Raw genomic sequence first — 44,331 nt, 5'->3', positions numbered from 1 at the left:
CCTCAGTTGGGACAAAGCGCTCCAACGCAGATCACTTTCAAGGTTGACGCGAAAATCGCTTTCTTCACGGACGACTATCTACCTTGGCTCTTCTTGAGTGCTCTGATCACTCTATGCCGTGGCTCCATGCGCTCATGAAGAACTCGAACGACAATGACGCCGATCGTATCGTCCGAGAGGCGACCCCTCATATAATAAAGGCAATGCGCAGCACCTCCGCGCCTTCTCGCAGCGATCTCCAGGTGCAGCAGTCGAACACCCGCGGCGAGTTCGCCGCGCTCGATGGAATCTGGTCGATCCGGGGCTTCCGAGACTAGCTGGATACCAAGTTCGATTATGCGGGCATAGGCCCGGACCTGCTGCGGACCGAACATCTGCATCGTATTTCGCAAGATGTCCCGGATATCGCGTTCGGCGGGTTCGGTAAGCCCGTGTCTCATCTCTTGGGCGATTCGAGCATCACCTCGTCGAGAATGTCACTGACGCTTTTCTTTGAGAAGCGTCCTGCGTCGGCGGCTTCCACCCCTATGCTGATTTCGCGCCGGAGGATGGCGAGTTTCTCCGCCTGCTGGGCCTTTTCGTGTCGCAGCAAGCGCAGCGCTTCCCTGACGACTTCACTCGAGGAACCGTACCCGCCTTGGGAGACTTCATGCTCCACGAATTCGACCATGTCGCTTGGAAGGCTTACGTTCATCGTTGCCATGTCGCTTCCTCTGCCCCTGGGCTTCGCCCGGATAAATGAGTGTTTGGCAATCTTTGTCAATGGCATGAAATCTGAATTGGCGACGACGATGCCTCATGCTTGCATTCCACGCATCTTGCGATAGACTGGTTGCGAGATGCAATCGGTTTTGCACCTTTGTGCGCGGACAGACGGAGGCACCAATGGCCAGGATCGTCTACGCCATGCTGATGTCCTTGGACGGCTACATCGCCGGGCCGGACGGAGACATTGCCCTGCCGGTACCCGAAGGGGAGCTGCACCGGCATTTTAACGACATGATGAGGCAGACCTCGATCGCGCTCTGTGGACGCCGGATGTACGAGGTGATGCGCTTCTGGGACAGCCCGGACCGAGAGACCGGTGGCGAAATCGAGCGGGATTTTGCCCGCGCCTGGCGCGAAACCCCGAAGATCGTGTTTTCGACGACACTTCGGGAAGTCGGAACTAATGCCCGTCTGGCGAACGGCGATGTCGAGAACGTGGTGAAATCTCTCAGGTCGGAAGCGGGTGGCCAGATAACCGTCGCCGGCGCCGATCTTGCCGCGCATCTCGCACGATCCTGCCTCATCGACGAGTACCGGCTCTACATGCACCCGGTCGTGCTGGGCGGCGGCAAGCCGTACTTCCAGTCCGGCCTGTCGCTGACGTTGAAGCCGCTGGGCACGGAAAACCTTACCCAAGGCGTGACGCTGCTGCGCTACGCACCCGCCGGTTGAGGCGTGGCTCGACGTTGTTTTGGCGCGAGCGGAAGTTCGTCAGCCAAGGACGAATCGCACAGATGACCCGAAGGCGACGCCCACACGTCAGATTCTGAATGGCAGCTCTGCGCCCGATGTCGGCCGCCTCCGCCGACCCAGGCTTCCCAAAAGCGGACCTTGCGATCGCATGACGAAGTCATGCTAAGCGGCCGCGCTCAGCCATTTGCCGAATGCTGAGATGATCTTCTCGCGCGGGTGCTCGGGCTTACGAACCAAGTAGGACGCGTACCCCGGCAAACTCAAACTGAAAGCCTTCACGAGCCTCCCTGAGGCGAGTTCACGACCAACAAGGATATCGCTGAAAACGCCGATTCCCTGACCGGCGATAACCGCCTCTATCGCGTGAAGCTCCTCGTGAAAGCTCAGATGATCCATCTCCGTGAATTCAGGAACATCAGGCCACTTGCTTCGAGCGGCGGCAAGCCACTTTCTCCAGGTCGGCGCTTCAACGTCCGACGGCGGCCAGTAGCAATGAACTAGCGTATGCTTCCTAAGCTCCGCCCCAGTCAGGCAGCCCCCACTGCCGAACAGTTCGGGACGGCACACCGGCCAGAAGGTGTCCTGGAACAACAGGTCGGCTATTCCGTCCGAGGGCGCCAAGTGGCAGTACCGGATCGCTAGGTCTGCGTCGCCACACTCCAGACTCAGGACGCTGTCAGTCCCGATTACATCCAGGGGAGTACCGGGTTGAGCTTCCCGCCAGAGCGGAAGCCGCGGCACGAGCCAGCGGCTCGCGAAAGCGTTCGTCGTCGTGATGCGAAGAGGTGTGGTTTCGCGCTCGCTTTTGATGCTCGAAATCGTTGCTGAAAACGATTGCAGCCCGTCGCGGATCACGGGAAAGAGGCGAGCTCCGGCCGCCGTCAATGTCAACGGTCGGGGGCGGCGGCGAAACAACGCTCGCCCGCAATGGCGCTCGAGCAAGCGGATGTGATGGCTTACCGCCGTCGGCGTGACGCCCAGTTCGGCCGCGGCACGCTTGAAACTGAGATGCCGCGCCGCGGCTTCGAAAGCGCGTAGCTCGGCAAGAGGTGGAAGCTTGTACATCGGCGGACCAACGTAGATGAGTCAGAACTCATCTAAGGCTCAAATTTTCGCGTTTGCAATCGAAGCGCGGTCGGAGCGACACTCGGACGTTCTTCGGAGGCAGCCTATGAACCCGGTTCGAACCGTCAATGATGCCAGGCCCGAGGCCACTGTTGCGTTCCCTGGTGAGCTCCTGCGTCCGTCGGACGCTGGTTATGACGAGGCGAGGCGCGTCCACAACGGCCTGATCGACAAGCGTCCCGCACTCATCGCCCGCTGCCACAATACTCCGGATGTCGTTGAGGCGATCAAGCTCAGGCGCGATCTCGGCCTGGAAGTCGCGGTTCGTGGGGGCGGGCACAACGTGGCCGGACGTGCGACGATCGACGGCGGGATCATGATTGACCTGAGCCCGATGAAAAAAATCCAGGTCGACACCGAGCGCCGCACGGTGCGAGCACAAGCTGGTGTGACCTGGGGCGAGGTCAATCGCGAGACGCAGCGCCATAGTCTCGCAGTCACGGGCGGTGTCGTGTCCACTACCGGGATCGCCGGCTTGACCCTCGGCGGCGGGCTCGGCTGGCTCATGGGCAAGTTCGGCTTGACGCTTGATAATCTCCTCTCGGCCGAACTCGTCGACGGCGAGGGAAGTCTCTTGCGGGCCAGTAGTGATGAGAAGCCAGACCTCTTCTGGGCCATTCGTGGTGGTGGCGGCAACTTCGGCGTCGTAACCGAGTTCGAGTTCCAGCTGCACCCGGTCGGCCCGAGCGTCACGGCAGGCCCCGTCGTCCACGCAATCGAGCAAGCACGTGAGCTGCTGACGTTCTACCGCGAGACGACCGCGGCGTTGCCGGACGAGCACACGATTTTCGCAGCCCTGACCCATGCTCCCGACGGGTCCGGGACACCAGTGGCGGCGCTCGTCGCCTGCCATTGCGGCCCGTTGGCCGAGGGCGAGGAAGCGATGCGCTCGCTCAAGCAGTTCGGGTCTCCGATCCTCGATGGCGTCGGGCCGATGCCCTATTCGGACGTTAACAGCATGCTCGACGCGAGCTTCCCCAAGGGCGCGCTCAATTACTGGAAGTCGAACTTCCTGATTGAACTGAGTGATGCCGCAATATCCACGATTATTAAGTGCTTTGCGGAATGTCCAACGACAATGAGCCAGCTTCTGCTTGAGCACGTCCACGGGGCGGCTACGCGGATTCCCTCCGACGAGACGGCGTTTGTGCATCGCAAGGAGGGCTACAACTTTCTCGCGCTCGCGCAATGGACAGACCCCGATGCGACGGACCGGTGCATCGCGTGGGCGCGGACAACCTACCAAAGGATGCAGCCATTCTTCGCGCCCGGCCGCTACGTCAACTATCTTGGTGACGACGAGATGGGCGGATCCGTTGCCGCCGCATATGGCTCGAACTATGCACGCCTGCAACAAATCAAAGCCAGATACGATCCGGATAATCTCTTTCGGATGAACCAGAACATCCAGCCGCGGGCTCAGGCCTGATAATGCTTGTGACAATCAGGGTCTCCCGCTGATTAAAAGCACGGACTGGTTAATTGCGCGGCGTCTCCGGCGAACCCCTTCAACTCTCCAGCACGTCCGCTTCTGCCAGTGTGTCCCGCAAAGCAGCCATTCCGGTTCCGGCCCTATTTCGGTCGTTCGAAAACACATTCGGTGGTCGCTTCTGCCGCAAAGCGGACCTCGGGATAGAGAGCGTAGTTGCAAGTATTGGTTGGAGAACCGACCGACACACAAACTCGCCACAAATGGCCCGCCGCTAAGCTATTGAAATTGCCCGCGTCAAAAGCTGGGGATTTTTTTGGGGCATTCGGAGAGCATATTGGCGAGAACGCGCCTCCCGCACTCCCAAGCTTTCCGCTGTACACCGCGCAGTTGCTGGGCTTCAGCGGCCACAGCAATTCGGCAGAGAATTGTTTCGAATTTGAAGGTGGTAGAGGGAAGGGCGCTGGAAACTAACCTTCTCCGTTTTTCTGACGTCGCGGCATCAGAAAAACTGCCCGCGCGGATCGCGCTGGCTGCTAGAATCCAGAACGCAGTCTGTGCACGGCAGGTGAAACGCACCGAAAGGGTTCCTCAGTCTCCGGTCATGGCTTGGCAACGGGCCTCACTGAAATATTACGCATCATGATGGTAATGCCGTCAGACTGGATAGGTGTGAATTGCGAGGGTTGCCCGTACATTTTCCACTCCGGTCCAAACCCCGCCATGACGGGCCCAAGTATGAAAGTGAGCGTCTTAGGGTTCTTGGGAACACCTGGCTCGCATTGGTTCGTGATGTAGCAATGTGGCGCTTGGTTGGTGGCGGCTCCTTCGGAGCTGTAGATGACGTTGTCATCGCAGCGAACCTTGATCCATCCTTTCTGGTCCTTTGCCCATCGAACCTTCATTGAAAATGCTACCCACTCACCGAAATGTTCCGGGGACTGGCATTGCTTGCCCAGAAAGGTGATGCCATCAACTTTATCCAATTTTAGCATGAAGAGAAAGTTGTGGAGCAGATTGCCCTCCCAACTCGCAATGCGAAGTCGGCTATCATGGGCGCCAGGCAGAAATCCGACCGCATGCCCGTTGTAAAATCCCTTGTAACTTAGCGACGGGTCTACCCACACGTCGAACCGATATTCAATTGCCTGCCCCAGTCGATAATCCCCACCGAAAAGGGCAGAGCGTACGTTTCCATTGTGGCAGTCATTCTCGCCGCGACCGTCTGCATAGTCCCTCGTGCTGCACTGTTGATCGAATACTTGAAAGGTCGTCACTCCGCCCGTGGTCTTTGGTTGATGGGGGCCATTGAACTTGTGGTTGCTGAACCCGGCAGGGTGTTTGTCGGCAAAGCATGGCGAGCTCGAAAGTAACAAAAACATGGCCACAAGTGCGCGCACGATTTGTCCTCCGGGCGATGCGACGCCAGAATATATCAGGGTTGACTAGGGTTGTCGCCGCTTGGGCAGTACCACCGAGCGAACGCTGCAGACCGGGGATGATCGCGTCGCGATACGCGTCGGCCAGTCGCCCAGCCAGCTCAGTCGCGGCACGCCGTGCGGCTGATAACCTATCGAGGTTTTATTACCAGTTGACGCACAAAGGCCAACGCTTGGCGTTTGCAACCGCTGCTCACCATCCATCCAAGCACGTCGAGTGGATTTCCTGTACCGGCGCTCTCCGGCAATACCTTAATTTCGATCGACGCCGATGTCTTGTTGGTCTCGACGGTAAGAGCCTTTACCTCGGGAGGGATGGGGTCCGGAAGCGAGTAGGTGGGCCTGCCGGCGCTCCAGACCAGGCCGTTCAATGGCTCTCCATCGCCGAGGCGAACCGAGAACACCGCGCTGTTACTAATTCCCTGACGCGCCAGAACCATCTCGCCATTCCGGATGCAACCAGGAGCGGATTCGTCGATGGAAACTGCCCAGGGATCATCGAGCCCACTCGGCATTGTTTGGTCGGCGGTGGTGCGCGACCCGCCGATCGACTCAGTTCTCTGCCGCTCATTGGCCAGAAGGCCGGCTATAAGGGCAAGTTTTGAAGGTCCCGCCTGGGCATCGGTGGTCCGCTGTGAACTGCCGGACGTCAAAGCATCTTCAGTGACCACGAAGGCTCCCGGACCCGAAATCGGGTTGACGCTGCCATCCTCGCCGAGCAGGGTTACCACTGTACCAGCTGGAACGTTGATAACGTCGCTTGGCATGAAAAGCTTGCCTGGCGGCAATTCATCAGCCGCCGGCTCGGCCGAAAGGACTACATACTGGCTGCCGGCTGCCGCGTGTTGCGCCGTGACGAGCACGGCCGCCATGGCCGTAACGAACACCAGCGAGGCGCTTTGCGAGGTCGGACGCATGATGCTCATGTCACGATGCTCCTCCTATTTCTCGGCAAGATGAATGTCTGCTCCGAAGCATCCGCTTGCAAGACGGCCATGGTGAAAAGCGATCAAGCCGTCTCGCGGGTAGTTTGTGACCAACAACTCAAACAGCGCTGTCGCGCGCTTGTCGTTGGCGGCGAGTAGCGCATAGGCCTTTGAATACTCCTCGCAAAGTAGCGTGTTTTGTGGCGTATGGTTCAATGCCTCGAAGGCCTCAATGCCTTCGCCCTTGCCCTTGAGGTACAGAACTCCAGTCGGACGGAGCAGGAAGCGCGTCGTTTTTCTTGCAACTTCCGAGCTTATGCAATTTCTGGTGCCAATGAACTTATTTGCTCCCTCCAGCCGGGCTGCCGTGTTTACCGTGTCTCCAATAGCCGTGTAGTTGAAGAACCGATCTCCCCCAAAGTTGCCTACGATCGCCGGCCCGCCATGAATGCCGATGCGGGTAGCGCCGAAGATATGGCCGCGTCCCGCCAATCTTTCCGGCAGCCGCTCCGCCAGATCCTGCACGGCCAAGGTCAGGGCCACCGCACGCTCCGCTTGGTCATTTTGTGCGGCTGGCGCACCAAAGAACCCGACCACTGCGTCGCCGATGATTTTGTCGATGGTCGCCCCATGCTCGACGAACAACTCGCAGAGTCCGCCCAGATACTGATTCAACATGTCTGCGAGCACCTCCGGAGCGAGCTTTTCGCTGAGAGACGTGAAGCCCTCGACATCAGTGAAGACGCAGGTGACCACACGCCTCGCGCCACCGAGACTGAGCGCGGCGGGCTCCTTGACGATGGCTGTGACGACAGCCGGACTGACATATTTCGAGAAGGCGCTCTGAATGAACTGGCGTGCCTTGGCGTCCCGTCTCCACGCTAGGAACCCAACGAAGGCGGACAGCCCGAGCACAAGGAATGCAGGTGCGACCATCGGAAAGAGGATTGCGAACCGTGCGAAGGCCAACGCCTCACCGATCCACGCCAGCAGCAGCGCACCGGCGATCGCAAGAGGTTTGAGAGCCACCGGCATGGGTCGCCATGCGATCCACAAGCAAAACAGCCCGACAACGAACATCGGCGCGTAGCCCGCTGCCGGCCAGGGAGTCGTTATCCTGTCCCCGGAAATAAGTCTGGCCAGCGAATGTGCGTGGATGGCGACGCCAGGGAGAACACCGATTTCCGCGCCGTTCAACAACGCGAATGGTGTCGGATGATGATCTATTTGCTGCAGGTCCGCGCCGATCAGAACATATTTTCCCTCGAACCAGCCGAGCGGTGCCAGGGCAACGGCTTGTGCCGGATAGGCTGGAAACTTGAAGGGCAAGCCGCCCGCCGTTCGGTAGTAGATCATCTCCTCCGGCCGGTGGCCGCGGGCTATGCCGGTTGCCGCTGCGATCGCGGCGGGAAAGCTTAGCGTCCAGCCGCCTTCGGCTTCTCGGCCGGGAAAAGCTCCACGGACAACGCCGTCAAGATTGTCATGCGATAATGCGGCAAGGCCCCGCTTTGCCGACGGAGCGAACGCGTTGAGATAGTCGAACTGCTTCTGAGTAAGGCCGTCCATGCGCGAAGCCGAGGCGATCACCACAGGCACGCTGGCGGTTTTGATCAGAGCTTCGAGGCGGGCATCCTTTTCCGGCTCTGTTGCCTGGTCGAACAGAAGGTCGATGCCGATGGCGCGAGGGCGGGCAGTCTCGATCCGTGCCACGACGTCGGCCAAGAAGCCACGATCCAGCGGTGAGCGGTATGGAAAATCCGCGAGAGTCTGTTCTGTTATTGAGACCATCACGATGTTGGGTGGAGGACGGGTGAACGGCGAGATCGACACCATCATCACGTCCCGCAGGATATTCTCCAACGGCGGTGACACGAGAGCGGTCGCGAGGGCCAGCAGAACCAGATAGCCGAGTGATGCGGCGATCCCACCCCGCTCTAGGCTGACGATCCGGCCAAATGTCCACACGCAGAAGTAGACCCTCAAGCCCAGTGAAGCGCCGCTCGTGAGGAGCATACCCCCTCAGGCGCATCAAGCAAATGCTCGCCCGTTCGCGACAGCACGCAGGGCATGCACAGCCCGGCAGCAGCTACAACGTCCGCCAATGACCATATGGAGTCGCGGGCCCGACTCGTCCGCAACCCGCAGGCCAGGGCTCTTCTCGGTTGCATTAGCGTCTGCTACAGTTCCCTCGGGAGCCGTTTTCTGCCATGCGCAGCGTTTTCATTTTCTTGGTTCTATTGTTTGCGGCTGTTTCGGGACAAGCAATCGCCGAGAAACGCGTTGCGTTGGTGATTGGCAATTCGGCCTACCAGCACGCCGTCCAACTCGCCAATCCGAAGAACGATTCTTCCGACATGACTGCCAAGCTTGAAAGCCTTGGCTTCCAAGTCGTGAGCGACCAGGACCTCGACCTTGCTGGAATGCGTCGCACGGTACGCGACTTCCTGGAAAAGCTCGACGGTGCTGACATGGCGCTGTTCTTCTATGCCGGGCATGGCCTGCAGGTGAATGGCAACAACTACATGGTCCCGGTGGACGCCCAGTTGTCCGGCTACAATGACCTCGACTTCGAGGCCCTTCCGATGGACCTCGTACTTTCAGCGATGGAACGCAGCACCAAGGTCAACCTCATCTTCCTAGATGCCTGCCGGGACAATCCGTTCGCCGAGAAGCTTTCCCGCTCGATGGGGACGCGCTCAGGTTCCGTGGGTCGGGGTCTGGCCAGACTTGGCAGCGGCGTTGGTTCACTCATCGCATTCGCAACGCAACCAGGAAACGTGGCGATGGACGGCGCAGGTCGGAATTCTCCGTTCACGACCGCACTGCTCGCGCACCTCGGTACGCCGGGGCAGGATATCACGCGCGACCTCATTGATGTGCGCCGCGATGTGCTAGCTGCGACGGACGGCAAGCAAGTGCCGTGGGAAAACTCCTCGCTCACGGGCGAGATCGTATTGAAGCCTCTCGCCACGGAGCAACCGAAGGCGGTATCTGCCCCCACGCCACAATCAACTGCGCCGGACAATGCGGTTGAACTTGCATATTGGGCAACCATCAAGGACTCGACTGACAAGAGCTTCTTCGAGGCGTATCTGCAGCAATTTCCGACAGGCGCTTTTGCAGCCCTTGCGAAGTTGAAAATTGAAGCCATCGACAAGCGCATCGAGGCGGAAGGGCAGATAGCGCATCTGCCGGAGACGGAGCGCGCGACGAAGGCAAACGACGATACCAAGGCGGCAGAAGTCGCAAGCGTTGAACGGGCCGACCCGCTGACGCAGCCGCCGGCAACTACCACAGACGCCAGCGAACTTGCGCGCGCAACCCAAACGGAACTCTCCCGTATAGGATGTCTTGAAGGCCGGGCTGATGGAAAATGGGGGGCCGGCAGCCGCAGAGCGCTTCAGGACTATGCCAATCGGGAGGACATCAAACTCGCGTCGCTGGAACCTACCGGCGGATTGTTAGATAGACTGAAGGGGGTAGGAGGTCGTGTCTGTCCGCTAGTTTGTGGCGGCGGGACGGAGCCAAAGGACGGCCGTTGTGCGCCGCAGGTGAACGGCCTGAGCGCCTTCGATGGTACATGGAAGTTGGTCAGACGAGCGACGACGAACTGCGGCGACTGGCGCGAACTTTCAACATTCGTTCTCATAAGCAATGGTATAGTATCGTCCAGTTCTGGGTTTATCGGGAGAATTTCTAGTAGCGGCGCCGTCAATATAAAGCATACATTTGTCTATAACGGAAAAACGGGAGGGAACACGCTTACCGGCGTGATAAAGGGTGATAACGGGACTGGCAAGTTTAGGGGCACCGGAGTTGGCAGCGGGTGTTCAGGAAAGCTTGTCATGGAGAGAATGTAGAATGGCGTAGGCCGTTGTGACGACCGCATCACCGGGGGCTGTGCGTGAAGGTCGGCTTCCCAGTCCAGTCATCCTGAAAGCCGACTGTCCGCATTCGGCCCCCATCAAGACGTTTGGCACATTGGCGCCAAGCGTCCGCTCCTGGCGCATCTTTCCATTTGACCATAGGCGCATCCCACCCCAAGCGGTAGTTTAGCGTCGGATTTTTATCACCAGGATCTGCTCAGCGCCCCGCGTTCCCAGCGCAATCCGTTTAGCCGGGGATCGGCGGCAAAGGCCGTCCTGGAAAACTCGATCCGCTTTTCCGGGAACTCACAGATCGCCTGCACGCCGAAGCTGCCCAGCCGGATGCGCCAGGTGTGGGGTTCCAGCGGCTTCGGCCTGGCAAAGGCGCTACATGCCAGTAGCGCCACATTGGCGCCTTTCGGGTCGCGCACGGAGCGACAGCGGATCGCCTCTAGCCCGGCCTCGCGCGCGACATCGGCAATATTTTGGCAGGCCGCATAGTCGGTCGGGTGCGTCCACGCCGCCGCGTCGCGGTCGAGCGGCGGCCTTGTCAGGTCGATCACCTTTGTGCTCCGTATCGCGGCGGCGAAGGCTGTGTATTCAGCGGCGTCGTGCGGCCAGGGCGTATCCGGCGATTCCGCGAAGAACAGCAAGCGGTAAAAAGCCATCTCGGAAACGGCGGTCATCATGGTTTCCGCCGCATAGTAGACGCCCTTGGTCCTGCCGGCGCGGCGGAAGCGCGAACCGTGCGGGTAGATCGAGCCGTAGCGGAAGGGCGTTGCCAAGAGATAATGCAGATGCCGGCATTCCAAGGGGATTTGCGGCTTGGTTTCCTCGATCAGGTCTTCGAGGAGGGCCTGCTCGTCGAGCGTATCGACGATCTTCAATGTCGAGACGCGGTGCTGCGCCTCGACCATGCGCCAGTATTTGCCGTCGAGCCAGTACTTGCCCTCGAGCTTGGACTTGCCATCGAGTTTGGCGGCTTCAGACGAGAGCGCGTCGGGAGTCCAGATAGGCGATGACATCGACAAGTCCTGCTATCGTCACGATTTTTTCGAGCGGGGTGCCGTCGAAGGCCGTGTTGGCATTCTTCAGCCATGCCCGGGCGACGGTCTCGTCGCCGCCGGCAATGGCGTCGAGCGAGCGGAACAGCCGGACGAACAGCACGGCAAGCTCGAATGGCTTGGTCCCACGCTCCAGTAGGAATTCTTGCCTGCGCATGCGCGAAACCGTGGCTTGCGATACCCCGATAATGGAGGCAAGCATCCTGGCGGTAATGTCCAGCAGATCGGCGGCGCGCAGCGTGGCCTTGGTCAGGACTGCATTTTCGGCCGTGTTGGCGGCGAGATGGGGCTGCATTGTAAGCGTCTCTCCTTTCTGGTGAAAATATATGCGATGAAAATTCATATGGAAAGATGCTGGCTTTAAACAATTTGGCGGGCCGTCGAGAGGCTGCTCGCGCGGCCCGCCGCTTTGTACAAACCGTGCTGTGCATGACATGCCCGCCGAGTGTCGCATTTGCTGGGACATAGCCGCTGCAAAACTGGAATCCTGGCAAGCACGCCGATGCCATAAACGGCGATTTCAGGGTGGCGACTGAGTTGGGAGGCAAGATGGACGACGCTCATACCGGATCATGCCTGTGCGGGGCTGTGCGGTTCAGGACGCGCGGGCTGTTGCGCGGCGTGATCTATTGTCACTGCTCGCAGTGCCGGAAGCAAAGTGGTCACTTCTACGCTGCAACCAATGTTCCCAACGCAGACATCACAATAGCGGGCGCGGAAAGCATCACCTGGTACGAAGCATCTTCGTTTGCCAGGCGCGGTTTCTGTAAGACATGCGGCTCGCTGCTGTTCTGGAAGCCGCAGGATGATGAATATGTCTCGGTTTTGGCCGGACTGTTCGACAAGCCCACCGGACTTCAGGGCCAATGCCACATCTTCGTCGGCGACAAGGGCGACTACTACACGATCGACGATGGGCTGCCGCAGTTCGAGAAGTCGACGCCGTCGATCAAGGTCGCCGACGAATGATTTTGCAGAGGTCGCCTTATTCCCTTGATCCGGGCATTGCGCTATCCCCTGCCGGTGGTTCGGAAAGGTTTGGCATGCAGCGGCTGATCGATGCTTTCTTCAATTCAGTGCGGGCATTTCGCAAATTGGCTTCCAGCGAGAAAGCCTTCCAGCAGGAGTTGATGCTGCTCGTGCTTGCCTTGCCGCTCGGCTGGTTTGTTTCGGTGTCGTGGCGCGGCTATGCCCTGCTGATCGGCGCGGTGCTGCTGCTGATCATGGTCGAAGTGCTGAACACCGGCATCGAGGCCGCATGCGATGCGTTCAGCCGGGAGTTCAACGTCGATATCCAGCTCGCCAAGGACTGTGGTTCGCTGGCGGTGCTGATTTCGGTGGTGATTGTTGCCGGCGTCTGGGGCATCGCCATCATCGAGCGAATCATGGGGCTACCGATCTAGCACTTCAGACACTACATGGCGGTTACCAAAGGAGACTGTCATGTCGGAAGCCGTCGATTTTTTGCTGCTCGAACGCGCAGGCCTGCCGGACGATTTGCGCTGGCTGGCCGAGAAATACCCGCGCGAGATCTGGCAGGCGCATTCCAATATCCATGGCATTGCCAACATGTGGCTGCAGCGGCACGACATGTTCCGCGAGCTCGGCGGCATGCTGACCAACGGCATCGGCGACTATCGCGAGGGCAGGCTGACGGCGCCGGAGTTCGCGCGCTGGTTCGCGCCGCGCCTCAACCATTTTCTCGGCAATCTCGACGGCCACCACAATGTCGAGGACAATCATTATTTTCCGGTCTTCGCCAAGGCGGAGACCCGGCTGAAACGCGGCTTCGAGATTCTCGATGCCGATCATCACACGATCCATGAAGGGTTGGAGCGCAATGCCGAGGCCGCAAACGCCTTCATCCGCACGCTTCAGGAGAGCGAGGACAAGCAGCGCTTTGCCGCCGATGCCTATGCCGACGAGAACAGCCGGCTGATCGCCATGCTGACCCGGCACCTTGCCGATGAGGAAGACCTGATCATTCCACTGATCCTTGATCGTGGCGACCGGGCGCTCGGCATCGACTGATCCTCACCTCTCCTTGCTACGCTCCTTTTTGGCGATGGTGTGAGCGATGAACCAGGCAAGGACGGCCACGCCCAACCCAATCGCCAGGGCGATCAGCAATCGCTCGTGACGGGCCAACGCCTGGCCGACGATGCGCTCCGCGCCCAGTCCGAACACATAGCCGATGGTGGTGAACAATCCGGCCCAGACCATGGATGAAATGACGTTGAGAATGACAAAGCGCGTCACGGCAATGCCGGACAGTCCGGCCGCGATGCCGCCGACAAGGCGCAGGCCATAAATGAAGCGGTTTGACAGCACGAAAATGTCGGGATGGGTGGAGACAAGACGATAGGCGTGGCTGAAACCCGGCCGGCCCTTCAGTTTGACCACGAATGGATGGTCGGCGAAGCTTCGTCCGAGGATAAAGAAAAAGGTATCGCCGACAAAGGCGCCAATGGCCGATGCGAGAAAGGCCTGCCACAGGACGAAGACATGCTGATGCGCGAAAAACCCGCCGAGGAGGGCCGCACTTTCGCCCTCGGCGACACAGCCCAGAAAGACGGCAATCAGTCCATATTGTTCGATGAGATGGTGGATGGCATCCGTCATGAACGCGTCCGCTGCTTCGACAGAATCTCGTCGATCCGCTTCACCTGTTCGGCCAACTGCGCGATCTCGTCGCGCATGCCAACGATCTGGCTGTGGCGCAATTCGTCCAGCTTCTCATGCAGCGCCATGATCTCGATCTCGGCCTTGAGATTGACCTCGTAGTCGTGGGCGGCGTCGATGCGGTCACGCTCCGCCTGGCGGTTCTGCGCCATCATGATCACCGGCGCCTGCAGCGCAGCGATCATGGAGAGGATGAGGTTGAGGAAAATGAAGGGATAGGGATCGAAGGCATCGCGCGACAGGAGCCAGACATTGCCTGACGTCCACAGGATCAGGAAGGCGATGAAGGCCAGGATGAAGGACCAGGAACCGCCGATCCGGGCGATGGTGTCGGCGAGGCGGTCGCCAAACGTCTGATGAAAAGCGACGGCCTTGTTGGTGTTCTTCGAGATCGTGGTGCGTTCGAGCGTTGATTGCAGCACCCGGTTTTCGAGCGCGCTGAGACCATCCGGCTTTCGCTTTAGCCAGCGGTTTGCCAGATCTTCGATCGTCTTGTTCATTGTCGCCTCCGTCGTCAGCGATAGACCTAAAGGCTGCCGGTTCGCGCGGGAAGTGGTAGATTGACGCGATAAGGTGAGGAAACAATGTTGGATTTTCAGAAAATCCGCGCCCGCGCGGCCAAACGCAAGGGCGGGGAAGCGGCGCTGGCGTCGCTGCTGGGGCCCATGCCAGACAATGCCGCGGTGGCAAAGATTGCCGACGACCGGATCCTGTCGACGATGGCCGAGCGTGTTTTCGCCGCCGGCTTCGTCTGGCGCGTCATCGAACAGAAATGGCCGGGTTTCGAAGAGGCGTTTCTCGGCTTCGAGCCGAAACGGCTGTTGTTCCAGCCAGACGATTTTTGGCACGAGCTGACAGCCGACAAGCGCATCGTGCGCAATCCGCAAAAGATCAAATCCGTCCGCGACAACGCGGCCTTCGTCGAGCGGGTATCGAAGGAGCATGACGGCTTCGGCAAGTTCCTCGCCGACTGGCCTGAAGACGACCAGGTTGGGCTGATGGCCTATCTCGCCAAGCATGGCAGCCGGCTCGGCGGCAATACCGGCCAGTATTTTCTGAGGTGGCTGGAGTGGGACGCCTTCATCGTCTCGGCCGACATGGCGGCCGCACTTCGCGACGCCGGCCTCGACATCGCCGAAAGCCCGACCTCGAAGCGGGATCTCGACAAGATCCAGAACCAGATCAATGCCTGGGCAACGGAAACCGGCCTGCCGCGCCGGCATATTTCGCGCATCCTGGCGATGTCGATCGGCGAGAACCACTCGCCGGAGGCACTGCGCGAATATATGGGCGAATAAGACACGATCGACATTCGTCGATCGGTCCAATCGGTCTGACACGAATGACTTATGCCATTCGGTCTGGGTGGTCCAAATGAACGCCATTGCCCGGCGAATTCTGTCGCGCTAAGTCAGCAGGCATGACCGACAACACCGCTTCCGACATATTGCGCATCGCCGTCGCCCAGCTCAATCCGACGGTCGGCGACGTCGCCGGCAATCTCGCCAAGGCGCGCGAGGCGAGGGCGGATGCCGCCCGCCAGGGCGCCGACCTCGTGCTGTTCACCGAGCTTTTCCTCGCCGGCTATCCGCCCGAGGATCTTGTGCTGAAGCCAGCGTTCCTGAAGGCCTGCGAGCGGGCGGCGCAGGATTTCGCTGGCGATACCGCCGATGGCGGGCCGGGCGTCATTATCGGCACGCCGCTGAAGCGCAAGAGCGGCACGCACAATTCGATCGTCATTGCCGATGGCGGCAAGATCCTTGCCGAGCGCTACAAGCTCGATTTGCCGAACTACGGCGAATTCGACGAGAAGCGCGTCTTCCAGGCCGGCCCTGAAATGCAGGGACCGGTCAATTTCCGCGGCGTGCGCTTGGGGATTGCGATCTGCGAAGACATTTGGGGCGATGTCGCCATCTGCGAGACGCTGGCCGAAAGCGGCGCGGAAATCCTGCTGGTGCCGAACGGCTCGCCCTACTATCGCGGCAAGGTCGACGTTCGCCATCAGATCGTCATTCGCCAGGTCATCGAATGCGGATTGCCGATCATCTACGCCAATCAGCTTGGCGGCCAGGATGAGTTGGTCTTCGACGGCGCGTCGTTTGCCATAGGTTCTGACAAGACGCTTGCCTTCCAGATGAGCCAGTTCGAGGAGACGGTCAACGTCACCACCTGGAAGCGAAATCGCGCCGCCGCAGGCGCGCAAAGTGGAAATAATTCCGAGGGGTGGGTCTGCTCCGAAGGGCCGATGTCGAAAATCCCGGAAAAGGAGGAGGCCGATTATCGCGCCTGCATGCTGGGCCTGCGCGACTACGTCAACAAGAACGGCTTCAAGAATGTCGTGCTCGGTCTATCCGGCGGCATCGATTCGGCGATCTGCGCAGCACTTGCCGTCGATGCGCTCGGCGAGGAACGGCTGCGCGCCGTGATGATGCCTTATCGCTACACCTCGAAGGACTCGCTCAAAGACGCCGAGGACTGCGCCCGCGCGCTCGGCTGCCGCTACGACATCGTGCCGATCTTCGAGCCGGTCGAGGGATTCCTGCATACGCTGACGCAGCTTTTCGAGGGCACCAAGGAAGGCATTACCGAGGAAAACCTGCAGAGCCGCGCGCGCGGCACCATTTTGATGGCGATCTCCAACAAATTCGGCTCGATGGTGGTCACCACCGGCAACAAGAGCGAGATGTCGGTTGGCTACGCCACGCTCTACGGCGACATGAATGGCGGTTTCAACCCGATCAAGGACCTCTACAAGATGCAGGTCTATGCGCTGGCGCGCTGGCGCAATACGCACGTGCCGCCGGGTGCGCTGGGTTCATCCGGCGAGGTGATCCCGAACAACATCATCGACAAGGCGCCGTCGGCGGAACTGCGCGAGAACCAGACGGATCAGGATTCGCTACCGCCCTATCCGGTGCTGGACGACATATTGGAGTGTCTGGTCGAGAACGAGATGGGTGTCGACGAGATCGTGGCCCGCGGCCACGACCGGGCGACGGTGACGCGCGTCGAGCACCTGCTCTACATCGCCGAATACAAGCGCCGGCAGGCAGCGCCCGGCGTGAAGATCACCAAAAAGAATTTCGGCCGCGACCGCCGTTATCCCATCACCAACCGGTTCAGGGATGGCGGGTAGATCACCGTTTCTCGCTCTTGTGAAAATGGCTGCCGCGAGGAAGTGCACAACCCGCGATTGTTGCAAAATGGTCTCACTGGTTGGACCAGATGCGCTTTCGGCCTTCCACTGACTTGGCGCGGCGTTGAGGCGTCTCTATAAGGGCGTCTCCGTGATCCCCCTACGCATCGGCCCGAAAATCGCAATCGATTTTCGGAAAGCACGATGCGCAGGTTCAAAATGTTAGAGCGTACTTTGTGCGTCCAAATGGACGCACGTCGCTCTAATGGGAGGACCGAATGGCAGGATTTGATACCGTTATGCAAGGCCGCGAAGCCTAGGTCTCAGAGGGCGCGCCGGAAGGTTTTCATCTTCACGGCCAAGCCCATCGGACAACAGGCGTTCGTCGATGCCGGTCGCTGCCCGTATTCGGGCGAGCCGCCAAATATGCCGAACCTCCGCATTCCCGGGCGCTAATTCGCCCAACGCGGTTTTTTCAATTTTTCGACCTTACCGGGACCGGGCTCGCTTGCGCCGAATGACATCATGGCTCGTTTTCAGATAGATTTGCGCGCCGGCGCCTTTCGCAGCGTCCTTGGCTTCACGCTCAGCCATTGGCGGCGCCAGCCGTGGCGGCTTTCGCTCATCATGGGCACGTTCCTGCTGTCGACCTTGGCCGACGTGCTGACGCCGCTCTATTCCGGCCGGCTGGTCGACGCCGTTGCCAGCAGTGCTGCAGCCGACGATGTCGCGTGGAATGCGGCGACGGCGGCGTTTTCGATGCTGGTGGCGCTGGCGCTCACCGGCGTCGTGCTGCGCAACCTCGCCTTCATGGCTATCGTCGAACTGACCCTGAAGATGATGGCGGATATCGCCGCCGACGCGTTCCATCGCGTCCAGCGCTTCTCCACCGACTGGCACGCCAACAGCTTCGCCGGATCGACCGTGCGCAAGATAACCCGCGGCATGTGGGCGCTCGACCTGCTCAACGACACGATCCTGATAGCGCTGCTGCCGTCCGTCGTCATGCTCGTCGGTTCGACGCTGCTGCTCGGCTGGTTCTGGCCGCTGATGGGTGCTGTCGTCGCCGCAGGTTCGGTGCTGTTCATCGCGGTGACGGCGCTGCTGTCGCTTGGCTATGTCGCGCCCGCGGCAAGGCTTGCCAACGCATGGGACACGCGCCTGGGCGGCTCGCTGGCCGATGCGGTGAGCTGCAACGCCGTGGTCAAGGGTTTTGGCGCCGAGGAACGCGAGGAAACGCGCCTCGCCAAGGTCGTCGCCAGATGGCGCGCCCGCACGCGCCGCACTTGGGTGCGCGGCACCGTCAACGGCACCACGCAAGGGTCGATGCTGCTGCTTCTGAGAACAGCGGTGATAGGATTCTCCCTGCTTTTGTGGTCGTGGGGGCAGGCGAGCGCCGGCGATGTCACCTTCGTGCTGACCTCGTTCTTCGTGCTGCAAGGCTATTTGCGCGATATCGGCACGCATATCCGCAATTTGCAGCGCTCGATCAACGACATGGAGGAACTGGTCGACTTCCAGTTCGAGCGCCTCGGCATCGAGGATGTGCCTGGCGCCAGGCCGATCCGCATCACCGACGGCCGCGTCAGCTTCGACAAAGTCACCTTCCATTATGGCAGCCACCGACTGCCGCTCTATCGCGACTTTTCGGTGGACATCGCGCCGGGCGAGCGCGTCGGGCTGGTCGGCCATTCGGGCTCGGGCAAGACGACCTTCGTCAAGCTGATCCAGCGCCTTTACGACGTGAACGCGGGAACGATCCTGATCGACGGTCAGGATATTTCCGGGGTGGCGCAGGCGTCGCTGCGCGGGCAGATCGCCATCGTCCAGCAGGAGCCGATCCTGTTCCACCGGTCGCTGGCCGAAAACATCGCCTATGCCCGGCCGAGCGCCACGCAAGCCGAAATCGAGCACGCCGCACGGCTGGCAAGCGCGCACGACTTCATCGTCGATCTGCCGAAAGGCTATGGCACGCTGGTCGGCGAGCGCGGCGTGAAACTGTCGGGCGGCGAGCGCCAGCGCGTGGCGATCGCGCGGGCCTTCCTCGCCGATGCGCGGATCCTCATTCTGGACGAGGCGACGTCGAGCCTCGATTCAGAATCGGAGGTGCTGATCCAGCAGGCGATGGAGCGGTTGATGGTCGGCCGCACGACGCTGGTCATCGCGCACCGGCTTTCGACGGTACGGGCGCTGGACAGGCTTCTAGTGTTCGATCGCGGCCGCATCGTCGAGGAGGGTTCGCATGACCAACTAATCCGGCTGCAGGGCGGCATCTACCGCCGGCTGTTCGAGCGCCAGGCGCTCGAATTGACCAAGGGGCTGGCGATCTGACGGCCTACAGCGCCGCGCGTCCATTAGAGCGACGTGCGTCCACTTGGACGCACAAAGTACGCTCTAACATTTTGAATCTGCGCATCGTGCTTTCCGAAAATCGGTTCCGATTTTCGGGCCGATGCGCTAGAGCGACGTGTGTCCACTTGGACGCACAACGTACGCTCTAACACTTTGAATCTGCGCATCGTGCTTTCCGAAAATCGGTTCCGATTTTCGGGCCGATGCGGTAGGACGCGCGGCGCTGCCGCCTTTTCATCGCCTTCGTCATGTTCTATGTCTGCGGCCAGGCGCGGGGGCGTGTCTTGTCAACAGCAAAACCATCCGGTACGCCCCGTTCATGACAGTTACCGTCCGTTTCGCCCCGTCACCAACCGGCCGCATTCATATCGGCAATGCGCGCACTGCGCTGTTCAATTGGGTGTTCGCCATGAACAACAAGGGCCGCTTCATCCAGCGCTTCGATGACACCGACGTCGCGCGCTCGACGCAGGAATTCTCCGACGCCATCCTCTACGACCTGCATTGGCTGGGCATCTTTCCCGACGCCACGGAATACCAGTCACGGCGCTTCGAGATCTACGATGCGGCGATGGAGAAATTGAAGGCAGCGCGCCTTCTCTATGCTTGTTACGAGACACCCGAAGAGCTCGATCTCAGGCGCAAGGTGCGCCGCACGCGCGGCCTGCCGCCGGTCTACGGCCGCGAAGCGTTGACGCTGACGCCTGAGCAGATCGCCGAATACCAGTCCGATGGCCGCCGGCCGCACTGGCGCTTTCTGCTGCCCAATTTCACCAGCGACCCCTTGCAGCCGGAGCGCACGGAAATCCACTGGAACGATCTGGTGCGCGGCGAGGAAACCGTCGACCTCGCCTCGCTTTCCGACCCGGTTCTAATGCGCGAGGACGGGACCTATCTCTATACTCTGCCTTCGGTGGTCGACGACATCGAGATGGGCGTCAGCCACGTTATCCGTGGCGACGACCACGTCACCAACACCGGTGTGCAGATCGCCCTGTTCCAGGCATTGGGTGCCGAGCCGCCGGTGTTCGGCCACCACAATCTGTTGACCACCGCATCGGGCGAGGGCCTGTCGAAGCGGAGCGGCGCGCTCTCCATCGAGAGCTTGCGCGAGACCGGCATCGAACCGATGGCCGTCGCCTCGCTGGCCGTGCTTGTCGGCACCTCGGAAAACGTCGTGGCGGTGCCCGATATGACCGAGCTTGCCCGGCGCTTCGATCCGGCCGCGACCTCGAAATCCGCCGCGAAATTCGACCCGGACGAGCTCTTCGTGCTCAACCGCACGCTGCTGCATCATATGCCGTTTTCAGAGGCGCGCGACCGGCTGATCGTGCTCGGCATTTCCGGCGAACAGGCCGAGCCGTTCTGGCTGGCGGTGCGCGGCAATCTCGACAGGCTGGCCGATGCCGCAATCTGGTGGCGCACACTTCGCGACGGCCCGCAGGAGCAGCCGGACTTTTCCGACGTCGACCGCGATTTCCTTCGCCAGGCGTTCGACCTTTTGCCGGAAGACCCCTGGAACGGGTCGGTGTGGAAGGAGTGGACGGGCAGGATCAGGGAAGCGACCGGCCGCAAGGGCAAGGCGCTGTTCATGCCGCTCAGGTTGGCGCTTACGGGGCAGCCTTCGGGACCGGAGCTTGCAGATCTGTTGCCGCTGCTGGGTCGGGAAGGAACGTTGGCCCGACGACCCTGACCTTGCGCTGTCCCGGCGGCGGCAAAGTCGTCGGCGAGGGTTTGACGGCGAGGCGCTTGATGACGTCGCGGTCGAGCCCGCCTTCGACATTGGCCAATGTCTCGGGGTCGGCGCCTGGATCGGGTTTGGCGACAGGCAATGGTGTGGTCTCTACATCGGGGTCAGTCTGTTCCGGGCTTGGCGGGTTGCCGGCAATGATCTCGAAATTTCGTGCTGCGTTGCAGCCGCAGGCCGGCGAGGGAGAGGTTTCGGGCTGCTTGTAGAGATAGGCGGTCGGCAGTTCGCTATAGGGCCTGCCGGTTACCGAAGACGTCATGTCAGCCGAGTTGTCGCCTATGCCGCGCGCATAAAACACCTGCATCTCGGTGCCGGGGCAACTCGAATCGCAGTTCTTCTGATCGCGCTCGAAATCGCCCAGCGAGGCGGCATTCGACATCGGGAAGAAATAGCCGTCGCAGGTGCGCACACACATTGTGCGGAATTCGTCGCCGAGGCGCGGCAGGTCCATGCCGTCGGGCTGATTGATCATGGCGCGGACACCGCGTTCTTCGTCGGGATCGCTCGGTTCGTCCAGCGCATCGGGCTGATTTCTGGCGTCGCCCAAAAGCCGATCGAGCAGATTTCCATTGCCATTCTCACGGTTCGCCTCCAGGACAGGCGCACGTTCCGAAGGCACGATGCTGTCGCGACAGCCATTGGCGTCGAGCGAAGCCAATATGCGCGCGCGATCGCGGCGCGAGCCGCCGTCGGCGAGCTGCGCGCGCTTGATCTGCAGGGCATCGAGATTGGCGATCATGCGGTCGAGCGTGGCCTCGAGTGCGCCGCAAGCGTTGCGATTGCGGCCGAGCAGCAAAAAGTCGCAGCCGGCGCTGTCGGACTGGCGGCTTGCCTTTGAAATCTGCTCGCGCTGTCGCACGATCGCGTCGTCGTATTTCCTGAGCAGGGCCGGCTTGCCGCCACCGCGCGAAGCGGCCGCGAGATCGGCTTCCAGCTGGCGGCAAACACCGGAGGCGGCCTGCGGCTGAGTGACGGCAAGGCCTGATAACGCCAGTGCACCGAGCAGCGCCGCGGCACGCGTCAGCTTCCACCCTCCGCCCGTCATTCGCCGTGAACTCCGTTTAACCGCCCGTCGCGAAAGCTACCGCTTTGCGGTTATTTGTTAGCTTACCGCGAAAGGCCGTTTTAGCCCAGATTTACGACCGCCTGCGCCTTATGGGCCGCTTCGACCACGGCGAGCGCCGTCATGTTGACGACACCGCGTGACGTCACCGACGGCGTCAATATATGCGCCGGCCTGTCGGTGCCGAGCAGGATCGGCCCGACATGCAGCGCGTCCATCATCGCGCGCAGCGCGGTGAGCGTGATGTTCGCCGAATCGAGATTGGGGAACACCAGCAGATTGGCTTCGCCCTTCAGCCGCGAATGCGGATAGACGCGCTGGCGCAGTTGCTCCGACAGAGCCGAGTCGGCATGCATCTCGCCGTCGCATTGCAGGTCTGGCGCAATGCGCGCCAGGATCGCCGCTGCCTGCCGCATCTTGAGCGCGCTTGGCGAATCGCGTGAGCCGAAATCCGAATGCGACAGCAGGGCGGCCTTGGGCTCGATGCCGAAGCGCTGGATTTCTTCGGCAGCCAGCACCGTCATCTCGGCGATCTCCTCGGCCGTCGGATCGACGGTGACATGCGTGTCGGTGAGGAAAATGATGCCGCGCTGCGAGATCAGCATGGAAAGCGTCGACAGGTCATGATCCTTGATACCGGCGCGCGGGCCGATGATCAGGGTGACATTGCGCAAATGCCGCTCGAAACGCCCTTCCAGTCCGCAGACCATGGCGTCGGCGTCGCCACGCTTAAGGGCAAGTGCTGCGATCACGGTGTTGTCGGTGCGCACCATGGTGCGCGCGGCCTCCGTCGTCACACCGCGCCGGCCGGCGAGTTCAATTAAAAGGTCGACATAGTGGCGATAACGGGGATCGTCCTCGGGATTGATCAGGCCGAAATCGACGCCCGGCTTGATGCGCAGCCCGTAGCGTTTCAGCCTGACTTCGATGACATGCGGGCGACCGATCAGGATCGGCTCGGCGATGCCTTCCTCCAGCACCACCTGGGCGGCACGCAGCACGCGCTCGTCCTCGCCGTCGGCATAGATAACGCGCTTGGCGCTCGACGTCTTGGCCATCGTGAACACCGGCTTCATGACCAGGCCGGAGCGGAAGACAAAGCGGTTCAGCGTGTCGATATAGACCGTCATGTCGGTGATCGGCCGTGTCGCGACACCGGTGTCGCAGGCGGCCTTGGCGACGGCCGGAGCGATGCGCAGGATCAGCCTGGGATCAAAGGGCGAGGGGATCAGGAAATCGGGCCCGAAGATCGGCGTTTCGCCGGAATAGGCGCGGGCGGCGACATCCGACGGTTCCTCGCGGGCAAGGGCCGCGATCGCCCGCACCGCGGCCATCTTCATCTCTTCGTTGATGGCGCTGGCGCCGCAGTCCAATGCGCCACGAAAAATGTAAGGAAAACAAAGTACATTGTTGACTTGATTGGGAAAATCGGAGCGGCCGGTGCAGATCATCGCGTCGGGTCGCGCCGCCCGTGCTGCTTCCGGCATGATCTCGGGGTTGGGGTTGGCCAGCGCCAGGATCAGCGGTTTTGGCGCCATATGCTGGAGCAATTCCGGTTTCAGCACGCCGGCGGCCGAAAGACCCAGGAACACGTCGGCGCCCGGCAGCACATCGGCCAGCGTGCGCGCCTCGGTGTCCTTCACATAGGGGTCCTTCCAGCGGTCCATCTCGTCGACGCGGCCCTTGTAGGCGACGCCGAAACGGTCGGTGACCCAGATGTTTTCGACGCGCGCGCCAAGCAAAACCAGCAAGTTGAGGCAGGCAAGGGCCGCAGCTCCTGCGCCGGAGGTGACGATCTTGATGTCGGAGATGGTCTTGCCGGCAAATTCCAGCCCGTTGAGCACGGCCGCGGCGACAATGATCGCGGTGCCGTGCTGGTCGTCGTGGAAGACCGGTATGGCCATGCGGGCCTTGAGCCGTTCCTCGACCTCGAAGCATTCGGGCGCCTTGATGTCTTCGAGGTTGATGCCGCCGAAGGTCGGCTCCAGCGCCGAGATCGTCTCGACCATGCGCTCGATGTCAGGCGCGTCGATCTCGATATCGAAGACGTCGATGCCGGCGAATTTCTTGAACAGCACCGCCTTGCCTTCCATCACCGGCTTGGAGGCCAGCGGACCGATATTGCCCAAGCCGAGCACCGCCGAACCATTCGAGACGACGCCAACCAGATTGGCGCGCGCCGTGTAGTCGGCGGCGGTTGCCGGATTGTCGCGGATTTCCAGACAGGGCGCCGCGACGCCGGGCGAATAGGCAAGCGCCAGGTCGCGCTGGTTGCCGAGCGGCTTTGTTGCCTGGATTTCAAGCTTTCCAGGCCGTGGATGCTTGTGGAAATAAAGTGCGGCTTCGTCGAGGTCCGACCGGGCTGCTTTTTTGTTTTCGCCTTCCATGCGGGCCTCCCTGCGATCCTGCCTTGAAGCCCTTTTAGCATGCAGCGTTGGATTTTCACGATGCCAAATGACGCAACCGCCAATTAGGCGCAAGAATCGTCAAAAACTCATCTATGTCAGACTGTTGCGCTGAAATCCTCACCTGCCTTGTCACTGCCGGGCTGATGTCATGGGAGCGCATTGCGCGACCGGGTTATGTCCGATCGCCGGCGGTCAAGTCACGTCTAGACGACCTCAAGCAGTTTCCAGACGCTGTCGACGAGGCCGACCGTGGCCGCCGTTTCGCGATCACGGCAAGCGGCCAGGCGGGCAGCGATACGTCGGCGATTGCTGCATACCGGACGCCCTGAAATACAAGGCGCTGTGTCGATCGTGGCAGCAGGGCCGCGCCCAAGCCTGTGGACACGAGCGATAGCATGGTCAGTGCCCGCGTCGCCTCCTGGACGATCCGCTTGGTGAACGTGTCCACGATGCGGGCATGGGGCGCCGGGCCTTGTGCAGCCGGAAACATGATGAGCCCGTGTCGGGCGATGTCCGCCAGCGTCACCCGTGCGTCTGCCGGTCGTCAGGCAGAACGGCAATAAGATCTTCAGCAGGATAGTCATGGACGTCGAGACGTTCGTCGGTCCCGAGCGGTGGATGCACGAAACCGATGTCGATCTCACTCAGCGACAACGCCGCAATCTGCTCATTGGTGGACATCTCGATCAAACGCGTCATCGATAAGATATCGAATAGCTGGCAGTCTTTGCGGAACGCAATTGCGACCGGAGATATCATGTCCCATTTCACCGTTTTCCCCCTCGTGCTCACAGTAGCCATGATGGCCGCCGCTCCAGCACTGGCAGGCACTCGCCTCTGACGAGACGGCGTCGACCCGCCAGCCGCCGAGTTTCCGGTCACCGAGCGGCGCTATGGCCGACAGTTTCGAACTCGCGTTCGATCGCCGGCAATGGTCGGCGGCGGCCCTCACAATGCCAGTGCTCGCCATCCGCTCCGGACGGGATTTCTGGAGCCGGCCACAGGACGCGAAGACAATCGTGGACGAAGCACCAAAAGCGGAACGTCTGGACATCCCGGAAGCCACGCACTTCGTGCATCTCGACCGCGAGGCCGCAGGACGCGGTGTGTTCCTCGACGCTGTGAAGCGGTTTCTCGATCGGCCGGAGGAATGACCATGACGGGAAGTTCGTATGTCTTGCGGGAGCAGCAGCCGCAAGGGTGTCCGGTCGACCGCCTCCAGGCTTTCCGGCTACCGTCCACCCGACAGCTACTCACCGCGCGGGTTGCGGGGCTGCGCCTATCTCCGCCGCGCCACATCTCGACTCTCCCGTCTCCGCCAATTCCCTGCGCGTACAAACGTCAGACTTCACTAGACCGGCGCCGTTTCCTTGGATGCACACGCTTTTTTGTCATCGATGAGCGCACCCATCGCAGCGAGGTGCTCGGTGAAGCCGTCAACGAACCGCCTGACCTTCAATGGTATGAAGCGGTTCGACGGATAGACCGCATGCACGTGGTGCGGTGCGTAGTGCCAGTCAGGCAGCACATATTCGAGCCGCCCTTGCGCGACGAGCGGGTCGAGTATCACCTTGTGGCCGAGGCCGATGCCGATGCCAGACAGCAGTGCCTGCTGGTTAAGGAGCGAATTGTTGGAGCGCATGGCCGGCCGAATCCGCACCTCGGCCTTTTGGCCGCCTGGGCCGGTGAGCGGAACGATCTCGCGCGTCGTGATGTGGGCGTAAAGCAGGTAGTCATGCTCGGCAAGATCCTCAGGTCGCCGCGGCCTGCCCATCCGGTCGAGATAGTCCGGCGTTGCCGCGAGGCGTCGCTCCATCACACCCAGCTTGCGCACGATCAGCCGATCGTCATCGATGGTCCCCATGCGGATCACAACGTCGAGCCGCTCTGCGATTACGTCGACGAAACTGTCGGTCAGTGCCACGTCGAGCATCAGTTCCGGATAGGACCGCTTGAACTCGATCAGATAGTTGCTGAGCATACCGGCACCGAAGCTGGCCGGCGCGCCGACGGCAAGGCGTCCGCACATCTTCGATTCGAGGCAACCGACGCTGCGGTCCGCCTCTTCGAGGCGCTCGACGATGTCGCGGGCGCGCTCCAGATAGCTCCGGCCGGCTTCCGTCGGCGAAACATGGCGGGTCGTACGGTCAAAAAGCCGGACACCGAGGCGCTTTTCCAGTGCGCGGATCTGTTGGCTGACGGCCGGCTGGCTCAAGCCTAGCCCGCGCGCGGCCGCCGAGAAGCTGCCGGTCTCGGAGGCGCGTATGAAGCTGGTCAGCTCGGTCAGGCGGTCCATGATAGCAACTCCCCGTCATGATTAATAAGCAAGGGTAATAGCTTGTATAAGAAACGGGCAAGTTCAAAAAGCTGAACCTATGAAGTAGACCCGTCTTGCTCTGACCCGGAGCCTCTACGATCCCCCAACCGGAGATGATGCCATGACGCTTTCCCGCCGCCATTTCCTCGCCGGTGCCGGCCTGGCCGGCGGCACTCTCCTAGCCAATGTCTCCGTTCCGGCCTTGGCCCGCGCGCCGCTGGTCGACGCCGCAACGCTTGGTGCGCTGCGCCGCAACGTGGGATCGGTCCAGGTTACGGCGCTGCTGGACGGCTACATCGACATTGGTTCCGAGCTGGTCATCGGGCTCGCTGAGGCCGATGCGGAGCGGCTGGCGAGGGCCAGCTTCCAGAAGCCCGGACCGCGCCGCGCACCGGTCAATGCCTATCTCATCAATCTGGGCGACCGTCTGGTGCTCGTCGACGCCGGTACGTCGGACAGCATGGGCCCGTCACTCGGGCGACTTCCGGCCGCTATCGAGGCGGCCGGCGTCTCTCCGGACCAGATCGACACATTGCTGATTACCCACATGCATCCCGACCATATCAACGGCGTGCTGACTCCCGCCGGCCAGGCGCTGTTTCCCAATGCCGAGCTCGTCGTCACCGCCACCGACTACGCCTTCTGGCACGACGACGCGAACATGAACCAGGCGCCGGACGAGGCGAAGCCGTTCTTCATCGGGGCACGCAAGGCTGCCGCCGCTTATGCGGACCGCCTGCGGCAAGTGGACGGCGAGCGTGAGGCGCTCGGCTCGATCCGCACCGTGCCGCTGCCCGGCCACACTCCGGGCCATGCCGGATTCATCGTGGAATCGGGCGGCGAGGCGCTGTTCATCTGGGGCGATGTCGTGCACATGGCGACCTACCAGTTCGCGCGCCCGGACTGGAGCATCGCGTTCGATGTCGATTCCAAACTGGCCGCCGAAACGCGCAAGCGGACGCTCGATCGGGTCGCTGCCGACCGGATGCTGATCGCCGGAATGCATTTGCCGTTCCCGGGTTTCGGACACGTCGCGCGCGACGGCCAAGCCTATCGCTTCGTGCCGGCCGAATGGTCCTATGAACTGTAGTGGCGGCCAGCGCGGGAAGGGGCGGCGTTCCCAGCAGGTACCAGGCGTTAGGTATTAGAACGCGCTGACATAGGCGCCGCCGTCGACCGGTATGTTCTGCCCGGTCAGGTAGCCGGCATGAACCGAGCACAGGAAGGCGCAGATCTGGCCGAATTCCTCCGGCGTGCCGAGCCGCTTGGCCTGAACGTTGGCTGCTGCCTGGGTCTTGCGCACGGCGGCAGCAGCCGGATCTTCGGGGGTGCCGGCTTCATGCGGAGGGCGCAGCCTGTCGGTGTCGATCTTGCCCGGCAGCATGTTGTTGATCGTCACATTGCGGTCGATCACCGTCCGCGCGACGCCGGCCAGGAACGAAGTCAGGCCGGCGCGCGCGCCGGACGACAGATCGAGGCCGGGAATGGGAACATAGACCGACAGCGAGGTGATGTTGACGATGCGGCCGAAGCCGCGTTCGGCCATGCCGTCGATGACAGCCTGAACCAGCTCGACCGGGGTCACCATGTTCTGGGTGACGCCTTCGAGGATCTTTTCGCGGTCGAGTTCGCGGAAATCGCGAAGCGGCGGTCCGCCATTGTTGTTGACGAGGATATCGGGATTGGGACAGGCGGCAAGCAGCGCCTTCTGCACCTCGGGCTTCGACACGTCGCCGACGATTTCGGTCACCTCGACGCCAAATCTTTCGCGCAGTTCGGCGGCGGTCTTCGCCAATTGGTCGGCATTGCGCCCGTTGACGACCAGATCACAGCCGGCCTCGGCCAGCGCCATGGCGCAACCGCGCCCAAGTCCCTTGCTCGAAGCACAGACGATGGCCTTTTTTCCGCGAATACCGAGATCCATGGCGATTTCTCCTCTGATTGGCGCGGCAACCTACTCTTGAGGCTGGACCAATCGCAACCGTCATACGGTTGTTGCATGAATCGGGGCATAGGCTGCACGAGAGCAACGGTGAGAATCCAATGCCTGGCGCAGAGCCCCGCACTTTCCGCAGCATGTTCATCTCCGACGTCCATCTCGGATCGAAGGCGGCGAAGGCCGAGTTCCTGATCGATTTCCTGCGCCATCACGACGCCGATATCATCTATCTCGTCGGCGACATCGTCGACGGCTGGCGGCTGAGACGGAACTGGCACTGGCCGCAGAGCCACAACGACGTCGTCCAGAAATTGCTGCGTAAGGCGCGCAAGGGCGCTAGCATCACCTACATCGCCGGCAATCACGACGAGTTCGCGCGCCAGTTCCAAGGCGTGCATTTCGGCGGCATCGTCGTCGCCGACCGCGCCATTCACGAGACCGCCGACGGCAAACGTCTTCTTGTTATCCATGGCGACCAGTTCGACACTGTCGTCCACAATGCGCGCTGGCTGGCCTATCTTGGCGACTATGCCTACGACGCGGCCATGCTCGTTAACCGCGTGGTGACGCGGCTTCGCCAACTGCTTGGCCTGCCTTATTGGTCGTTTTCGTCCTGGGCCAAGGTCAACGTCAAAAAGGCGGTGAATTTCATCGGCTCGTTCCAAACGATGCTGACCGAGGAAGCGCGCCGCTCGCATGTCGACGGCGTGATCTGCGGGCACATCCACCATGCCGCGATCGAAAATTATGAGGACGTGCAATACATCAACACCGGCGATTGGGTGGAGAGTTGCACCGCGGTGGTCGAGCATTTCGACGGCCGGATGGAGATCCTGCACTGGGCGCACGTCCTGCCGGAGGCTCCGGTCGGCAGCGAAGTGCTCGTGCCGATCGACATCAAGGGCAGGGCAGTCCAGGCTGCCTGACCAAACCCGACCTCACCTCGCTTTAATCGATTAGTCCAAGCGGTTCCGCCGACTTTTTCAGCATGTTATGGATTTGGCGTGCGCTGCAGGCCGACTCGGCTGAACGCTGCGCCGACGGATTGCCTGTTGATGTCCTCCCTGCCGCCGCTTTCACCCGAACAGCTCGTCAAGCCGCGTCATTTCGAACTGCGCATGGGCCTGATTTTCTTCACGCTTTTCGTGCCGCTCGGAATGCATTTGCCATATTTCCCGCTGTGGTTGCAGGCAGAGGGTTTCGATGCCGAGCAGATAGCGGTCATTCTCGCAGCACCAATGTTCCTGCGCGTGGTGACGACGCCATTGCTTACAGCACTGGCCGACAGGGCGAGCGACCGCGCCCATGTCTATGTCGCGCTGGTGGCCGCATCTGTGGCTGCGTCCGCCGGTTATTTCCTGACGCCGACCTACGCCATGGTGCTCACCGTTTCGCTGGCGCTCACCGTGGTCTGGACACCGCATTCGCCGATTGCCGATTCGCTGGCGCTATCGGGTGTGCGCCGCTTCGGCTCCAACTACGCAAGCATGCGCAAATGGGGATCGATCTCCTATCTGTGCGCAAATCTTGCGGGCGGTTTCATCCTGTCGGCGACCGGCGCCCAGGCTGTTCCGATGATCATCTTCGTGGCGTTTGGCGCCGCGCTTGTCGTCGGATTGATCGCGCCGCGGCTCGGCCGTCCGCGCCGTGCCTCGCCGCTTTCGGCGGCCGACATCCAGCAATCGGCGCCAAAACTCCTCAACGCCTATTTCCTGTATTTCTCCATCGGCGTCGGCGTCATCACCGCCAGCCACGCGTTTTTCTACGGCTTCGTCTCGATCTACTGGAAATCGATCGGCATCGGCGATCAGGTTGTCGGGTTGCTTTGGGGCTGGGGTGTGGTGGCCGAGATCGGCATGTTCATGGTCTTTACCCGGGTTTTCGGCTCCTTCTCGGTCGTGTCGATCATGGTGATGGCCGGGATAGGCGCGATCATGCGCTGGATTGCCTTCCCCATGATCTGGCCGCTCGGCCTCGGCATTGCCGGATTCTTCGCTGTCCAGACGCTGCATGCGGTCTCCGTGGCGCTGGTTTTGATCGGCCTGCAGAAAATGATCGGTGAGACGGTCGCGGAGGAACGCACCGGGGCCGCGCAAGGCATCGCCTATTTCTCCAACGGCTTTTTCACGGCCGTGGTGACGCTCATGTCCGGGCCTCTGTATGACCGCTTCGGCGTGGGTGGTTTTTTTGCCATGGTTCCGATCGCCTTGGTCGGCCTTGTACTGATCGGGTTTGCCGCGCGTTCAGCCCCACAGCGCCGCATCGGGCGGTGACACCAGTGAACCTTGGTAGACGAGACCGGGAACACGGTCGCGGGCAAGCAGCAGCGGCCCGTCGAGATCGACGAAATCGGCATCCTGCGCCAAGAGCACGGCCGGCGCCATGGCCAATGACGTGCCGACCATGCAGCCGACCATGACGCCAAAACCCAGTTCGCGGGCGCGATCGCGAAGGACGAGAGCAGCGGTCAAGCCGCCTGACTTGTCGAGCTTGATGTTGACGGCATCGTAAAGGCCGACAAGCGAGGCAAGGCCCCCTGCCTCATGCACACTTTCATCGGCGCAGATCGGCACCGGATGCGCGATGTGGCGAAGGATGCCGTCACGGCCCGCCGGCAGCGGCTGTTCAATCAGGGCGATGCCGTATTCGGCGGCAAAGGCGAGATTTGCAACGATGTTGTCGTCGCTCCAGCCCTCATTAGCGTCAAGGATGATGCGGCCCGCCGGTGCCGCCTCTCTAACCGCACGGATACGGGCCATATCGTTGTCGCCGCCGATCTTGACCTTGAGCAGCGGGCGCTGGGCGTTGGCGCGGGCCTGGGCTGCCATCGCTCCAGGCTCACCGAGCGACAGAGTGTAGGCCGTCTCAAGCGCCCTCGGCGGAACCGTGCAGATGCTGAAAGCGACCGGCTTGCCTGTGATCTTCGCCTCCAGGTCCCATAGCGCGCAGTCGACGGCGTTGCGCGCCGCGCCCGCCGGCATGGCGTCGAGCAGCGCGGCCCGGCTGATGCCGCCTTGAATCTGCTCCCGCATCGCCTCGATCGCATCGCGCACACCGTCCATCGTTTCGCCATAGCGTTTATAGGGAACGCATTCGCCGCGCCCGCTATGGTTGGCTTGGCTGATCGTCACTGTGATAACCTCGGCCTCGGTCTTCGAACCGCGCGAAATGGTGAAGGTCCCGGCGATGGGAAAGCGCTCGGACTCGACCGAAATGACACGCGCCATATTTTTCTGCTCCGGCTGTGCGACAACAAGCTTGTCGGCAAATCGACAGGTGGGTTCCGTCAGGTTAAACAGATGGCCCGTCAGGCTAAACAGGACGCCATGTTGACGATCCGCAAACGCTTCGCAAGCGGCAAGACCGCCAAGGAGGCCGACCACCAGCCACGCGTCGCGGTCGGTGAGGAGGGCGGCGTTCTCGGCTGCGCCTTCTCCGGAAACTGGACGACGCGCACCGTGACGCTGGTCGACGCCGAGATGCGCAAGATCGAGAAGCGCAGCGGTTTCCAGACGCTGGCGATCGACCTTTCGCGTATCGAGAAGATGGATACCGCCGGGGCCTGGGTGATCGACCGTCTGGTTAGCGCCTTCGAAAAGAAGGGTGTGGAAATCACGGTGCAGGGGCAAAGCGAGATTGCCTCGATCCTGCTCGGCGCCGTCGGTGACGCGGTTCGACGCGAACCTGATTCCGGCACCGCTAGGCCGCCGAATATCATCATTCGCGCGCTTGAGGCGGTTGGCCGGCGCGTCTATGAGATGCGTGACGATTTCCTGGCCGCGATGAACATACTGGGCGCCACGATACGCGGCTCGCAGATGAAGCTTGGCCGCGGCCATGCGGTCAATCCGGCGGCGATCTTCAACCAGATGGACCGCATGGGCGTCGGCGCCATCCCGGTGGTCGTGCTGATGTCGGCCATCGTCGGGGCGATCGTCGCTCAGCAAGGCGCCTATCAGCTCAGCTATTTCGGCGCCGATATCTTCGTCGTCGACCTGGTCGGCGTGCTGATCCTGCGCGAGCTCGGCGTGCTGATGACCGCGATCATGATCGCCGGCCGATCGGGCAGCGCCATTACGGCTGAAATCGGCTCGATGAAAATGCGCGAGGAGGTCGACGCGCTGAAGGTCATCGGGCTCAATCCAATCGGCGTGCTGGTGTTTCCGCGGCTGGTCGCGCTGGTGATCGCACTGCCTTGCCTGACGATCATCGCCAATTTCGCCGCACTTGGCGGCGGCATCGCGGCGGCATGGCTCTATTCCGACATCGCACCGGCCGCCTTCATCGACCGGCTGCGCGTCGCCATCGATCTCAGCACCATCTTTGCCGGGCTGATCAAGGCGCCGTTCATGGCCATGATCATCGGCACGATCGCCTCGGTCGAAGGCATGAAGGTTGGCGGCAGCGCCGAATCGCTGGGACAACACGTGACCGCTTCGGTGGTGAAGTCGATCTTCGTGGTCATCATCCTCGATGGGCTTTTCGCCATGTTCTATGCGGCGATCGAGTTCTGACATGGCGACGCAGGGCAGCACAAAGGCGACTGGGGTTGCGGAAAGGGCCGACGAAGACGAGATCGTGCTTTCCGCGCACGACATCACCGTGTCCTTCGGCGACAAGGTCATTCTCGACAGGTTGTCGCTCGATATCAGGCGCGGCGAGATCCTCGGCTTTGTCGGCGCCTCCGGTGCCGGCAAGTCGGTTCTCCTGCGCACCATCCTCGGCCTGGTACACAAGCAGTCGGGAACGATCAAGCTGTTCGGCGTCGATGTCGAAAAGGCGAGCGAGAGGGAGCGTCTTCGCATCGACATGCGCCTTGGCGTTCTCTTTCAGCACGGCGCGCTGTTTTCGGCGCTCACGGTTCTCGAAAACGTGCAGGTGCCGATGCGCGAATATCTCGATTTGCCGAAAAAGCTGATGGACGAGCTGGCGATGCTCAAGGTCGAACTGGTCGGGTTGCCGCCGGATGCGGCGCAGAAATTCCCGTCCGAGCTTTCCGGCGGCATGATCAAGCGTGCGGCGCTGGCGCGCGCACTGGCGCTCGACCCCGACATCGTGTTCCTGGACGAGCCGACATCCGGCCTCGATCCGATCAGCGCGGCTGAGTTCGACGAACTCGTCGTCAAGCTGCGCGATACCATGGATCTGACCGTGTACATGGTCACGCACGATCTCGACACGCTGTTCACCGCTTGTGATCGGGTGGCCGTGCTCGGCAACAAGAAAGTGCTGGTCGAAGGCACGATCGACGACATGCTCAGAAGCGAGGAACCCTGGGTGAAATCCTATTTTCGCGGAAAACGTGCGCGGCAACTTGATCTTGCGGCCCGCGCGTAGCCATAAGTGGATAAATGGAAACCAGAGCCAACTACGTCATTGTCGGCATTTTCACGCTAGCTGCGATCCTGGCAGCATTCGCGTTCGTCTATTGGACGGCCGCGATCGGCGAGAGGGGTGAGACGGCGATGCTGCGGGTGCGCATTCCGGGATCAGCTTCCGGTCTCGGCCGCGGCAGTTTCGTGCTGTTCAACGGCGTCAGGGTTGGGGATGTAAGGCGAGTCTATATTGACCTCGCCAATCCGACCGCCGCCATAGCCGAAGCCGAAATAGGCCGCACGACGCCGATCACCAAATCGACGCAGGCCGATATCGGCCTTGCTACCCTCACCGGTCAGGCCAATATCGAACTCAGGGGCGCCGACCTCAAGGAGGTCAACCTTCTCGACCAGGCGGATGCGGAAGGCCGCGTCGCCGAGATCGTCGCCAACCCGTCGGCGGTCACCAACCTGTTGCAGACGGCGCAGAACATCTTTACCCGCGCCGATACGGTTCTCACCCAGCTCGAAGGCTTCACCAGGGACGTTCGCGGGCCGCTGACGCAGACCGTCAACAATGTGCAGACCTTCTCCGACGCGCTGGCCAAGAACTCCGACGGCATCGACAAATTCCTCGCCAGCGTCAGTTCGCTGTCGGACGAATTGAGGGGCGTCTCGGGCAAGCTCGACGGTACGCTGAAGGCGGCGGAAGGGCTGCTCAACGCCGTCGACAAGGATCAGATCAGGAGCATCGTCGCCAATGTCGATACGGTGACCGAGAACCTGAAGGAAACCAGCAAGCAGTTCGACACGGTCGTCAGGAATGTCGACACCGCGGTGGGATCGATCAACGATTTCGCCCAACGGACGCAAGGCACGCTGGCCAAGGTCGACGGCGTTCTCGACGGCATCGACCCGGCACAGGTTCGCACCGCGCTGGCCAACATCCAGAAGGCCAGCGAAAACGCCAACGAGGCTGCCGCCGACGTCGCCAAGGTCACCAGCAAATTCGCCAACCGGGCCGACGATATCGACCAGACGATCAAGGACGCGCAGCAACTGGCGGAGCGTCTCAACGACGCTTCGGTGCGCGTCGACGGCATCCTCGCCAAGGTCGATACATTGCTCGGCTCAGGTCAGGCCGACGGCATGATAGCCGATGCCAGGAATACGCTGAGATCGTTCAAGCAGGTCGCCGACACGCTGAACGCCCGCCTCGGCACCATCACCGACAATCTGGCGCGATTCTCCGGCCAGGGCCTGCAGGACGTCGAAGCGCTGGTCCAGGACAGCCGCCGTTCGATCAGCCGCATCGAAGAGGCGGTGACGGATCTCAGCCGCAATCCGCAGCGGATCCTGTCAGGCGGCGAAGGCGAGGTCCGGCAATTTGACGGCAGGGCGCGGCGTTGACTTCGGCTTTCGCCCGCCCCAAGAACAGCAGGCAAGTGCACTGCGGAAGCGGATTGCTCATACGATTCGGGGACAACGGGGATCGCGTGTGAAGTCGGTGGTGCTTAAATTGGGCGGGCTCAAAGCGGGTGTGGCATTGCTTACGCTTTCGCTAGCCGGTTGCGCGTTTTTGCCGGGCGGCGGGCCGGCGCCCCTGGACACATTCGAACTGTCGGCGCCGCCGCTCGATGCGCGCGGCCGCAGCCGCCGCCAGATCCTCATTGCCCAACCCTCCGCGCTCAAGGCGCTGGACAGCCAGAACATCGTTATCAAACCGTCTGTGCGTTCGATCCAGTACCTCAAGGGCGCGCAATGGGCCGATCGGCTGCCGCTGATCGTGCAGGCGCGGCTGGCAGAGACATTCCAGCGCTCGGGCAGCTTCGCCGGTGTCGGCAAGCCGGGCGAGGGGCTGGCGATCGACTATCAGGTGATCGTCGAAGTCCGTTCCTTCGAAGTCCGGGTTGACGGCGGCGAACATGCCGAGGTCGAGCTGTTCGTGCGGATACTGAACGACCGCAATGGCGAGGTGCGCGCCTCGAAGAGCTTTACCGCGACCGCGCCCGTCTCCGGCGGCGGCAACCAGGCCTATGTCGGCGCGCTCGACCGCGCATTCGGCGATGCCGCCAAGGACATCGTCCGCTGGACCGATTCGGTGATCTGACACAGCCGGAACTGCCGGGCGCAGCTTAGGATCAAACTCAATCATCTGGCTGCCGCCAATGGCCGAGACGGGTGGGGAACTGCCGTCCGTTTCGACGACTGGAACGAGCAGGGAGCGCCAATTACCGACCTTCCCGGCGCTTCTCCAAAGCCGCCCTTCGCGCTACAGCTTTGAATCGACCCCCTTTCGGACGTAGACAGTGACTTGCATGAAGGTCTGATTTGGCTACGGCGAGCGGCTTTGTGGGCGATGGAAAGCCGCAACGTTCGCCTGCTTCGCCGCGGAGACGCTGCGTGTTCCGCCGGGGACATAGCGCCAGCAAGCAAGCTCCGGATCCGCTGCCTTGCCTCCCGCAGCGACGACGCCCAGAGCTCCAGCGTCTCGATCGAAACGCCCGTCATCCATGATCTCCGAATCATGGCGACCCATCGATTCAGCAACCAGAAAAGAACGCAGCTGCAACGCTAGGACGCGTCGGTGGAGAATTTGTGTATCGTAGTCGACTTCAGCGTTTCGCCCGGTTTCAGCACCGTCGTTGGAAATGACGGCTTGTTCGGCGAATCCGGGAAGTGCTGCGTCTCAAGGCAGAAGCCGTCGGTCTGGCGGTATTGCTGACCGGCCGCGCCGACGAGCGTCGAATCGAGGAAGTTGCCGCTGTAGAACTGGACGCCGGGCTCGGTGGTCGAGATCTCCATGATCCGGCCCGAGCGCGGCTCGTAGACTCGGGCGGCGAGCGAAAGTCCACCACCCGACCGGTTCAGCACGAAGTTGTGATCGTATCCGCGGCCATAGGCCATCTGTGGGTCGTTCGAGCGGATGCGTGCGCCGATCGGCGCCCCTTGGCGGAAGTCGAACGGCGTGGCGGTCACGGAGGCGAGCTGCCCGGTCGGGATCAAGGTCGCATCGACCGGCGTGTAGCGATCGGCGTTGATCGTGAGGATGTGATCGTCGATCCCACCCGTGCCGTCGCCGGCGAGATTGAAGTAGGAATGACTCGTGAGATTGACCACGGTTGGTTTGTCGGTCGTCGCCTCGTAGTCGATGCGCAGCTCGTTGTCGTTGGTGAGGCTATAGACGACCTGGACCGTGAGCGTGCCGGGATAGCCTTCCTCGCCATCCTTGCTCGTGTAGTTGAGCCGCGCTGCGGCGCCGCTGACGCTGCTCAGCGGTTCGACCGCCCAGACGACCTTGTCGAAGCCTTTCGTGCCGCCGTGCAGGCTGTTCGGCCCGTTATTGGCGGCGAGTTGGTATTGCGTGCCGTCGAGCGTGAACTTCGCGCCGCCGATGCGATTGCCGTAGCGCCCGATCAAGGCGCCGAAATAGGGGTTCATGGATTCGTAGTCGGCGAGTTCCTTGAAGCCGAGCACGACGTTGTCGAGCTTGCCCCAGCGATCGGGCACATTGATCGCCGTGATGATACCGCCATAGGCGATGAACTTGACGGACGCGCCCCTGTCGTTGGTGAGCGTGTAGAGATCGACGGCTTTGCCGTCCTGCGTGTTTCCGAATGGGGTCTTGTCCACAGAGCCAGCGCCGGCGCTCGTTCCCGTCAGCAGCACGCCCATGCCGAGCACGGCCGCGCCGAGCACTGACCTATGCCAGGTACGCGACCTGTTTGGTTCGATCGGCGTCATGGTTTCCTCCCTCGATAGGCCTCTTCGCCGGCGGCTTCTGACGAGCCGCCTGAAAGACCAATTCTAAACTCATCGGGCTATCAAGGTAAGCGCGTCCTGGTAGAGATTGTACAATAGCACCGTGCTTGAAAAGCGTGTGCCGGATACCGCCGGTCGCATCAGCTCATTGCCTGATCAAAATTGCCGTCGGTGCATGAATCGCAGGACGGGGAATCCGCCTGATTCCCGACTTCGATCTTGCTGCTAGTTGGTGTCGCAAAGCCACCCGATTGAGACGTAGAACGCGCCATGGCGGTGAAATCCGAGCCGATGCCCCGGCCGGCTCGGTTGCGCTATTTCCGGACCAACATCGAGGCGACCCTGTCGGTCGCCTCTCCTACTCGTTGGCCGAAGCGTCGCGTTTCTTGGGCCATTCCCGGCTGCGGCCGGTGAGGCGCCGCGCCCTGGACATATTCTCGACGGAAAAACGCCTCGAAGCGCCCGGGAACCGACCGATTGGGAACAATCTTACCTGTTTCAAGGTTGGAGATGCGCAAGGGACTGCTCTACGGAATCGTTGTCCAGATGAAACGCCATTTTCGGATTGTTTTGGGTGCCGTGGTCGGCCTCACATTGACACCTGCTCCGCTTCCCGCACTTTCGCGCGACGCCCAGCCGCGCGCCGCACCCCTCATTCTGGCCCAAACCCAGTCTCCCGAAGAGGAAGAACTGCTGCGCAGGAAGAAAAGAGAGGGGGCCAAACGCGACGAGCAGCGGGCTCCCCGGGCAGAAAGGCCGGCGCAGCGCGAGCGGGCCGAGCGGCCTGCGGCGCGGGAGCGCGAAGCCGTCAAACGGCGTACCGCCGAACCCGAGCCCGCGATCACCGAGGAGCGCCTGAAGAGGCGCAAGGAGCGCGAAGCCGTCAAACGGCGTGCCGCCGAACCCGACGCACCCGCGATCACCGAGGAGCGCGTGAAGCGGCGCAAGGAGCGCGAGGCCGCCAGACAGCGTGCCGCCGAACCCGAGCCCGCCATCACCGAGGAACGCCAGAAGAGGCGCAAGGACCGCGAAGCCGTCAAACGGCCTGCCGCCGAACCCGAGCCCGCGATCACCGAGGAACGCCAGAAGCGGCGTAAGGAGCGCGAAGTCGTCAAACGGCGTGCCGCCGAACCCGAGCCCGCGATCACCGAGGAACGTCTGAAGCGGCGCAAGGAGCGCGAAGCGGCGATGCGTCGTCCCGAAAACGCCGCCAGGCTCTTCGACAGCGCCAAGGAAAAGCCGGTGAGGCGCAAGCCGGGCAGCGCCGAGCCGGACCAGCCCGCTCGGGCCAGGGCCGAGCGGCTGCCCGAAAGCGACGCCGCGGCGCAGGCGCGAGCCTCGACAGATCCAGTGCAAATCGGCTCCGTCATCTCCGAGAAAGGCCGCCGGATCGAACGCCCGGGCAGGGAGCGTCCCGAGGTTCCGGAGGGCGCGGAACTCGTGCGCGAGGTTAACAACCGCTTCATCTTCCGGACCAACAACACCTATTTCATCGAGCGGCCCCGCGAGGAGCGCTTCATCATCGACGCGCGCGAGGTCTACTACGAGGAACTGCCGCGCAGCCAGCAGCGCGAGGTTGTGGTCCGTCCCGATGGGACGCGGATCGTCACGATCCGCAACCGCTGGGGAGACGTCGTCCGCCGCGTGAAGATCCTGCCCGACGATCGCGAGATCGTCCTCGTCTATGTCGAAGACGACTATTACGACGAGGTGCTGGAATGGCGCGATCCCGGCCTCGACCTGCCGCCGCTCGACCTCGACATTCCGGTTCGCGACTACATACTGGACGCGGAATGGGTTGAGGACCCCGAGGACTACTATACGTTCCTCGACCAGCCGCCGGTCGAGCAGGTGGAGCGCACCTACTCGCTTGACGAGGTCCGGCGTTCGGCGCGAATCCGCGACAAGGTCAGGCGCATCGATCTCGACATCATCAATTTCGAGTTCGGCTCGGCCCAGATCCCGGAGAGCGAGATCGGCAAGCTCGAAGGCGTCGCCGAGGCCATGCAGCGCCTGCTCAAGGAGAACCCGGGCGAGACCTTCCTGATCGAGGGCCACACCGATGCGGTCGGGGCGGAGGTGGCGAACCTGGCGCTGTCGGACCAGCGGGCCGAGGCGGTGGCGACCGCGCTGACCAACGTCTTCGACATCGCGCCCGAGAACATGGAGACGCAGGGCTATGGCGAGCAGTATTTGAAGGTTGAAACCCAGGAGCCCGAACGCGAGAACCGGCGCGTCGCGATCCGCCGCATCACGCCGCTGGTCGCACCCGTGGCGAGCTCCGAATAGGCCCCCACGCTTGTTTTGAGCCGGCTGGGCAGGTAGCGCCAGGCTCACCATTGCAAGCCCGCTCATATACCCCCGCGTATCGAGCGGGCCAAATAGGCGACACGCATCGAGCTCGGTCAAGATCCGCTTTCGCCACCTCTTGCGACATTGAGGTCGAAATCGAGTAACAAATGGATTGGGTCAAAGCGGTGAGTTCCACTGGAGGTCCCTATCTGGGAGAAAATTTGGGCCTGGAATGTCCGACTAGGGTCATGGGCGTGAATTCGGCAGGGTCGAACGAACTTCCGCAACGGGTCGAAAGCGGTCGCAGAGAGCCCTACATGAAGGTCTGCGGCCCCGGTTCCAAAAACCTCAGAACTTGTGTCGGATTGGTCAAGACCGGTTCGTCCTTGGGCATGGAACGACATCACAAGGATAAATGATATGCCCGGTACCGTACGCCTGCACCGCGTTCTGGCAACCAGCCCAGAAAAAGTCTATCGCGCATTCGTTGAGGCGGACGCGCTCGCGAAATGGCTACCGCCCAACGGCTTTACCTGCACGGTTTATCATCTGGAACCCAAAGTCGGCGGCACATTCAAAATGTCGTTCCGCAACTTCACAACGGACAAAAGCCATTCGTTTGGCGGCGAATATGTCGAGCTCGTTCCGGGCGAACGCCTGCGCTATACGGACAAGTTCGACGATCCTAACTTGTCCGGTGAGATGCAGGTGACGGTGATATTGAAGAAAGTATCAGTCGGCACGGAACTGGATATCACGCAGGCAGGTGTTCCGGACGCCATTCCAGCTGAGGCTTGTTATCTCGGTTGGCAGGAGTCGCTGCGAAACCTGGCAAGGCTCGTCGAACCGGAGATCAATCAATAGAGCATCATCCCCGAGGACGCGGGACGGCATGAACAAGGCGGGAAATTTTCCCGCCTTTTCGGTCACTATCGCCTGATCAATGCAGGCGGCCGCTGGCGTGTGCAAGCATCGTATAGACCTTGCCGGTGTCCGACGTCAGGTAGGTCTGCGCCATCATGTTGTCGCGGTCGTTGCGCGACACGTCCTTGAGCAGTTTTTCGAAATCGTCGCAGTAACGGTCGACGGCGGCGCGGAACTCCGCCTCCATCTGATATTTGCGACGGATCTCGTCGAAAGTCTGCTGACCCTTCAATGTGTAGAGACGCCGCGTGAACACGTCGCGCTCGCCGCGCCGGTAGCGGTCCCACAGCTCGATCGAGGCGTCGTGATCGATGGCGCGGGCGATGTCGACGGAAAGCGAGTTGAGCGACTCCACGACATGAAGCGGCGAGCGCTGGGCAGGGGCCGAGCGTGGCGCTTCCGAAGGTGCCGCGGGCTTGGCGCCCTCTTCGCGCGATGCCCCGGTCAAGAGATCGCGCACCCAGCCGCCCTGCGGCGTACGGCCATTGGGGTCGCGCTGGCGCGGCGCCGTCTCAGCCGGGCGTTCCAGGTCGAGCGTGCCGCGCAGTGCGGTGTCACCCGATGGCGCCTGCGGGCCAAGAGGCTCCGGTTGCGGGCCTGGAGGACGGCCCTGCGGCTCAGCGGCGCGCGCGGCAGGCGCTTGCGGCGCAGGACGCAGGTTGCGCGGCTCCGAGGAGTCGGTGTTGCGGCCCGATTTCGCAACGATATCCGAAAGTTCCTTCAGCGCGTTGATCTGCTCGGAAACGGCGCGGCGGATGGCCGTGGTCGATTCCTTTGCCTCTTCCGGCATCTCGATGACGCCCTTCTTGAGCTCGGCGCGGGTGAGGTCGAGCTCGCTCTTGATCGAGCCGGCGGTGCGCCGCATCTCCTCGGTCGCGTCGGCGAAGCGCTTCGTTGCCGAATCGACGACGTCGGAGATGGCGGTACGGATCTTGTCCGCCGACTCCAGCGTCTTGCCTTCGGCGTTCTGCAACGTCTGGCCGACCAGATCCTCGAACGAGCGCATGACCTTTTCGAGATCCTCCGACTTCTTGACCAGGCCGACGGCGAGGTCCTCCAGCGACGATTGCCTTTCCAGCGTGTGTTCGAGGTTGCTCTGGGCCGAGCTCAACAGATCCGAAGCACTGGACAGCAATCGGCTGTGCTCGTCGAACTTGGTGGCGATCGAGGCAACCTCGCGCAAGGTCGCGGATGACAGCTCGGTAAGCCGTGTCGTGTTCGAATCGACCAGGCGTGCCGAACTGGCGAAGGTCTGCGCGGCTTTCTCCGTCGTCGCCGCAAAGCTTTGCGTGCTGCCGGTCAGGCGTTCGTCGACCTGGCCGAGATTGGCCGCCGCCTGCTCGATCAACTGACCAAGCTGCGAGCTCGAGGTGCTCATACGGCCGATAAGATCGGCGACACTGTCGGCGAGCGTCGAGCGCGCGCCTTCGACGGCCGACAATGTTTCGGCCGTGCGGCTGGCGAGCGCATTGACGAGGGTGGCGTTTTCACTGCGCAGCTTCTCGGTGGCGCGTTCGGTCACCTCTTCCATGCTCTTTTGCAGTTCCGAGCCGCCCAGGGCGAAGCGCTCGACCAGCGGCCGTGCCGTTTCGTCGAGGATTTTCGAGATCTCGGCCGAACGTGCCGCAAGCATGGTGTTGAGCTCGCGGGTGTTGGTGCCGATGGTCTTCGCCGCGTCGTTGGTGCTCTGGCCGATATGCTGGCCGACCGCAGTGAAGGTTTCGGCGATCGAGTTGGCACGCGAAATAAGTTGCGCCTCAGCGGTCGAAACCTGCTCGTTGAGCTTCTGGCCTATCGTTTCGGTGGTGTAGACGAGACGGTTTTCGACGCCGGCAACCTGCTCCTCGACGCGAGCCGCCGCAGCCGCCGCGCTGGATGCCAGGCGCTCGTCGGCGCCGGCGAGCGCCTGCTCGATTTCACGGGCGTGGACGGCCAGTTCCTGACCGGTCTGCCTCGCACGTTCGGCAACCCGCTGCTCGGTGCTGGCAAACGCCCCGACGATGCTGTCGGCATGTTCTCCGATCGTCGACGTGCTGTCGGTGATGCGGGAAACCAGACGGTGATCCGCCTCGTCGAAGATACGGCCGATCTCGGATGCTCGGGCCGCCAGCGCCTCCGAACCTTCGGCGATGCGCGAGATCAGCTGCTGGTCGGCGGCATCGAAAATGCGGCCAAGGTCCGATGCCCGCGCTGCTAGCGCTTCGGCCGATTCGCCGATGCGCACGCCGAGCCGTTCGTCGGCGCCTTCGAAATTGCGCAGGATGTCGCCGGCGCGTGCCGCCAGCGACTGCGCCGTTTCGACCGCGCGGGCAACCAGCTTCTGGTCCGCCGCATCGAATGTACCGGCGATCTCGCTGGCGCGAGCGGCCAGCTGGTCGGCTGTTTCCTGGGCGCGCGTCAGCAAGGAGTTCGATGTGTCGTCGACACGGGCCATGATTGCGCTGGATGTATCCTCGGCGCGGGCAATGAGCGTGCTCGACGTGTCTTCGGCACGTGCGGCGAGGCGGCGGTCCGCCTCCTCGAAGGTGCGGGCGATATCCTCCGCCCTGGCGAGCAAGGCGGCCGAGGTCTGCTCGGCACGTTCGGCGATCTTGCGATCGGCGTCGCTGAACGCCGCGCCTGCCTGCTCATGCAGCGCGCTGGTGACTTCCATGACCTTTTCACGCAGCGCTCCCGCAACGAAGACGGCGCTCTTTTCGAGCACGCTGCGGACGTTGTCGACACCGGTCGACAGCGCGCGCTCCATGGTTGCGGCGCGCTCTTCAATGATGCCGGTCTGGCGGCTGAACGCCTGCTCGATCTTTTCGACGTCTGCGGCAATGGCGTCCGAGATATCGGTGCTTCTGGCGGCGATCTGGTCGATATGGCCGGACAGGGAACGGTCGACTTCCTTGCGCGTATCGGCGAGCTTGGAGAGATCGTCCTCCAGCGCACGGGTCAGCGCGTCGCGGCCTTCGCCCAGTTTGCCGACATGCCCGGCGATGATGTCGTCCACCTCGCTGCGGCTCGTCGCAATTTTCTGCAGGTCTGCTTCCAGCGCACGTCTGAGGATGTCGCGGCCCTCGGCCAGTTTCTCGACTT

37 protein-coding genes and 2 pseudogenes are annotated in these 44,331 nt (G+C 61.9%); 20 read left to right on the top strand and 19 right to left on the bottom strand.

Translation table 11 applies throughout. From position 1 onward, the window contains the following. Positions 1-74 precede the first annotated feature (74 nt). Together AC0L3L_RS23330 and AC0L3L_RS23325 are read right to left on the bottom strand one after the other, a co-directional pair. Complete coding sequence (locus tag AC0L3L_RS23330; protein WP_473487279.1) at positions 75-440, bottom strand: type II toxin-antitoxin system RelE/ParE family toxin; 366 nt, start codon at positions 438-440, stop codon at positions 75-77. After that, positions 437-703, bottom strand: a complete 267-nt coding sequence (locus AC0L3L_RS23325) for a type II toxin-antitoxin system ParD family antitoxin (protein ID WP_473487280.1) — start codon at positions 701-703, stop codon at positions 437-439. Before AC0L3L_RS23325 ends, AC0L3L_RS23330 begins: the two co-directional genes overlap by 4 nt. A 182-nt stretch (positions 704-885) precedes the next feature. Between AC0L3L_RS23325 and AC0L3L_RS23320 the strand changes: the two genes are divergently transcribed. Beyond that, complete coding sequence (locus AC0L3L_RS23320; RefSeq protein WP_473529194.1) at positions 886-1,440, top strand: dihydrofolate reductase family protein; 555 nt, start codon at positions 886-888, stop codon at positions 1,438-1,440. A 183-nt stretch (positions 1,441-1,623) separates the two neighbouring features. On the opposite strand, the gene AC0L3L_RS23315 is transcribed toward AC0L3L_RS23320, so the two are convergent. Beyond that, positions 1,624-2,526 carry a LysR substrate-binding domain-containing protein gene (locus tag AC0L3L_RS23315; RefSeq protein WP_473639215.1) on the bottom strand — a complete coding sequence of 301 codons (903 nt, stop codon included), beginning with the start codon at positions 2,524-2,526 and terminating at the stop codon, positions 1,624-1,626. Between the two features lie 106 nt (positions 2,527-2,632). Between AC0L3L_RS23315 and AC0L3L_RS23310 the strand changes: the two genes are divergently transcribed. Next, a complete protein-coding gene (locus AC0L3L_RS23310) occupies positions 2,633-4,015 on the top strand; it encodes an FAD-binding oxidoreductase (RefSeq protein WP_473529192.1) in 1,383 nt (460 codons plus the stop codon). 602 nt (positions 4,016-4,617) lie between these two features. Here AC0L3L_RS23310 and AC0L3L_RS23305 read toward each other — a convergent pair. The 3 genes from AC0L3L_RS23305 to AC0L3L_RS23295 all read right to left on the bottom strand — a co-directional run bounded on the left by AC0L3L_RS23305 (position 4,618) and on the right by AC0L3L_RS23295 (position 8,393). Continuing rightward, positions 4,618-5,415, bottom strand: a complete 798-nt coding sequence (locus AC0L3L_RS23305; protein WP_473529746.1) for a hypothetical protein — start codon at positions 5,413-5,415, stop codon at positions 4,618-4,620. A gap of 170 nt (positions 5,416-5,585) precedes the next feature. Further along, positions 5,586-6,380: a hypothetical protein gene (locus AC0L3L_RS23300; protein WP_473529747.1), complete on the bottom strand. Its 795-nt coding sequence runs from the start codon at positions 6,378-6,380 to the stop codon at positions 5,586-5,588. Positions 6,381-6,395: 15 nt separating this feature from the next. Continuing rightward, positions 6,396-8,393 (bottom strand): CHASE2 domain-containing protein, encoded by a 1,998-nt coding sequence (locus tag AC0L3L_RS23295; RefSeq protein ID WP_473639214.1) that lies wholly within the window; start codon positions 8,391-8,393, stop codon positions 6,396-6,398. Positions 8,394-8,587: 194 nt separating this feature from the next. On the opposite strand from AC0L3L_RS23295, the gene AC0L3L_RS23290 reads away from it, so the two are divergent. Further along, complete coding sequence (locus AC0L3L_RS23290) at positions 8,588-10,240, top strand: caspase family protein (RefSeq protein ID WP_473529749.1); 1,653 nt, start codon at positions 8,588-8,590, stop codon at positions 10,238-10,240. A gap of 209 nt (positions 10,241-10,449) precedes the next feature. Here AC0L3L_RS23290 and AC0L3L_RS23285 read toward each other — a convergent pair whose 3' ends face one another. Next, complete coding sequence (locus AC0L3L_RS23285) at positions 10,450-11,271, bottom strand: RES family NAD+ phosphorylase (RefSeq protein ID WP_473639213.1); 822 nt, start codon at positions 11,269-11,271, stop codon at positions 10,450-10,452. After that, complete coding sequence (locus tag AC0L3L_RS23280) at positions 11,231-11,605, bottom strand: antitoxin Xre/MbcA/ParS toxin-binding domain-containing protein (protein WP_473639212.1); 375 nt, start codon at positions 11,603-11,605, stop codon at positions 11,231-11,233. Before AC0L3L_RS23280 ends, AC0L3L_RS23285 begins: the two co-directional genes overlap by 41 nt. Positions 11,606-11,859: 254 nt before the next feature. Here AC0L3L_RS23280 and AC0L3L_RS23275 point away from each other — a divergent pair, with 254 nt between their 5' ends. The 3 genes from AC0L3L_RS23275 to AC0L3L_RS23265 all read left to right on the top strand — a co-directional run bounded on the left by AC0L3L_RS23275 (position 11,860) and on the right by AC0L3L_RS23265 (position 13,341). Further along, positions 11,860-12,279, top strand: coding sequence for a GFA family protein (locus AC0L3L_RS23275; protein WP_473547455.1), 420 nt, complete (start codon positions 11,860-11,862; stop codon positions 12,277-12,279). A gap of 74 nt (positions 12,280-12,353) precedes the next feature. Further along, complete coding sequence (locus AC0L3L_RS23270) at positions 12,354-12,713, top strand: diacylglycerol kinase (RefSeq protein WP_027155134.1); 360 nt, start codon at positions 12,354-12,356, stop codon at positions 12,711-12,713. Between the two features lie 40 nt (positions 12,714-12,753). Then, the gene (locus tag AC0L3L_RS23265) at positions 12,754-13,341 is read left to right on the top strand and encodes a hemerythrin domain-containing protein (protein ID WP_473639211.1); all 588 of its coding nucleotides are present in this window, start codon (positions 12,754-12,756) and stop codon (positions 13,339-13,341) included. Between the two features lie 3 nt (positions 13,342-13,344). On the opposite strand, the gene AC0L3L_RS23260 is transcribed toward AC0L3L_RS23265, so the two are convergent. Together AC0L3L_RS23260 and AC0L3L_RS23255 are read right to left on the bottom strand one after the other, a co-directional pair. Next, positions 13,345-13,932, bottom strand: coding sequence for a DedA family protein (locus tag AC0L3L_RS23260; RefSeq protein WP_473487286.1), 588 nt, complete (start codon positions 13,930-13,932; stop codon positions 13,345-13,347). Then, positions 13,929-14,492, bottom strand: a complete 564-nt coding sequence (locus AC0L3L_RS23255; RefSeq protein WP_473639210.1) for a DUF1003 domain-containing protein — start codon at positions 14,490-14,492, stop codon at positions 13,929-13,931. The genes AC0L3L_RS23260 and AC0L3L_RS23255 overlap by 4 nt, the downstream gene beginning before the upstream one ends. Before the next feature lie 84 nt (positions 14,493-14,576). Here AC0L3L_RS23255 and AC0L3L_RS23250 point away from each other — a divergent pair, with 84 nt between their 5' ends. The 4 genes from AC0L3L_RS23250 (at position 14,577) to gltX (ending at position 21,173) form a co-directional block, all read left to right on the top strand. After that, on the top strand, positions 14,577-15,290 hold the full coding sequence (locus AC0L3L_RS23250) for a DNA-3-methyladenine glycosylase I (protein ID WP_473639209.1): 714 nt from the start codon (positions 14,577-14,579) through the stop codon (positions 15,288-15,290). A 122-nt stretch (positions 15,291-15,412) separates the two neighbouring features. Next, on the top strand, positions 15,413-17,128 hold the full coding sequence (locus tag AC0L3L_RS23245) for an NAD+ synthase (RefSeq protein ID WP_473639208.1): 1,716 nt from the start codon (positions 15,413-15,415) through the stop codon (positions 17,126-17,128). 525 nt (positions 17,129-17,653) lie between these two features. After that, the gene (locus tag AC0L3L_RS23240; protein ID WP_473639207.1) at positions 17,654-19,459 is read left to right on the top strand and encodes an ABC transporter ATP-binding protein; all 1,806 of its coding nucleotides are present in this window, start codon (positions 17,654-17,656) and stop codon (positions 19,457-19,459) included. A gap of 340 nt (positions 19,460-19,799) precedes the next feature. Then, positions 19,800-21,173, top strand: coding sequence for a glutamate--tRNA ligase (gene gltX, locus AC0L3L_RS23235; RefSeq protein WP_473639206.1), 1,374 nt, complete (start codon positions 19,800-19,802; stop codon positions 21,171-21,173). On the opposite strand, the gene AC0L3L_RS23230 is transcribed toward gltX, so the two are convergent. The 4 genes from AC0L3L_RS23230 to AC0L3L_RS23215 all read right to left on the bottom strand — a co-directional run bounded on the left by AC0L3L_RS23230 (position 21,091) and on the right by AC0L3L_RS23215 (position 25,472). Continuing rightward, a complete protein-coding gene (locus tag AC0L3L_RS23230) occupies positions 21,091-22,275 on the bottom strand; it encodes a DUF2865 domain-containing protein (RefSeq protein ID WP_473487292.1) in 1,185 nt (394 codons plus the stop codon). The two genes, gltX and AC0L3L_RS23230, sit on opposite strands and share 83 nt — an antisense overlap. Before the next feature lie 80 nt (positions 22,276-22,355). Beyond that, entirely contained in the window at positions 22,356-24,680 is a 2,325-nt protein-coding gene (locus AC0L3L_RS23225) for an NADP-dependent malic enzyme (RefSeq protein WP_123145757.1), read from the bottom strand. Positions 24,681-24,873: 193 nt separating this feature from the next. Then, complete coding sequence (locus AC0L3L_RS23220) at positions 24,874-25,191, bottom strand: type 2 periplasmic-binding domain-containing protein (RefSeq protein ID WP_473639216.1); 318 nt, start codon at positions 25,189-25,191, stop codon at positions 24,874-24,876. Positions 25,192-25,223: 32 nt separating this feature from the next. Further along, entirely contained in the window at positions 25,224-25,472 is a 249-nt protein-coding gene (locus tag AC0L3L_RS23215) for a hypothetical protein (RefSeq protein WP_473639205.1), read from the bottom strand. A 56-nt stretch (positions 25,473-25,528) separates the two neighbouring features. Between AC0L3L_RS23215 and AC0L3L_RS23210 the strand changes: the two are divergent. Continuing rightward, positions 25,529-25,855 (top strand): annotated as a pseudogene (locus tag AC0L3L_RS23210) (alpha/beta fold hydrolase); the annotation flags it as partial. Positions 25,856-26,052: 197 nt separating this feature from the next. On the opposite strand, the gene AC0L3L_RS23205 reads toward AC0L3L_RS23210, so the two are convergent. Continuing rightward, complete coding sequence (locus AC0L3L_RS23205) at positions 26,053-26,997, bottom strand: LysR family transcriptional regulator (RefSeq protein WP_473639204.1); 945 nt, start codon at positions 26,995-26,997, stop codon at positions 26,053-26,055. Positions 26,998-27,139: 142 nt separating this feature from the next. Here AC0L3L_RS23205 and AC0L3L_RS23200 point away from each other — a divergent pair, with 142 nt between their 5' ends. After that, positions 27,140-28,108: an MBL fold metallo-hydrolase gene (locus AC0L3L_RS23200; RefSeq protein ID WP_473639203.1), complete on the top strand. Its 969-nt coding sequence runs from the start codon at positions 27,140-27,142 to the stop codon at positions 28,106-28,108. 54 nt (positions 28,109-28,162) lie between these two features. Here AC0L3L_RS23200 and AC0L3L_RS23195 read toward each other — a convergent pair whose 3' ends face one another. Beyond that, entirely contained in the window at positions 28,163-28,942 is a 780-nt protein-coding gene (locus AC0L3L_RS23195; RefSeq protein WP_473639202.1) for an SDR family oxidoreductase, read from the bottom strand. Positions 28,943-29,061: 119 nt separating this feature from the next. Between AC0L3L_RS23195 and AC0L3L_RS23190 the strand changes: the two genes are divergently transcribed. Then, positions 29,062-29,883 (top strand): UDP-2,3-diacylglucosamine diphosphatase, encoded by an 822-nt coding sequence (locus AC0L3L_RS23190; protein ID WP_123145761.1) that lies wholly within the window; start codon positions 29,062-29,064, stop codon positions 29,881-29,883. A 129-nt stretch (positions 29,884-30,012) separates the two neighbouring features. Further along, positions 30,013-31,230 carry an MFS transporter gene (locus tag AC0L3L_RS23185; RefSeq protein WP_473639201.1) on the top strand — a complete coding sequence of 406 codons (1,218 nt, stop codon included), beginning with the start codon at positions 30,013-30,015 and terminating at the stop codon, positions 31,228-31,230. Here AC0L3L_RS23185 and dgcA read toward each other — a convergent pair. Next, entirely contained in the window at positions 31,201-32,184 is a 984-nt protein-coding gene (gene dgcA, locus AC0L3L_RS23180) for an N-acetyl-D-Glu racemase DgcA (protein ID WP_473639200.1), read from the bottom strand. The genes AC0L3L_RS23185 and dgcA overlap by 30 nt on opposite strands. 99 nt (positions 32,185-32,283) lie before the next feature. On the opposite strand from dgcA, the gene AC0L3L_RS23175 reads away from it, so the two are divergent. The 4 genes from AC0L3L_RS23175 to AC0L3L_RS23160 all read left to right on the top strand — a co-directional run bounded on the left by AC0L3L_RS23175 (position 32,284) and on the right by AC0L3L_RS23160 (position 36,382). Then, positions 32,284-33,471: an MlaE family ABC transporter permease gene (locus tag AC0L3L_RS23175; RefSeq protein ID WP_123145764.1), complete on the top strand. Its 1,188-nt coding sequence runs from the start codon at positions 32,284-32,286 to the stop codon at positions 33,469-33,471. A gap of 1 nt (position 33,472) precedes the next feature. Continuing rightward, positions 33,473-34,294: an ABC transporter ATP-binding protein gene (locus AC0L3L_RS23170; RefSeq protein ID WP_473639199.1), complete on the top strand. Its 822-nt coding sequence runs from the start codon at positions 33,473-33,475 to the stop codon at positions 34,292-34,294. A 14-nt stretch (positions 34,295-34,308) separates the two neighbouring features. Continuing rightward, the gene (locus AC0L3L_RS23165; RefSeq protein WP_473639198.1) at positions 34,309-35,682 is read left to right on the top strand and encodes an MlaD family protein; all 1,374 of its coding nucleotides are present in this window, start codon (positions 34,309-34,311) and stop codon (positions 35,680-35,682) included. 109 nt (positions 35,683-35,791) lie between these two features. Next, complete coding sequence (locus AC0L3L_RS23160; protein ID WP_473639197.1) at positions 35,792-36,382, top strand: ABC-type transport auxiliary lipoprotein family protein; 591 nt, start codon at positions 35,792-35,794, stop codon at positions 36,380-36,382. A gap of 464 nt (positions 36,383-36,846) precedes the next feature. On the opposite strand, the gene AC0L3L_RS23155 is transcribed toward AC0L3L_RS23160, so the two are convergent. Then, positions 36,847-38,016 (bottom strand): aldose epimerase family protein, encoded by a 1,170-nt coding sequence (locus AC0L3L_RS23155; RefSeq protein WP_123145769.1) that lies wholly within the window; start codon positions 38,014-38,016, stop codon positions 36,847-36,849. 564 nt (positions 38,017-38,580) lie between these two features. On the opposite strand from AC0L3L_RS23155, the gene AC0L3L_RS23150 reads away from it, so the two are divergent. Both AC0L3L_RS23150 and AC0L3L_RS23145 read left to right on the top strand, forming a co-directional pair. Continuing rightward, positions 38,581-40,323, top strand: coding sequence for an OmpA family protein (locus AC0L3L_RS23150; RefSeq protein ID WP_473639196.1), 1,743 nt, complete (start codon positions 38,581-38,583; stop codon positions 40,321-40,323). A 423-nt stretch (positions 40,324-40,746) separates the two neighbouring features. Further along, positions 40,747-41,190: an SRPBCC family protein gene (locus tag AC0L3L_RS23145; RefSeq protein ID WP_473639195.1), complete on the top strand. Its 444-nt coding sequence runs from the start codon at positions 40,747-40,749 to the stop codon at positions 41,188-41,190. A gap of 76 nt (positions 41,191-41,266) precedes the next feature. On the opposite strand, the pseudogene AC0L3L_RS23140 reads toward AC0L3L_RS23145, so the two are convergent. Then, positions 41,267-44,331, bottom strand: a pseudogene (locus AC0L3L_RS23140) (kinesin); the annotation flags it as partial.

The organism is Mesorhizobium sp. WSM4849 (assembly GCF_055811385.1).
The sequence above is the reverse complement of the archived record's forward strand: the minus strand, read 5'-3'. Positions and strand labels throughout refer to the sequence as shown.

Bases quoted from the DNA above. Each gene is read 5' to 3' on its own strand.
- AC0L3L_RS23205 (WP_473639204.1), bottom strand. From the start codon at position 26,997: ATGGACCGCCTGACCGAGCTGACCAGCTTCATACGCGCCTCCGAGACC.
- AC0L3L_RS23170 (WP_473639199.1), top strand. From the start codon at position 33,473: ATGGCGACGCAGGGCAGCACAAAGGCGACTGGGGTTGCGGAAAGGGCC.
- AC0L3L_RS23295 (WP_473639214.1), bottom strand. From the start codon at position 8,393: ATGCTCCTCACGAGCGGCGCTTCACTGGGCTTGAGGGTCTACTTCTGC.
- AC0L3L_RS23245 (WP_473639208.1), top strand. From the start codon at position 15,413: ATGACCGACAACACCGCTTCCGACATATTGCGCATCGCCGTCGCCCAG.
- AC0L3L_RS23155 (WP_123145769.1), bottom strand. From the start codon at position 38,016: ATGACGCCGATCGAACCAAACAGGTCGCGTACCTGGCATAGGTCAGTG.
- AC0L3L_RS23185 (WP_473639201.1), top strand. From the start codon at position 30,013: ATGTCCTCCCTGCCGCCGCTTTCACCCGAACAGCTCGTCAAGCCGCGT.
- AC0L3L_RS23325 (WP_473487280.1), bottom strand. From the start codon at position 703: ATGGCAACGATGAACGTAAGCCTTCCAAGCGACATGGTCGAATTCGTG.
- AC0L3L_RS23230 (WP_473487292.1), bottom strand. From the start codon at position 22,275: ATGACGGGCGGAGGGTGGAAGCTGACGCGTGCCGCGGCGCTGCTCGGT.
- gltX (WP_473639206.1), top strand. From the start codon at position 19,800: ATGACAGTTACCGTCCGTTTCGCCCCGTCACCAACCGGCCGCATTCAT.
- AC0L3L_RS23150 (WP_473639196.1), top strand. From the start codon at position 38,581: ATGAAACGCCATTTTCGGATTGTTTTGGGTGCCGTGGTCGGCCTCACA.
- dgcA (WP_473639200.1), bottom strand. From the start codon at position 32,184: ATGGCGCGTGTCATTTCGGTCGAGTCCGAGCGCTTTCCCATCGCCGGG.
- AC0L3L_RS23165 (WP_473639198.1), top strand. From the start codon at position 34,309: ATGGAAACCAGAGCCAACTACGTCATTGTCGGCATTTTCACGCTAGCT.
- AC0L3L_RS23265 (WP_473639211.1), top strand. From the start codon at position 12,754: ATGTCGGAAGCCGTCGATTTTTTGCTGCTCGAACGCGCAGGCCTGCCG.
- AC0L3L_RS23300 (WP_473529747.1), bottom strand. From the start codon at position 6,380: ATGAGCATCATGCGTCCGACCTCGCAAAGCGCCTCGCTGGTGTTCGTT.
- AC0L3L_RS23270 (WP_027155134.1), top strand. From the start codon at position 12,354: ATGCAGCGGCTGATCGATGCTTTCTTCAATTCAGTGCGGGCATTTCGC.
- AC0L3L_RS23280 (WP_473639212.1), bottom strand. From the start codon at position 11,605: ATGCAGCCCCATCTCGCCGCCAACACGGCCGAAAATGCAGTCCTGACC.
- AC0L3L_RS23195 (WP_473639202.1), bottom strand. From the start codon at position 28,942: ATGGATCTCGGTATTCGCGGAAAAAAGGCCATCGTCTGTGCTTCGAGC.
- AC0L3L_RS23285 (WP_473639213.1), bottom strand. From the start codon at position 11,271: ATGTCATCGCCTATCTGGACTCCCGACGCGCTCTCGTCTGAAGCCGCC.
- AC0L3L_RS23240 (WP_473639207.1), top strand. From the start codon at position 17,654: ATGGCTCGTTTTCAGATAGATTTGCGCGCCGGCGCCTTTCGCAGCGTC.
- AC0L3L_RS23225 (WP_123145757.1), bottom strand. From the start codon at position 24,680: ATGGAAGGCGAAAACAAAAAAGCAGCCCGGTCGGACCTCGACGAAGCC.
- AC0L3L_RS23200 (WP_473639203.1), top strand. From the start codon at position 27,140: ATGACGCTTTCCCGCCGCCATTTCCTCGCCGGTGCCGGCCTGGCCGGC.
- AC0L3L_RS23310 (WP_473529192.1), top strand. From the start codon at position 2,633: ATGAACCCGGTTCGAACCGTCAATGATGCCAGGCCCGAGGCCACTGTT.
- AC0L3L_RS23275 (WP_473547455.1), top strand. From the start codon at position 11,860: ATGGACGACGCTCATACCGGATCATGCCTGTGCGGGGCTGTGCGGTTC.
- AC0L3L_RS23330 (WP_473487279.1), bottom strand. From the start codon at position 440: ATGAGACACGGGCTTACCGAACCCGCCGAACGCGATATCCGGGACATC.
- AC0L3L_RS23175 (WP_123145764.1), top strand. From the start codon at position 32,284: ATGTTGACGATCCGCAAACGCTTCGCAAGCGGCAAGACCGCCAAGGAG.
- AC0L3L_RS23255 (WP_473639210.1), bottom strand. From the start codon at position 14,492: ATGAACAAGACGATCGAAGATCTGGCAAACCGCTGGCTAAAGCGAAAG.
- AC0L3L_RS23250 (WP_473639209.1), top strand. From the start codon at position 14,577: ATGTTGGATTTTCAGAAAATCCGCGCCCGCGCGGCCAAACGCAAGGGC.
- AC0L3L_RS23220 (WP_473639216.1), bottom strand. From the start codon at position 25,191: ATGTTTCCGGCTGCACAAGGCCCGGCGCCCCATGCCCGCATCGTGGAC.
- AC0L3L_RS23290 (WP_473529749.1), top strand. From the start codon at position 8,588: ATGCGCAGCGTTTTCATTTTCTTGGTTCTATTGTTTGCGGCTGTTTCG.
- AC0L3L_RS23260 (WP_473487286.1), bottom strand. From the start codon at position 13,932: ATGACGGATGCCATCCACCATCTCATCGAACAATATGGACTGATTGCC.
- AC0L3L_RS23190 (WP_123145761.1), top strand. From the start codon at position 29,062: ATGCCTGGCGCAGAGCCCCGCACTTTCCGCAGCATGTTCATCTCCGAC.
- AC0L3L_RS23315 (WP_473639215.1), bottom strand. From the start codon at position 2,526: ATGTACAAGCTTCCACCTCTTGCCGAGCTACGCGCTTTCGAAGCCGCG.
- AC0L3L_RS23320 (WP_473529194.1), top strand. From the start codon at position 886: ATGGCCAGGATCGTCTACGCCATGCTGATGTCCTTGGACGGCTACATC.
- AC0L3L_RS23145 (WP_473639195.1), top strand. From the start codon at position 40,747: ATGCCCGGTACCGTACGCCTGCACCGCGTTCTGGCAACCAGCCCAGAA.